53 protein-coding genes (2 of these 53 running past the window's edge) are annotated in these 55,674 nt (G+C 71.8%); 27 read left to right on the top strand and 26 right to left on the bottom strand.

Translation table 11 applies throughout. From position 1 onward, the window contains the following. The 3 genes from dhaM to ACZ7GX_RS10495 form a co-directional block, all read left to right on the top strand. Positions 1 to 347 carry the 3' portion of a dihydroxyacetone kinase phosphoryl donor subunit DhaM gene (dhaM, locus tag ACZ7GX_RS10505; RefSeq protein WP_498775055.1) on the top strand. It extends 310 nt beyond the left edge of the window, so the window shows 347 of its 657 coding nt (coding positions 311–657); its start codon lies off the left edge, out of view; its stop codon occupies positions 345 to 347. A gap of 135 nt (positions 348 to 482) precedes the next feature. Then, complete coding sequence (locus ACZ7GX_RS10500; protein ID WP_498775053.1) at positions 483 to 2,261, top strand: 3-hydroxyacyl-CoA dehydrogenase family protein; 1,779 nt, start codon at positions 483 to 485, stop codon at positions 2,259 to 2,261. Between the two features lie 60 nt (positions 2,262 to 2,321). Continuing rightward, entirely contained in the window at positions 2,322 to 2,903 is a 582-nt protein-coding gene (locus ACZ7GX_RS10495; RefSeq protein WP_498775051.1) for a DUF3558 family protein, read from the top strand. A 382-nt stretch (positions 2,904 to 3,285) separates the two neighbouring features. Here ACZ7GX_RS10495 and ACZ7GX_RS10490 read toward each other — a convergent pair whose 3' ends face one another. Together ACZ7GX_RS10490 and ACZ7GX_RS10485 are read right to left on the bottom strand one after the other, a co-directional pair. Then, entirely contained in the window at positions 3,286 to 3,498 is a 213-nt protein-coding gene (locus tag ACZ7GX_RS10490) for an FmdB family zinc ribbon protein (RefSeq protein ID WP_498775049.1), read from the bottom strand. A gap of 5 nt (positions 3,499 to 3,503) precedes the next feature. Continuing rightward, positions 3,504 to 3,881 carry a hypothetical protein gene (locus ACZ7GX_RS10485; protein WP_498775047.1) on the bottom strand — a complete coding sequence of 126 codons (378 nt, stop codon included), beginning with the start codon at positions 3,879 to 3,881 and terminating at the stop codon, positions 3,504 to 3,506. A gap of 91 nt (positions 3,882 to 3,972) precedes the next feature. Here ACZ7GX_RS10485 and ACZ7GX_RS10480 point away from each other — a divergent pair, with 91 nt between their 5' ends. Both ACZ7GX_RS10480 and ACZ7GX_RS10475 read left to right on the top strand, forming a co-directional pair. Continuing rightward, a complete protein-coding gene (locus ACZ7GX_RS10480; RefSeq protein WP_498775045.1) occupies positions 3,973 to 4,266 on the top strand; it encodes an Rv1322 family protein in 294 nt (97 codons plus the stop codon). A 469-nt stretch (positions 4,267 to 4,735) separates the two neighbouring features. Beyond that, positions 4,736 to 5,494: an alpha/beta hydrolase gene (locus ACZ7GX_RS10475; RefSeq protein WP_498775043.1), complete on the top strand. Its 759-nt coding sequence runs from the start codon at positions 4,736 to 4,738 to the stop codon at positions 5,492 to 5,494. Here ACZ7GX_RS10475 and ACZ7GX_RS10470 read toward each other — a convergent pair. Continuing rightward, complete coding sequence (locus ACZ7GX_RS10470; RefSeq protein ID WP_498775041.1) at positions 5,470 to 6,006, bottom strand: GNAT family N-acetyltransferase; 537 nt, start codon at positions 6,004 to 6,006, stop codon at positions 5,470 to 5,472. The genes ACZ7GX_RS10475 and ACZ7GX_RS10470 overlap by 25 nt on opposite strands. Positions 6,007 to 6,043: 37 nt before the next feature. Between ACZ7GX_RS10470 and ACZ7GX_RS10465 the strand changes: the two genes are divergently transcribed. Further along, on the top strand, positions 6,044 to 6,754 hold the full coding sequence (locus ACZ7GX_RS10465; protein WP_498775039.1) for an alpha/beta fold hydrolase: 711 nt from the start codon (positions 6,044 to 6,046) through the stop codon (positions 6,752 to 6,754). 20 nt (positions 6,755 to 6,774) lie between these two features. Here ACZ7GX_RS10465 and ACZ7GX_RS10460 read toward each other — a convergent pair whose 3' ends face one another. After that, positions 6,775 to 8,016, bottom strand: a complete 1,242-nt coding sequence (locus ACZ7GX_RS10460; protein ID WP_498775037.1) for a chromosome segregation protein — start codon at positions 8,014 to 8,016, stop codon at positions 6,775 to 6,777. A 69-nt stretch (positions 8,017 to 8,085) separates the two neighbouring features. Then, the gene (gene ccrA / locus ACZ7GX_RS10455) at positions 8,086 to 9,399 is read right to left on the bottom strand and encodes a crotonyl-CoA carboxylase/reductase (protein ID WP_498775035.1); all 1,314 of its coding nucleotides are present in this window, start codon (positions 9,397 to 9,399) and stop codon (positions 8,086 to 8,088) included. A 214-nt stretch (positions 9,400 to 9,613) separates the two neighbouring features. On the opposite strand from ccrA, the gene ACZ7GX_RS10450 reads away from it, so the two are divergent. Both ACZ7GX_RS10450 and ACZ7GX_RS10445 read left to right on the top strand, forming a co-directional pair. Continuing rightward, positions 9,614 to 9,976 carry an SPW repeat protein gene (locus ACZ7GX_RS10450; RefSeq protein ID WP_498775033.1) on the top strand — a complete coding sequence of 121 codons (363 nt, stop codon included), beginning with the start codon at positions 9,614 to 9,616 and terminating at the stop codon, positions 9,974 to 9,976. 67 nt (positions 9,977 to 10,043) lie between these two features. Beyond that, positions 10,044 to 10,601: a TetR/AcrR family transcriptional regulator gene (locus tag ACZ7GX_RS10445; RefSeq protein WP_498775031.1), complete on the top strand. Its 558-nt coding sequence runs from the start codon at positions 10,044 to 10,046 to the stop codon at positions 10,599 to 10,601. A gap of 32 nt (positions 10,602 to 10,633) precedes the next feature. On the opposite strand, the gene mce is transcribed toward ACZ7GX_RS10445, so the two are convergent. Further along, the gene (gene mce, locus ACZ7GX_RS10440) at positions 10,634 to 11,077 is read right to left on the bottom strand and encodes a methylmalonyl-CoA epimerase (protein WP_498775029.1); all 444 of its coding nucleotides are present in this window, start codon (positions 11,075 to 11,077) and stop codon (positions 10,634 to 10,636) included. 125 nt (positions 11,078 to 11,202) lie between these two features. On the opposite strand from mce, the gene ACZ7GX_RS10435 reads away from it, so the two are divergent. Genes ACZ7GX_RS10435 through ACZ7GX_RS10420 form a run of 4 tightly spaced genes read left to right on the top strand, consistent with a single transcriptional unit; the run spans position 11,203 to position 14,478 of the window. Then, positions 11,203 to 12,399, top strand: coding sequence for an acetyl-CoA C-acetyltransferase (locus tag ACZ7GX_RS10435; protein WP_498775027.1), 1,197 nt, complete (start codon positions 11,203 to 11,205; stop codon positions 12,397 to 12,399). An 11-nt stretch (positions 12,400 to 12,410) separates the two neighbouring features. Further along, positions 12,411 to 13,376: a methylmalonyl Co-A mutase-associated GTPase MeaB gene (gene meaB, locus ACZ7GX_RS10430; protein WP_498775025.1), complete on the top strand. Its 966-nt coding sequence runs from the start codon at positions 12,411 to 12,413 to the stop codon at positions 13,374 to 13,376. Continuing rightward, a complete protein-coding gene (locus tag ACZ7GX_RS10425; RefSeq protein WP_498775023.1) occupies positions 13,373 to 13,957 on the top strand; it encodes a hypothetical protein in 585 nt (194 codons plus the stop codon). The genes meaB and ACZ7GX_RS10425 overlap by 4 nt, the downstream gene beginning before the upstream one ends. Further along, positions 13,954 to 14,478: a hypothetical protein gene (locus ACZ7GX_RS10420; RefSeq protein ID WP_498775021.1), complete on the top strand. Its 525-nt coding sequence runs from the start codon at positions 13,954 to 13,956 to the stop codon at positions 14,476 to 14,478. The genes ACZ7GX_RS10425 and ACZ7GX_RS10420 overlap by 4 nt, the downstream gene beginning before the upstream one ends. Here the strand turns inward: ACZ7GX_RS10420 and ACZ7GX_RS10415 are convergent. Next, the gene (locus tag ACZ7GX_RS10415; protein WP_498775019.1) at positions 14,450 to 15,322 is read right to left on the bottom strand and encodes an arylamine N-acetyltransferase family protein; all 873 of its coding nucleotides are present in this window, start codon (positions 15,320 to 15,322) and stop codon (positions 14,450 to 14,452) included. The two genes, ACZ7GX_RS10420 and ACZ7GX_RS10415, sit on opposite strands and share 29 nt — an antisense overlap. 115 nt (positions 15,323 to 15,437) lie before the next feature. Between ACZ7GX_RS10415 and ACZ7GX_RS10410 the strand changes: the two genes are divergently transcribed. Genes ACZ7GX_RS10410 through ACZ7GX_RS10400 form a run of 3 tightly spaced genes read left to right on the top strand, consistent with a single transcriptional unit; the run spans position 15,438 to position 18,120 of the window. Continuing rightward, positions 15,438 to 15,836 carry a pyridoxamine 5'-phosphate oxidase family protein gene (locus ACZ7GX_RS10410; RefSeq protein WP_498775017.1) on the top strand — a complete coding sequence of 133 codons (399 nt, stop codon included), beginning with the start codon at positions 15,438 to 15,440 and terminating at the stop codon, positions 15,834 to 15,836. A gap of 46 nt (positions 15,837 to 15,882) precedes the next feature. Further along, on the top strand, positions 15,883 to 17,463 hold the full coding sequence (locus ACZ7GX_RS10405) for a sensor histidine kinase (RefSeq protein ID WP_498775015.1): 1,581 nt from the start codon (positions 15,883 to 15,885) through the stop codon (positions 17,461 to 17,463). Positions 17,464 to 17,472: 9 nt separating this feature from the next. After that, positions 17,473 to 18,120 (top strand): response regulator, encoded by a 648-nt coding sequence (locus ACZ7GX_RS10400; protein ID WP_498775013.1) that lies wholly within the window; start codon positions 17,473 to 17,475, stop codon positions 18,118 to 18,120. 3 nt (positions 18,121 to 18,123) lie between these two features. Here ACZ7GX_RS10400 and ACZ7GX_RS10395 read toward each other — a convergent pair whose 3' ends face one another. Beyond that, complete coding sequence (locus tag ACZ7GX_RS10395) at positions 18,124 to 19,617, bottom strand: alpha/beta hydrolase (RefSeq protein ID WP_498775011.1); 1,494 nt, start codon at positions 19,615 to 19,617, stop codon at positions 18,124 to 18,126. 129 nt (positions 19,618 to 19,746) lie between these two features. Between ACZ7GX_RS10395 and ACZ7GX_RS10390 the strand changes: the two genes are divergently transcribed. Beyond that, positions 19,747 to 20,745 (top strand): hypothetical protein, encoded by a 999-nt coding sequence (locus ACZ7GX_RS10390; protein WP_498775009.1) that lies wholly within the window; start codon positions 19,747 to 19,749, stop codon positions 20,743 to 20,745. A gap of 144 nt (positions 20,746 to 20,889) precedes the next feature. Here ACZ7GX_RS10390 and ACZ7GX_RS10385 read toward each other — a convergent pair whose 3' ends face one another. Further along, complete coding sequence (locus ACZ7GX_RS10385; protein WP_498775007.1) at positions 20,890 to 21,546, bottom strand: response regulator; 657 nt, start codon at positions 21,544 to 21,546, stop codon at positions 20,890 to 20,892. After that, entirely contained in the window at positions 21,534 to 22,745 is a 1,212-nt protein-coding gene (locus ACZ7GX_RS10380; RefSeq protein ID WP_498775005.1) for a sensor histidine kinase, read from the bottom strand. The genes ACZ7GX_RS10385 and ACZ7GX_RS10380 overlap by 13 nt, the downstream gene beginning before the upstream one ends. A gap of 279 nt (positions 22,746 to 23,024) precedes the next feature. On the opposite strand from ACZ7GX_RS10380, the gene ACZ7GX_RS10375 reads away from it, so the two are divergent. Beyond that, positions 23,025 to 24,164 carry a serine hydrolase domain-containing protein gene (locus tag ACZ7GX_RS10375; protein WP_498775003.1) on the top strand — a complete coding sequence of 380 codons (1,140 nt, stop codon included), beginning with the start codon at positions 23,025 to 23,027 and terminating at the stop codon, positions 24,162 to 24,164. A gap of 145 nt (positions 24,165 to 24,309) precedes the next feature. Continuing rightward, positions 24,310 to 25,533: a serine hydrolase domain-containing protein gene (locus tag ACZ7GX_RS10370; RefSeq protein ID WP_498775001.1), complete on the top strand. Its 1,224-nt coding sequence runs from the start codon at positions 24,310 to 24,312 to the stop codon at positions 25,531 to 25,533. A 219-nt stretch (positions 25,534 to 25,752) separates the two neighbouring features. Here the strand turns inward: ACZ7GX_RS10370 and ACZ7GX_RS10365 are convergent, their stop codons facing one another. The 5 genes from ACZ7GX_RS10365 to ACZ7GX_RS10345 form a co-directional block, all read right to left on the bottom strand. Continuing rightward, complete coding sequence (locus ACZ7GX_RS10365) at positions 25,753 to 26,700, bottom strand: ABC transporter substrate-binding protein (protein WP_498774999.1); 948 nt, start codon at positions 26,698 to 26,700, stop codon at positions 25,753 to 25,755. Positions 26,701 to 26,772: 72 nt separating this feature from the next. Beyond that, positions 26,773 to 27,765, bottom strand: coding sequence for an ABC transporter permease (locus ACZ7GX_RS10360; protein ID WP_498774997.1), 993 nt, complete (start codon positions 27,763 to 27,765; stop codon positions 26,773 to 26,775). Further along, complete coding sequence (locus ACZ7GX_RS10355; RefSeq protein WP_498774995.1) at positions 27,762 to 28,523, bottom strand: ATP-binding cassette domain-containing protein; 762 nt, start codon at positions 28,521 to 28,523, stop codon at positions 27,762 to 27,764. The genes ACZ7GX_RS10360 and ACZ7GX_RS10355 overlap by 4 nt, the downstream gene beginning before the upstream one ends. 3 nt (positions 28,524 to 28,526) lie before the next feature. Next, a complete protein-coding gene (locus tag ACZ7GX_RS10350) occupies positions 28,527 to 29,531 on the bottom strand; it encodes a class I mannose-6-phosphate isomerase (RefSeq protein ID WP_498774993.1) in 1,005 nt (334 codons plus the stop codon). After that, positions 29,528 to 30,511, bottom strand: a complete 984-nt coding sequence (locus tag ACZ7GX_RS10345; RefSeq protein ID WP_498775219.1) for a LacI family DNA-binding transcriptional regulator — start codon at positions 30,509 to 30,511, stop codon at positions 29,528 to 29,530. The genes ACZ7GX_RS10350 and ACZ7GX_RS10345 overlap by 4 nt, the downstream gene beginning before the upstream one ends. A gap of 264 nt (positions 30,512 to 30,775) precedes the next feature. Between ACZ7GX_RS10345 and ACZ7GX_RS10340 the strand changes: the two genes are divergently transcribed. The 5 genes from ACZ7GX_RS10340 to ACZ7GX_RS10320 all read left to right on the top strand — a co-directional run bounded on the left by ACZ7GX_RS10340 (position 30,776) and on the right by ACZ7GX_RS10320 (position 38,753). Continuing rightward, positions 30,776 to 33,997, top strand: a complete 3,222-nt coding sequence (locus ACZ7GX_RS10340; protein ID WP_498774991.1) for a GH92 family glycosyl hydrolase — start codon at positions 30,776 to 30,778, stop codon at positions 33,995 to 33,997. 15 nt (positions 33,998 to 34,012) lie between these two features. After that, positions 34,013 to 36,247: a GH92 family glycosyl hydrolase gene (locus ACZ7GX_RS10335; RefSeq protein WP_498774989.1), complete on the top strand. Its 2,235-nt coding sequence runs from the start codon at positions 34,013 to 34,015 to the stop codon at positions 36,245 to 36,247. A gap of 117 nt (positions 36,248 to 36,364) precedes the next feature. After that, positions 36,365 to 37,279, top strand: a complete 915-nt coding sequence (locus tag ACZ7GX_RS10330; protein ID WP_498774987.1) for an ABC transporter ATP-binding protein — start codon at positions 36,365 to 36,367, stop codon at positions 37,277 to 37,279. Then, positions 37,276 to 38,319 (top strand): ABC transporter permease, encoded by a 1,044-nt coding sequence (locus ACZ7GX_RS10325; RefSeq protein ID WP_498774985.1) that lies wholly within the window; start codon positions 37,276 to 37,278, stop codon positions 38,317 to 38,319. Before ACZ7GX_RS10330 ends, ACZ7GX_RS10325 begins: the two co-directional genes overlap by 4 nt. 113 nt (positions 38,320 to 38,432) lie before the next feature. Further along, positions 38,433 to 38,753 carry a DUF3817 domain-containing protein gene (locus ACZ7GX_RS10320; protein WP_498774983.1) on the top strand — a complete coding sequence of 107 codons (321 nt, stop codon included), beginning with the start codon at positions 38,433 to 38,435 and terminating at the stop codon, positions 38,751 to 38,753. On the opposite strand, the gene ACZ7GX_RS10315 is transcribed toward ACZ7GX_RS10320, so the two are convergent. Both ACZ7GX_RS10315 and ACZ7GX_RS10310 read right to left on the bottom strand, forming a co-directional pair. Further along, positions 38,735 to 39,799 carry a phosphotransferase gene (locus ACZ7GX_RS10315; RefSeq protein WP_498774981.1) on the bottom strand — a complete coding sequence of 355 codons (1,065 nt, stop codon included), beginning with the start codon at positions 39,797 to 39,799 and terminating at the stop codon, positions 38,735 to 38,737. The two genes, ACZ7GX_RS10320 and ACZ7GX_RS10315, sit on opposite strands and share 19 nt — an antisense overlap. A 58-nt stretch (positions 39,800 to 39,857) precedes the next feature. Then, positions 39,858 to 40,361: a MarR family winged helix-turn-helix transcriptional regulator gene (locus ACZ7GX_RS10310; RefSeq protein WP_053721863.1), complete on the bottom strand. Its 504-nt coding sequence runs from the start codon at positions 40,359 to 40,361 to the stop codon at positions 39,858 to 39,860. A gap of 41 nt (positions 40,362 to 40,402) precedes the next feature. Here ACZ7GX_RS10310 and ACZ7GX_RS10305 point away from each other — a divergent pair, with 41 nt between their 5' ends. The 3 genes from ACZ7GX_RS10305 to ACZ7GX_RS10295 all read left to right on the top strand — a co-directional run bounded on the left by ACZ7GX_RS10305 (position 40,403) and on the right by ACZ7GX_RS10295 (position 42,623). Further along, a complete protein-coding gene (locus tag ACZ7GX_RS10305; protein WP_498774979.1) occupies positions 40,403 to 40,720 on the top strand; it encodes an MTH1187 family thiamine-binding protein in 318 nt (105 codons plus the stop codon). A gap of 25 nt (positions 40,721 to 40,745) precedes the next feature. After that, a complete protein-coding gene (locus tag ACZ7GX_RS10300) occupies positions 40,746 to 41,591 on the top strand; it encodes an SCO6745 family protein (protein WP_498774977.1) in 846 nt (281 codons plus the stop codon). Between the two features lie 75 nt (positions 41,592 to 41,666). Beyond that, positions 41,667 to 42,623 (top strand): co-chaperone YbbN, encoded by a 957-nt coding sequence (locus ACZ7GX_RS10295; RefSeq protein WP_498774975.1) that lies wholly within the window; start codon positions 41,667 to 41,669, stop codon positions 42,621 to 42,623. Between the two features lie 736 nt (positions 42,624 to 43,359). Here ACZ7GX_RS10295 and ACZ7GX_RS10290 read toward each other — a convergent pair. The 4 genes from ACZ7GX_RS10290 to ACZ7GX_RS10275 form a co-directional block, all read right to left on the bottom strand. After that, positions 43,360 to 44,796: a neutral zinc metallopeptidase gene (locus tag ACZ7GX_RS10290; protein ID WP_498774973.1), complete on the bottom strand. Its 1,437-nt coding sequence runs from the start codon at positions 44,794 to 44,796 to the stop codon at positions 43,360 to 43,362. Positions 44,797 to 44,968: 172 nt separating this feature from the next. Then, positions 44,969 to 45,382: a nuclear transport factor 2 family protein gene (locus ACZ7GX_RS10285; RefSeq protein WP_498774971.1), complete on the bottom strand. Its 414-nt coding sequence runs from the start codon at positions 45,380 to 45,382 to the stop codon at positions 44,969 to 44,971. Between the two features lie 82 nt (positions 45,383 to 45,464). Then, a complete protein-coding gene (locus tag ACZ7GX_RS10280; protein WP_498774969.1) occupies positions 45,465 to 46,841 on the bottom strand; it encodes a neutral zinc metallopeptidase in 1,377 nt (458 codons plus the stop codon). A gap of 26 nt (positions 46,842 to 46,867) precedes the next feature. Next, complete coding sequence (locus ACZ7GX_RS10275) at positions 46,868 to 48,064, bottom strand: MFS transporter (RefSeq protein WP_498774967.1); 1,197 nt, start codon at positions 48,062 to 48,064, stop codon at positions 46,868 to 46,870. Between the two features lie 109 nt (positions 48,065 to 48,173). Between ACZ7GX_RS10275 and ACZ7GX_RS10270 the strand changes: the two genes are divergently transcribed. After that, positions 48,174 to 48,890, top strand: coding sequence for an ArsR/SmtB family transcription factor (locus ACZ7GX_RS10270; RefSeq protein ID WP_498774965.1), 717 nt, complete (start codon positions 48,174 to 48,176; stop codon positions 48,888 to 48,890). On the opposite strand, the gene ACZ7GX_RS10265 is transcribed toward ACZ7GX_RS10270, so the two are convergent. From ACZ7GX_RS10265 to ACZ7GX_RS10245, 5 genes are all read right to left on the bottom strand, one after another. After that, a complete protein-coding gene (locus ACZ7GX_RS10265; protein WP_498774963.1) occupies positions 48,874 to 49,671 on the bottom strand; it encodes a class I SAM-dependent methyltransferase in 798 nt (265 codons plus the stop codon). The two genes, ACZ7GX_RS10270 and ACZ7GX_RS10265, sit on opposite strands and share 17 nt — an antisense overlap. 118 nt (positions 49,672 to 49,789) lie before the next feature. Next, positions 49,790 to 52,024, bottom strand: a complete 2,235-nt coding sequence (gene glgB / locus ACZ7GX_RS10260) for a 1,4-alpha-glucan branching protein GlgB (RefSeq protein WP_498774961.1) — start codon at positions 52,022 to 52,024, stop codon at positions 49,790 to 49,792. Further along, complete coding sequence (locus ACZ7GX_RS10255) at positions 52,021 to 53,361, bottom strand: maltokinase N-terminal cap-like domain-containing protein (protein ID WP_498774959.1); 1,341 nt, start codon at positions 53,359 to 53,361, stop codon at positions 52,021 to 52,023. Before ACZ7GX_RS10255 ends, glgB begins: the two co-directional genes overlap by 4 nt. Before the next feature lie 5 nt (positions 53,362 to 53,366). Continuing rightward, on the bottom strand, positions 53,367 to 55,178 hold the full coding sequence (gene treS, locus ACZ7GX_RS10250) for a maltose alpha-D-glucosyltransferase (RefSeq protein WP_498774957.1): 1,812 nt from the start codon (positions 55,176 to 55,178) through the stop codon (positions 53,367 to 53,369). A 106-nt stretch (positions 55,179 to 55,284) separates the two neighbouring features. Continuing rightward, positions 55,285 to 55,674, bottom strand: partial view of an alpha-1,4-glucan--maltose-1-phosphate maltosyltransferase gene (locus ACZ7GX_RS10245; RefSeq protein WP_498774955.1) — the 3' end only. 1,605 nt of this gene lie beyond the right edge of the window; 390 of the gene's 1,995 nt are visible here — the last part of the coding sequence; its start codon lies off the right edge, out of view; the stop codon is at positions 55,285 to 55,287.

Here is a 55,674-nt window from a genome sequence, read left to right as displayed (position 1 = left end):
AGGGCGGGGCCGGGTTGGCGGAGGTGGCCGCGGCGGCGTCGACCGCCGGGACCGTCACGCCGGCGTCGGTGGCGGAGGGCGATGTCGTGCGGGCGGACGTGGAGCTGACGAACTCGGTGGGGTTGCACGCGCGGCCGGCGGCGCTGGTGGTGCGGGCGTTGGACTCGTTGGACGCGTCGGTGGTGGTGCGGTTCGGCGAGGAGTCGGCGGACGCCAAGAGCGTGCTGGCGTTGATGGGGTTGGGCGCGCCGGGCGGTGCGCGGGTGGAGGTGGTGGCGTCGGGCGTCGACGCGGCGGAGGCCGTGCGGAGGGTGGAGGAACTGGCCGCGCGGGGGTTCGACGAATGAGCGGTTGAGACGCGCCTGGACCGATTACTTGCTCGATACCGATGGTGAAGCTCACGCGCACGAAGCGTGACGGCCGTGGGATAGTCGCGGTCAAGTTACCGTCCGGTAGCCACTCCGGTGAGTGGGAGGTCAACAGTGACGCGCCAGTTCAACACGGTCGGTGTCGTCGGTCTCGGCACGATGGGCGCCGGTATCGCCGAAGTCCTCGCGCGGACCGGCATCACCGTGGTGGCGGTCGACGTGGACGAGGCGGGCCTGGCTCGCGGTCGCGGCCACCTGGACCACTCGACGGACCGCGCGGTGGCGGGCGGCAAGCTGTCGTCGGACGAGCGTGACGCGACGTTGGCCCGCATCTCCTACGCCACGTCGCTGGACGCGTTGGCCGGTGTCGACCTGGTGGTCGAAGCGGTGCCGGAGCGGATGGAGCTCAAGGCCGCCGTGTTCGAGGAGCTGGACCGGATCTGCGGCCCGGACACGGTGTTCGCGTCGAACACCTCGTCGCTGTCGATCACCGAGATCGGTGTCCACACCGGACGGCCGGGCAAGGTCGTCGGCCTGCACTTCTTCAACCCCGCGCCGGTGTTGAAGCTGGTCGAGGTGATCCGCACGGTCGTCACCGAGCCGGACGTGGTGACCGACGTGGTCGCGTTCGCCGAAGGGCTGGGCAAGTCGCCGGTCGTCATCGGGGACCGGGCCGGGTTCATCGCCAACGCGCTGCTGTTCGGCTACCTCAACCACGCGGTGCGGATGTACGAGTCCCGTTACGCGACAAGGGAAGACCTCGACGCCGCCATGCGGTACGGGTGCGGCTACCCCATGGGTCCGCTGGCCGTGCTCGACCTCATCGGGCTGGACACGGCGTACGAGATCCTGGACACGATGTACCACCAGTCGCGCAACCGGCTGCACGCGCCGGCGCCGTTGCTGAAGCAGATGATCACGGCGGGGTTGCTGGGGCGCAAGAGCGGGCGCGGCTTCTACACCTACGACGGGCCGGACTCGCCGGTCGTCGTGCCGGACGTGCTCACGCCGGTCGCGTCGGCGGAGGGCGAGCCCGCGCGCGAGGTGCAGCGGGTCGGTGTGATCGGCACCGGGACGATGGCCACGGGGATCGTCGAGGTGTTCGCCAAGCGCGGGTACGACGTGGTGCTGCGGGCGCGTTCGGAGGAGAAGGCCGACGCGGCGGTGGGGAAGGTGCGCAAGTCGTTGGAGAAGGCGGTCTCGCGGGGCAGGTTGTCGGCGGAGGACCGGGACGCCGCGCTGGCCCGCGTGACGCCGGTCGTCGACTTCGCGGGCCTGGCCGACTGCGACCTGGTGGTCGAGGCGGTGGCCGAGGAGCTGTCGATCAAGAAGGCGGTGTTCGAGGCGCTGGACGAGGTGTGCAAGCCGGGTGCGGTGCTGGCGACCACGACGTCCTCGCTGCCGGTGATCGAGTGCGCCGCGGCGACCGCCCGTCCCGGTGACGTGGTCGGGCTGCACTTCTTCAACCCGGCGCAGGTGATGAAGCTGGTGGAGGTCGTGGAGACGATCTCGACGTCGGCCGATGTCGTGGCCACGGCGCGCCGGGTGTGCCTCGACCTGGGCAAGGTTCCGGTGCACTGCGGCGACCGCGCCGGGTTCATCGTGAACGCGCTGCTGTTCCCGTACCTGAACGACGCGGTGAAGATGCTGGAGGCGCACTACGCGTCGGCCGACGACATCGACAACGCGATGAAGGTCGGCTGCTCGTTGCCGATGGGGCCGTTCGAGCTGCTGGACGTGGTCGGGCTGGACGTGTCGCTGGCCATCGAGCGGAGCCTGTACCTGGAGTTCCGCGAGGCCGGGTTCGCGCCCTCGCCGCTGTTGGAGCACCTGGTGAAGGCCGGGCGGCTGGGGCGCAAGACGGGCAAGGGTTTCCGCGACTACGTGTCCTGAGGGGCACGTTTGTGCGGGCTGATGGCGTGTCGGGTTTCGGCGTTTGGCATCGTGGTCACCATGCGGCGTGTGGTGATCTCGCTCCTGGTGGCGGCGTTCGGTCTGACGAGCGCCTGCGCGTACACGGTCAACGGCACCCCGGTGGCGGAGCAGTTGCTCGACGTCGACCCGCCGTTCACGTCGGCTCCGCGCACGCCGACGGGGTCCCCGGACCCGTCCGGTGAGCCGAGCGGGGACGTCGGCGACATCTGCGCGTTGATCGGGTGGAAGGACCTGCCCTACGACGTGCCGGACAAGGGCGCCGAGCCGACGGAGACCGGTTACGACTCGGAGTTCGACCAGTCGTGCAAGTGGCAGACGTCGGTCGGCTCGCTGGACGTGGGCGTGACCTTGCGGTTCCGCGAGGGGCGGTCGATCACGTTGGAGCAGAACAACGGCGAGTTCGACCTGGGTGACCGGAAGGTGACCTACTTCGACCGGACGACGGACACGTCCGTGCAGCCGTCGTGCGTGCTGGTGATGGACTACGCCGGTGGCGGGCTCGGGATCATCGTGATCGACGGGTCGGCTCGTTTCGGCGCGATCTGCGACCAGGGCAAGAAGGTGGCCGAGGTGCTGCTGGAGAAGGAACCGACCGTCTGAGCTGCGTTCGGCTTGCTGCGGTGGTCCCTGCCTGTCCCCGCGTGCCTGTCCCCGGTGGTCCGGCTTGCTCGGGTGACCACCGGTTCGCTGGCCTGGCTCGCTGGGCGCGGTTCGCTCGCTCGGGTCCACAGGCGCAGGACCGGCCGAGGCGAGGCGAAGGTCGAGCGGGTTCGACGCGCGTTCGACCGGCCGCACCTTGGCGTGCGGCGACGGCGGTGGTGATCGCGGTGCTCGCGCGCCCGAGCGCGCACTCGGGCCTCGGCTCAAGCCTGGACCCGGACCTGGGCTCGAACCCGCCCAGGTCTCCGGCCACTACCCCCTGGCCACCAGCCACCGGCCGGCAATCACCGGCCCTTAGCCACTGGCCACTGGTCTGACCGGGTTAGCTGCAGCAGCCGCCGCCGCAGCACCCGCCCCCACCACCGGCGCCACCGGCGGGCGCGTTGGCCTTGCCGCCCAGACCGGCCATGGAGAGCAGCTTCACGGTGTCGTCGTGGCCGTTCGGGCACGGCGCGGGCGCGGAGGCCTCATCCATCGAGCGCTTCACGTCGAAGGTCGAGCCGCACGCCTTGCAACGGAATTCGTAGGTTGGCACGTCGCTCATTGTCCCTGGCGCGGCGGTGCGAGCACCAGCAAGGGCACCCCAACTGCTGACACCGCCGCGAGCAGGGTCAACAGCGGCAGGCCGTGCACCCAGCCCAGGCCGGCGGCGGCCAGGTGGGTGCCGGCGAACGTCGCCACCCACATCCGCGAGCTGGGCCGCAACCACACCGGAGCCAGCGCCGACAGTGCCGTGACCAGCATCAACATCGTCGTGCTCAGCAGCACGCCCTGGCGGAGCCAGCGCGGCTGGCCGACCGGCACGTCCCCCTCCTGCAGGACCTGCCGCGCCTCGTCACCGGCGACGATGTCCGGCGGGGACGGCTCGAAGAGCAGGCCGCGCACCACCGGCACCAAGGTCACGGCCACTTCGATCATCAGGAGCAGGGTTAATACGACCCGTTGCCACTTGCTCACCCAGTGGACCGTAGGCGATCACCCAGGGCGAGCCCGGATACCCTCGCTTCTCGTGCCACGTCGTAACCGCCCGCAACGCCCCGACGAGCCCTCACCCATCGGTGGGCACGGTTGGGCGCGCGCCGAAAGCGCCTCGGACGGCGAGTGGCTGGTGCGCACCGTCTCCGGCAGTTCCACCACCAAGACCTACCGCTGCCCAGGCTGCGACCACGAGATCCGCCCGGGCACCCCGCACATCGTCGCCTGGCCCGCCGGCGACTACGGCTCGGTAGAAGACCGCCGCCACTGGCACCAGGGCTGCTGGACCTCCCGCCGCCGCCGAGGCCCCACCACCCGCCGCTGGTGACGCTCTGTACTGACGGACGGGCAGGGGCGGGCGCGGGTGGGCGGGTGAGAGGGCGGGACGGATCACCGTCCGCCCGCCGCCGGAACCGCCGGATGGAAGGGCGGGCAGCGCGACCGCCAGCCGGACCCCAAGACCGCCAGCCGGACCCCAAGACCGCCAGCCGGACAGCGGGGCTGCCAGCTGGGGAGTGGGGGCGGCTGGACGGCTGTGGGCGGCTGGACGGCGGGGCAGGGCGGACGGCGGTGCAGGGCGGCTGGATGGATGCCGGGGCGGCCGGTGGACGGTTCAGCCTGGCCCGGCTCGGCCCGGCCCGGCGGAGCCCAGCTCGGCTCGGCTGAGTCCAGCCCAGCCCGGCCAAGTCAGCCCGACCAAGCCCGACCCGGCTCAGCCCGGTTCGGCTCGGACCGGTTCGGGCCGGTTCGAGCCGTGACTCGGCAGTGGTCGGGTTGGGTGGTGGCACGATGTGGCTGTGGGTGGTGATGTGCCGATCAGGGCCAACACCGTGCTGCCGGCACGCCGGGAAGCGGTGAGGTTGTCGACGGCGGATGGGCTTCGGTTGGTTGGTGAGTTGGCGTTGCCGGTCGACCGGGAGCCGTTGGCCACCGTGGTGTTGTTGCACCCGTTGCCGACGCACGGCGGGATGATGGACTCCCACCTCTACCGCAAGGCGGCTTGGCGGTTGCCCGCGCTGGCCGGCCTTGCGGTGTTGCGGTTCAACACGCGGGGCACGGCCAGTGCGGCCGGGTGCAGTGAGGGCGCGTTCGACCACGCCGTGGGCGAACGGCTGGATGTGGCTGCCGCCCTGGCGTTCGTGGCCGAGCGCGGGTTGCCCTCGGTGTGGCTCGTCGGCTGGTCGTTCGGCACCGACCTCGCACTCATGCACGGGTGCGAGCCGGTGGTCGAGGGCGCCGTGTTGATCTCACCTCCCCTGCGGTGGAGCAAGGCCGAGCACTTGCGCACCTGGGCGCGTGCGGGCAAGCCGGTGGTGTGCCTGGTGCCCGAGTTCGACACCTACCTGCCACCAGCCGAGGCCAGGCGGCGGTTCGGCGCGGAGCTCCCGACCGCGGACGTCATCGACTTCCCCGGCGCCAAGCACCTCATGGTCGGGTACACCGAAGAGGTGCTGGACGCGATCGTGTCCGCGGCCGTACCCGAGGTGCCCACGCCACTGCCGCGCACCTGGTCCGGCCCTCACGAGCAGCATCAGACGGCCATCGCGACCTCCTGACGCCGCCAGACCAGCACCGGATCCCCGGCGGCCCGGCTGTCGCCCACGTGCGCGAAGCCCAGCTTCTCCGCGACGCGCTGGGAGGGCGTGTTGCCGGGGTCGGTGATGATCGTGACCGGACGGTCCGGTCGCGCCCGGCGTGCCCAGTCGATGGCCGCGCGCGCCATCTCCGGTGCGTAGCCGCGCCCCCAGTGCCGGGGGCGGAACCGGTAGAACAGGTTCAACGTCCGCTCGCCGTCCAGCTCGTGGTGCCGCAGGCCGCCGAAGCCGATGACCTCGCTGGTCTCCGGCAGCTCCACGGCCCAGTACCCGATGCCGTCGCGCGCCCAGTGGACCTGCCACTCGGCCAGCATCTTCGCCGCCTGCTCCGCCGACGGTGGCCCCGCCGGGTTGAAGCGGTTCGTCCCCGGATCCGACAGCACCGCGATCGCCGCGCGCACGTCAGCGCGGCCGACGCGTCTGAGCAGGAGGCGGTCGGTGCGCATCTCGTCCGGTTCGGGCGTGGAGGTCATGCGACGAAGCTAGCTCCGGGGTCCGACAATTCCGGGTATGGAAACTGCTCCGCTCGTCCTCCTGCACGCCTTCCCGTTCGACTCACGGATGTGGGACGGGGTGCGTGACCTGCTGAAATCGATCACGCCCGACCAGCGGGGCGGCGATCGTTCACCCGATCTGGTGGCTGTTGCGGACGACGTGCTGCGGTTGCTCGACGAGCGCGAGATCGAACGCGCGGTGCTCGGCGGGTGCTCGATGGGCGGGTACGTGGCGATGGCCGTGCTGCGGCGCGACCCGTCCCGGGTGGCCGGGCTCCTGCTGGCCGACACGCGGGCCGGCGCCGACACGGAGGAGGCGCGGGCGAACCGGCTGACGATGGCCGCACGGGTCGAGGCGGAAGGGCTCGGCTGGGTGCCGGACACGGTCGTGAGCGGGCTGCTCGGACCGGAGCCGGACGAGGCCGTGGTCCGGCGGGTGCGTGAGTTGATCCTCGATCAGGACCCGGCGGAGGTGGTGTGGGCGCAGCGGGCGATGGCCGCGCGGCCGGATTCGACCGGGGTGCTGGCGGAGGTGGACGTGCCCGCGTTGGTGCTGGTGGGGGAGCACGACGCGCTCACGCCGCCCGCGTTGGCCCGCGAGCTGGCCGGGGTGCTCCGGCAGGGCGAGTACCTGGAGCTGCCGGGCGTCGGCCACCTGACTCCGCTGGAGGCGCCGGACGCGTTCGCCGCCGCCGTTGTGGACTGGCGACGGCGCGTCGGCGTGTGAGAGCGGTAGGGCCCCGAGGATCAGCGCTTGGTGGGTTGGGCCTTCGGGCGCGCGATCTTCTGGGTCGGGCCGTCCGGGGCCGGAGAAGGGGAAGAGGTGGGAGAGGGGGAAGGGGCGGAGGCAGGGGGCTTGGCGGCGGTGGCGCCGCCGGTGGTGGCGCCACCGGCGGGGGCGGCGGCCGGGGTCGGAGAGGCAGCCGGGGTGGGGGCGGAAGCAGGGGTGGCAGTGGCCGCCGGGGCCGGAGAAGAGTCGGGCGCTGGGCGTTCCTCCTCCAGCGGGTCCAGGAGGGGGGTCACATCGTGCAGGGCGGAGCTCACGGCGTGCAGCTGCTGGGACAGCCGGTTGCGGAGCTGGCGGAGGGCGTCCACCTTCTGGGTCGCCTGGGTGACGCGGCGGTTCGCTTCCTCCGTCGCCTCGCGCACCCGGCGGTTCGCCTCGTCGGTCGCCTCCTGCACGCGGGCCGTGGCCTCGCTGACGGAGTCGTGCCGACGCCGGTTGGCCTCCTCGGTCGCCTCGCGCACCAAGCGCTGCGCCTCGGCGTTCGACGCGGCCTGCTCCTGCGCGATCTGGGCACGCACGCGCGCGGCTTCCTCCGCCGCCTCGCGCAACCGCCGCTCGGCCTCGCCCTTCGACGCCGCCTCCTGCTCGGCCAGCGTCTTCATCGACTCGACCCGCCGGGCCGCCATCGCGATCTCGAAGTCCTCCTCGACCGTGGTCCGGCGCTGGAGCGACTCCTCGTCCAACCGCGCGGCCTCGGCGCGGGCCTCGCCGACCGTCCGCTCGGCCTCGGCCCGCGCCTTCTCCAGCACGCCCCGGTGCTCGGCCTCCATGTCGGCGCGCCGCTGGTCCAGCTCGGCGATCAGCTTCTCGTACCGGGTGCGCAGCACCCCGGCGTCGGCCTCGGCCTTGGCGCGGATGTGCCCGCCCTCGGCCTCGGCCCGCGCCTTGATCTCGTTCGCCTCGTCCTGCGCGAGCCGCAGCATCCGCTGCAACCGCTCGCTCAGGCCCTCCAACGTGGTCGGCGGCAGCGACAGCCGCTCCACCTGGCCGCGCAGCTCCGCGATCTCCGACCGCGCCGCCTCGAGCTGACGGGCCAGGTCGTTGGTCTGCGAGACCGCCGCGTCCCGGTCGGCCGCGAGCAGGCGCAGGTCGGAGTCGAGGCGTTCCAGGTGGTCCTCGACCTGGGCGCGGTCGTACCCGCGCTTGACGATGTCGAAGCCGGATCCCAGGGGGACGAGGTCACGGTCGTCGGCGAGGCCCATGCCGCTCACGCTACCCGCTCCCGATGCGCGGCGGTCACCCGAGCGCCGCACATCAGGGGTGATTTCGCTTTAGACGCCCCGGAAACGGTTGATCGCGTCCAGGTGGGTGGCCCGCAGCTCGTGGTCGCGCACGCCGAGGCCCTCCTCCGGCGCCAACGTCAGCACGCCCACCTTGCCCTGGTGGGCGTTGCGGTGCACGTCGTACGCGGCCTGCCCGGTGTCCTCCATGGAGTACACCTTGGACAGTGTCGGGTGGATCTTCCCCTTGGCGACCAACCGGTTGGCCTCCCAGGCCTCCCGGTAGTTCGCGAAGTGCGAGCCGACGATCCGCTTGAGGTGCATCCACAGGTACCGGTTGTCGTACTGGTGCATGTACCCGCTGGTGGACGCGCACGTCACGATCGTGCCGCCCTTGCGCGTCACGTAGACCGACGCGCCGAACGTCTCCCGGCCGGGGTGCTCGAACACGATGTCCGGGTCGTCGCCGCCGGTCAGCTCGCGGATCTTCGCGCCGAGCCGCTTCCACTCGCGCGGGTCCTGCTCGTGCTCGTCCTTCCAGAACCGGTAGCCCTCGGCGCTGCGGTCGATGATCAGCTCCGCGCCCATCCGGCGGCAGATCTCCGCCTTCTCCGGCGACGACACCACGCACACCGGGGTGGCGCCGCCGTTGAGCGCGAACTGGGTCGCGTAGGAGCCGAGGCCGCCGGACGCGCCCCAGATCAGCACGGTGTCGCCCTGCTTCATGTTCGCGCCGTTGGTGGACACGAGCTGCCGGTAGGCGGTGGAGTTCACCAGGCCGGGTGACGCCGCCTCCTCCCACGTCAGGTGGGCGGGCATCGGCATCAGCTGGTTGGCCTTGACCAGCGCGATCTCGGCGAGGCCGCCGTAGTTGGTCTCGAAGCCCCAGATGCGCTGCTCGGGGTCGAGCATGGTGTCGCTGTGCCCGTCGTGGTGCTCCAGCTGCACGTCGAGGCAGTGCGCGACGACCCGGTCACCGGGCTTCCAGGCGTTCACGCCCGGTCCCGTGCGCAGCACCACGCCCGCGAGGTCGGAGCCGACCACGTGGAACGGCTGGTCGTGCCTGCCGCCGTACTTCTTCAGGAACGCGAACGTCGACAGCGGCTCGAAGATCGAGGTCCACACGGTGTTGTAGTTGATGGCGCTCGCCATCACGGCCACCAGCGCCTCGCCGGGGCCGAGCTCCGGGGTGGCGACCTCGTCGACGTGCAGCGACTTGCGCGGGTCCTTGTCCTTGGTGGCCAAGCCCTCGAACATCTTGACCTCGTCGGCGTGCACCGTCACGCCCCGGTAGCTCTCCGGTACGTCCAGTGATCCGATCGCGTCCAGTTCGTCCGCGAGGATCGCGTCGAGGATCTTCTGCACGGCGTTCCCTCCCAATGGGGGCTTCGGGATGGTCGGGTGTGGCGGGCTCTATGAGGTCCACGCAGGTGGCCGGAGGTTACCCACGGGTAACCGATTCAGAACCGGCGCTGTGAGCCACCGCACTGGCATTTCCCCCGATCGGTCGGTCTTGACCGGGCGGCCAATCAAGCGGAGCATCGAAGCCGTCCGATTGATGAGGACGGAGGTACGAGTCATGGCTAAGGCGTGGACCAGGTGGCAGGACTGGGCCGAGGTCGTCATCGGCGTCCTGGTGCTGCTCTCGCCCCTGGTGGTGGAGACGACCACCGGGGCCATGTGGACGATGATCGTGCTCGGCGCACTGATCGCCATCGACGGCCTCGCGTCGCTCGCGATGCCCGGGATGGTGTACGGCGAGTGGTTCCAGATGGTCCTCGGCGCGCTGCTGTTCATCTCCCCGTGGGTGATGGGCTACAGCGACCTGATGGCGGCGTCCTGGATCTCGTGGGTCGGCGGCGCGCTGACCGTCGCGGCGGGCGCCATGGCGGTCCCGCTGGCGAACGCCGCCCACGGCGGCCGGATCGCCGGCACCGCCTGAGAGTGACGACACCCCGGGCCCGCGGCTGGTCGCCGTGGGCCCGGACCAACGGGAAAGGGCGCAGGCATTGGCAGAGGACTCGTCGGCCCGGGAACGGATCCTGCAAGCGGCCGAGGAGTTGTTCGCCGAGTCGGGTTTCGACGCGACGCCGACCTCGCGCATCGCCGAACGGGCCGCCGTGCCCAAAGGGCTCGTGCACTACTACTTCCGCCGCAAGACCGACCTGCTGGCGGCGCTCGTGCAGCGCCTGCCGGACGGCAACGTCGACGCGCGCCGGGTCGTGGTCGTCGGCGACATCGCGGAGAGCCTGCGCAGGCTGGTCGCCGCGCTGGACGCCCGGCTCGACTCCTCGCCGCTGCTCAGCCACCTGCTGTGGCGCGAGGCGGACACGCACAAGGCGGTCCGCGACGCGCTGCACGAGCGCTACCGGTCGGTGGTGCGGCAGATCCGCAACGTCATCGTGGCGGCCGGCGGCGCGGCGGTGGCCGCGAAGGACGTCGACAGCGCCTCCGCGCTGCTCGGCCTCGCGGTCAGCTACCGGCACTCGGTGGCCCGCCACGCGCCGGACGACGACCGGATGGAACTGGAGCTGACGTTCGTGGCCGCCGCCCTGGAACGCCCGTAGCCGGCGACTCCGGAACGCGCCAGGCGGGCGGCTTAGTGGGTCGGCGCGGGCTCGACGAGCTCCACCAGCACGCCGCCCGCGTCCTTGGGGTGCACGAAGTTGACCCGGCTGTCGGACGTGCCGCGCCGCGCCGCCTCGTACAGCAGCCGCAAGCCCTTGCCGCGCAGCGCCTCCGCCGCCGCGTCCACATCGGACACCCGGTAGGCCAGCTGCTGCAGCCCCGGCCCGGACCGGCCGATGAACTTCGCGATGGTCGACTCCGGCGTCAGCGGCGCGAGCAGCTGCACGGCGGTGCCCGTGCCGTCGTCGCCCGGCGCGCGCAGCATCGCCTCGCGCACGCCCTGCTCCTCGTTGACCTCCTCGTGCGCGACCTCGAGGCCGAAGTGCTCGCGGTGGAACGCGATCGCGGCGTCGAGGTCCGGCACGGCGATGCCGACGTGGTCGATGGCTGTGACGAAACCGCGCAGTTCTTCCATGGCCGGATAGGCTAGTGGCCGAATCGGTGCAGGTCGCCCTGTGCGACGCCTCACAGGGCTACCCTGCGGTAACCGTGGGTATCGTGGCCAGTTAACAACCGCTTACACCCGCTGTGGAGGCCGCTGTGTCCGGTTCCGTCATCGTCGCCGGGGCCCGTACCCCGATGGGGCGACTGCTCGGATCGTTGAAGGACTTCTCCGGCGCCCAGCTCGGTGGCGTCGCGATCAAGGCGGCCCTGGAACGGGCCGGAGTCGCGCCCGAGCAGGTGCAGTACGTGATCATGGGGCAGGTGCTGACCGGTGGCGCGGGGCAGATCCCGGCCCGCCAGGCCGCGGTGAACGCGGGCATCCCCATGACCGTGCCCGCGCTGACGATCAACAAGGTGTGCCTGTCCGGCATCGACGCGATCGCGCTGGCCGACCAACTGATCCGCGCCGGCGAGTTCGACGTCGTGGTGGCGGGCGGTCAGGAGTCGATGACCCAGGCGCCGCACCTGCTGCCCAAGTCGCGCGGCGGGTTCAAGTACGGCGACGTCACGATGATCGACCACATGGCGCACGACGGCCTGTTCTGCGCGTTCGACCAGGTCGCGATGGGCGCCTCCACGGAGAAGTTCAACGCCCGCTACGGCCTGACCCGCGAGGAGCAGGACGCGTTCTCGGCCCGGTCGCACCAGCTGGCCGCCAAGGCCGCGGCGAACGGCGTCTTCGCCGAGGAGATCGCGCCCGTCTCCATCCCGCAGCGCAAGGGCGACCCGGTGCTGGTCGCCACCGACGAGGGCGTGCGCGCCGACACCACCGCGGAGACGCTGGCCAAGCTGCGCCCGGCGTTCGCCTCCGACGGCACGATCACCGCGGGCTCGGCGTCGCAGATCTCCGACGGCGCGGCGGCCGTCGTCGTGATGAGCAAGGCCAAGGCCGAGGAGCTGGGGCTGACCTGGCTGGCCGAGATCGGCGCGCACGGCGTCGTGGCGGGCCCGGACGCCAGCCTGCACGAGCAGCCCGCGAACGCGATCAAGGCCGCGTGCGCGAAGGAGGGCATCGACCCGGCCGACCTGGACCTGGTCGAGATCAACGAGGCGTTCGCCGCGGTCGGCCTGGTCTCCACCCGCGAGCTGGGCGTGCCCGAGGACAAGGTCAACGTCAACGGCGGCGCGATCGCGCTCGGCCACCCGATCGGCATGTCGGGCGCCCGCATCGCGCTGCACCTCGCGCTGGAGCTGAAGCGGCGCGGCGGCGGGGTCGGCGCGGCGGCCCTGTGCGGCGGCGGCGGGCAGGGCGACGCCCTGATCGTCCGCGTGCCCAAGGGCCCCGCTGCCTAGGATCTGCAGGAGTGGCCCGAACCGTTGACGTAGCCGAGCTGGTCGACCGCGCGCGCGAAGGGCAGCCGCGCGCGGTCGCCAGGCTGATCTCGCTCGTCGAGGACGGCGGCCCGCAGCTGCGCGAGGTGGCGGGCGCACTGGCGCCGTTCTGCGGCAACGCGCAGGTCATCGGGTTGACGGGCGCGCCGGGCGTCGGCAAGTCCACGTCGACGTCCGCGCTGGTCGCGGCCTACCGCAGGCGTGGCAAGCGGGTCGGGGTGCTGGCCGTGGACCCGTCGTCGCCGTTCTCCGGCGGCGCGCTGCTCGGCGACCGGGTGCGGATGGGCGAGCACGCCACCGACCCCTGCGTGTTCATCCGGTCCATGGCCACCCGCGGCCACCTGGGCGGGCTGTCCTGGGCCACGCCGCAGGCGTTGCGCGTGCTCGACGCGGCGGGCTGCGACGTGGTGCTGGTCGAGACGGTCGGCGTCGGCCAGTCCGAGGTCGAGGTGGTGTCGCTGGCCGACACCACGGTGGTGCTGCTCGCGCCCGGCATGGGTGACGGCGTGCAGGCCGCGAAGGCGGGCATCCTGGAGATCGCCGACGTGTTCGTGGTCAACAAGGCCGACCGCGACGGCGCCGACCAGACCGCGCGCGACCTCAAGCACATGATCTCGCTGGGCCGCCGGGAGCGGGAAGGCGGGCTGTGGCGGCCTCCCGTGGTGAAGACGGTCGCCTCCCGCGCCGAAGGGCTGGACGAGGTCGTGGACGCGGTCGAGGCGCACCACGCCTGGCTCGTCGAACGCGGTGAGCTGGCACGACGCCGCGCGAACAGGGCCGCGGGCGAGATCGAGGCCATCGCGCTGGAGCGGCTGCGTTCCCGGATCGGCGGATTGCGCGGCGCGTCCGCCCTCGAAACCCTGGCCAAACGGGTCGTGGCGGGTGAGCTGGACCCCTACGCTGCGGCTGACCGACTGGTCGAGGGGGTGGGGGCATGACGACGCCGGTGGTGGTGGACATCGGCACGCGGGACACCCGTCGGGTGATCATCGGCGGGGTGGTCGCCGGTGGGCTCGGGGTGCTTGCACTCGTCGGCGCGGTGAGCGCCTACGCCGACGGCGAGGGCGTCGGCGGGACGATCGCGCTGGTCATCGGGCTCGCGTTCACGGGCATCGCGCTGGGCGCGGTGCTCAACTGGAAGAAGATCTCCCGGCCGCGCAAGCTCGTCTTCGAGGCCCCGGGCGTGCGGTGGGACGACCCGCAAGGCGCGCCGTGGGCCGTGGCGTGGCACGAGCTGGGCGCGGTGCGGATCTCGCGGACGCGGGAACGGGTCGTTAACCCGGCCGACGCCGTGCTGCGCAAGACCATGGTCAGGCTGGACCTGCTGCCCGCCGACCACCAGGCTTTCCGGGACCGGCACGCCGACATGGCGCACCTGGCCCGCGAGGACGGCGCCTACCGGCTGCCGCTGGGCGACGCGGCCGCGTTGGTCCCGGTGGTCGAGCGCGCCGTGCTCGGGTTCGCACCGCACCTGTACCGAGGGGTGCAGGACGAGGGTTTCACTGTGGGGTTGTCGTGAGAGAGATCGAGATTCCCTTCGGCAACCAGGCCGAACGACGTGCCGGGCTGGCGGTCCAGCTCGGCTTCACGCTGTTCGGCGTGCTGCTGATGTTCCTGTCGTACTCCGACGGCCACCTGGCCGCGATGTTCGTCGGGCCGGTGGTCGTGCTCGGCGGCCTGATCGGCGGCGGCGTCTGGCGGGGGAAGGCCCGGCTGCGCCGGCTGGTCGTCGAGCCGCAGGGCCTGCGCTGGGTGGAGAAGGGCAAGACGTGGGCCGTGCCCTGGTACGAGCTGGCCGGGGTGTCGCTGTCCTACGACGCCAAGCCCAAGCCCGCGCTGTGGCTGCACCTCGCGCCGAACGACCCGAGGGCCTTCGCCGCCACGTACCGCAGCGTGCCGACGACCCCGTTCGGCCACTGGGTCCAGCTGCCCGACGACACCGGCAACGACCTGCTCGACCTGGCGCTCAAGCGGCACGCGCCCCAGCTGTACCGGGGGTACGTGACCCACTTCAGCGTCGGTCGGGGCGCTGTGGTGTGACCGAACGGGCGGTCGCCGCCAGGTGCGCCTCGTGCTGGGACACCGCCTTGCGCCACAGCGGTTCGCGGTCGGCCTCGGCGAGGACCAGGCCGTAGACGTCGGCCAGGGCGGTGAACCAGTCGGCCCGGTCCTCCAGCACGGTCTTGGTGGTCGTCTCCTCGATCCGGGACAGGGTCAACGCGCGCAGCACGTCCCAGCCCTCGGCGTCGGTCCGCAGCACGCCGAACGTGCGCACGAACCCCGACTCCGGCGACGTGGACAGGTGCACGTGCCGGTCGGTGAAGTGGTCGAGGCCGACCGCGTCCGGCGCGAAGTGCATGGCGTGGAAGCTCCCGCGCACGTCGTGCCCGAACCGCCACGCGCCCGGCGCCGCCGTCGACGGCCCCAGCTCGAACGCGAACGGGCCCTGGCGGTGGACGCCCGCCCGCAGCGGCAGCGGCGAGTGCAGCCCGTCGCCCAGCCCGGCGTCCACCAGCCAGACGTCGTCCGAGTCCGGCAGGTCGCGGACGGTGAGCGCGAGGTGGCTGCGGCAGATCACCGGCTCGTCGTCCGCCGTCATCTGCACGCCGCCGGGATGCCGGGTCACGTGGTAGCCGAGCGCGCTCAGCAGCTCGGCGAACGCGCCGTTGAGCTGGAAGCAGTACCCGCCGCGGCCCGCCAGCACGCGGGCCGCCGAGTCGAGCGGGTCCAGCGAGGTCACGCGACCGAGCTGGATCTCCACCGTCTCGTACGGCACCCGTTCGGCGAACGCCCGGTGCAGCCGGGTCAACGCCGCCACGCCCGGGGGCTCGGCCTCGCGCAGACCGAGGCGGCGCAGCAGCGCGGTTAGGTCGAGTGATGGCATCTGGAAATCCCCCATCCGGGTGGGATGCGTGGAAGCCGGGACTTCCGACTCTAGGCAACGACGATCACAGCGCCGAACGTTTATCCCAGCGACTGGGGCGTGACGAAGAGGTGCGATGTACGACTCCGCTGGACTTCAGGTCCTGTCCCGCGAGGAATGCCTGGAGCTGCTCGGCACGGCCGCCATCGGCCGCCTCGTCTACACCCACATGGCCTTGCCGGTGGTGCACCCCGTCGTGTTCGTGCTCGACGGGGAGTGCGTCGTGCTGCGCGTGCCGGACGGCAGCGCCACCCTCGTCGCCCGGGACACCATCGTCGCGTTCCAGATCGACGACGTCGCGCCCGACCTGTCGCACGGCTGGTCGGTGATGGCGGTCGGGCACGTCACCGAGGTCGAGGAGCAGGTGCGGCTGGCCCGGCTGCGGCAGCTGCCGCTGGCCTCGCGCGGGGTCGGCGGCGGCGACCACTACCTGGTCGTCGACCTGGAGGTGCTGTCGGGCCGTCGCATCCCGTAGCCGGAGGCGTTAACCTCGAAACCTCCGACCCGGAGGGTGGTCTCGGGTGGCCGGATCCCCGGACGCGAACGCCGCGACGCGGCTGGACGGCCTGCTGCGCGAGCTGACCGACCGCACCACCGAGGTGGTCGTCTCGCAGGAGCGGCTGCACCGGCTGCTGGCCGCGGTCGTCTCGCTGGCCAGCGACCTGTCGCTGCCGGACGTGCTGCGCCGCGTCGTGGAGTCCTCGTGCGACCTGGTCGGCGCCCGGTACGGCGCGCTGGCCGTGATCGGGCCGAACCGGCAGCTGCTGGAGTTCACCTACGACGACGGCCACCACAACACCGACTACGAGAAGACCGGGTCCGAGGCGACGACGTTCGACCCGTCCGGTCCCGGCTTCCTCGGCGTGCCGGTGCACGTGCGCGGCTCGGTGTTCGGCAACCTCTACCTCAGCGACAAGGCCGACGGCGCCGACTTCACCCGCGCCGACCGCGAGCTCGTGGTGGCGGTGGCCGCGGCGGCGGGCATCGCGATCGAGAACGCCCGGCTCTACGCGCAGTCGCAGCAGCGGGAGGTGTGGCTGCGCGCGTCGAACGAGGTGACGAACGCGCTGCTCACCGGCACACCGGACCGGGACGCGCTGCGCCTGGTCGCGGTGCGCGCCCGGCTGGCCGCCGACGGCGTGAACGCGCTGCTGGCGCTGCCCGACGTGCAGGGTGAGCTGGCCGCTCGGGTGGTGGACGGCGAGATGCGGGGGTTCAGCGCGATCGGCGAGGGCGGCCCGGCCCACGAGGTGTTCGAGACCGGCAAGGCCAAGGTGCTCGACGGGCTGCCCGGCCAGCGCCGGATCGGGCCGGTGGTGTTCGTGCCGCTGGCCGCCGGGCAACGGGTGCTCGGCGTGCTGATGGTGGCGCGTGCGCGCGAGCAGCGGGCGTTCGACGCCTCCGACGTGGCGCTGGTCGAGTCGTTCGCCCGGCAGGCCGCGCTGATCCTGGAGTTCACCAGGGCCACCGGCGCGGGACGGCGGCTGGCCGTGCTGGAGGACCGCGACCGGATCGCCCGCGACCTGCACGACCTGGTCGTGCAGCGGCTGTTCGGGCTCGGCCTGGGCTTGCAGAGCATGAACGGGCTGGTGGAGCAGCCGATGGTGGCCCAGCGGCTGGCGGACTTCGTCAGCGAGGTCGACCAGACCATCCGGGAGATCCGGCGCACCATCTTCTCGCTCCAGGAGCCGCCCGCCGGCGCGGCCGACCTGCGCGCCCAGCTGATGAAGGTGGTGCAGGAGTCGGCCCGGCTGCTCGGCTTCGAGCCGTCGCTGGCGATGGACGGCCCGATCGACTCGGTGGTGCCCGACCACGTGCGGCCGGACCTGCTGGCCACGTTGCGCGAGGCGCTGGCCAACGCGGCGCGGCACGCGTCGGCGAAGAACGTCGAGGTCGAGGTGGTGGTCGACCGGGCGGCGACGAACCTGCGGCTGGTCGTGCGCGACGACGGCGAAGGCCTGCCGCGCGGCCGGGGCGGGCACACCGGCGGCCTGGTGAACATGGCGGCGCGCGCCGCGAGGTGGGACGGTTCGTGCGAGGTCGAGTCGGCCGAGGGCCGGGGTGTAACGCTGACGTGGTCCGTCCCGTTGGTATCGGTGTAGGGAGGGTCCATGTCCATCTCGGTGCTTCTGGTGGACGACCACGAGATCGTCCGGCGCGGACTGCAGCAGCTGCTCGCGGTCGAGTCGGACATCGAGGTGGTCGGTGAGGCGGAGAGCGCCGCCGCGGCCGTGTCCGCCGCCGCGTTCCACCGCCCCGACGTGGCCGTGATCGACGTGCGGCTGCCCGACGGCGACGGCGTGACCGTGTGCCGGGAGATCCGCTCGACGGTCCAGCCGCCGCCCGCGTGCCTGATGCTGACCTCGTACTCCGACGACGAGGCGCTGTTCGGCGCGATCATGGCGGGCGCGGCCGGGTACATGCTCAAGCAGGTCTCCGGCAACGACCTGGTGTCCGCGATCCGCACGCTGGCCGGTGGCGGCTCGCTGCTGCACTCGGGCGTGACCGCGACCGTGCTGCAACGGCTGCGCGGCGGACCGGTCGAGGACCCGCGCTACGCGGCGTTGAGCCCGCAGGAGCGGCGGATCCTCGACCTGATCGCCGAGGGCCTGACCAACCGGCAGATCGCGAACCGGCTGTTCCTGGCCGAGAAGACGGTCAAGAACTACGTCTCCTCGCTGTTGCACAAGCTCGGCTTCGACCGCCGGACCGAGGCCGGTGTCTACGCCGCGCGCCGGCGGCAGGCCGGCGGGATCTAGCCCCTACAGCGGCCAGCCGACCAGCGGGCGCGTGCTCGCGGCGGCGGGCGCGGTCGGGTCGGGCAGGGGCGTTCCCGGGCAGGTCAGGTCGGCCGCCGGCACCCTGCCGTCCACGATGAACGCCTCCACGACCTCGTCCACGCACGGGTTGCCGAAGGCGTAGACGCCGTGGTCGCCCTCGTCGGTCACGGTGAGCATCCGTGAGCCCTCGAAGCCGCGATGCGCGCGTTGGGCGCCTTCCACCGGCGTGGCCGGGTCGCGCACCGACTGCACCATGAGCACCGGCGGCACGCCCTTGCCGGTCGGCTTCTTCAGCTCCAGCGGCGGACGGTCCCAGAACGCGCACGGCGCGAGCCGCTGGTAGAAGCCGTTGAGCGGGTACCGCTCGCCCAGCCGTTCGGCTTCCCGCGCCAACGTGGTCCGGTTGTGCCGGAACTTCGTGTCGTTGCACGTGACGGAGTACAGCGTGGCGCTGGGCGCGTCCGGGTACCGGGCCACGAGCGCCGTCGTGCCGGTCCGCGTCGCCTGCCCGAACGTCACCAGGGCCTGCGCCGCGTCCGCGAACAGCAGCTTGCTGTACTGCGCCCGGGTCAGCACCAGGTCGAGCGCGAAGCCGTCGACCACGGTCCCGTCCGGCAGCGCGAGCGGGTCGGCGGCGAGCTTCGCGCGGGTCGCCTCGTAGGTACGGCGCACCTGCTCGGCGGTCGTGCCCAGGTGGTAGGCGCTGTCGTAGCGGGCCACCCAGGGCAGGAAGTCGGTCCGGAACCGGCGTTCGACGGCGTGGCCGAAGTTGTCGAAGATGTCCTGGAACGTCGAGGTGAAGTCCGGGTTGGAGTCGAGCACGACCTTGTCGACCCGGTCGGGGAAGTAGGTGGCGTAGTGCGCGCCCAGCCAGCTGCCGCCCGAGTAGCCGACCCAGTTGACCTTCTCCCGGCCCAGCAGGCGGCGCAGCAGGTCGAGGTCGTGGACGGTCTGCTCGGTGTTGACCACCTTGCCGAACTCGCCGGACCGGGTCTGGCACGCGGTGGCCTGCAGCTGCGCGGCGTCGTAGAGCAGGTCGGTGTTGGCGCGGCTCCGGTCGCGCGGGTCGGCGACCCCGACCCAGCTGTACCCGCCGCAGGTGACGTTCGTGCTCGCGCCCGTGCCGCGCGGGTCGATGCCGATCACGTCGAGGTCGGCCACCAGCTTGGCGCGCTGCACGTAGAGCAGGGGCAGGCCGCGTCCGGGGCCGCCCGGACCACCCGGGTTGGTCAGCACGACGCCCTTCGCCTGGCCGGAGCGCGCCTTGAGCCGGCTCACCGCGATGGTGATCGTGCGGCCGTCGTCCGGCGTGCGCCAGTCGAACGGCGCCCGGAACGTGCCGCACTCCAGCCCGTCGAGCTCGGCGCACGGCGACCAGGTGATGGTCTGGTCCGGTCCCGGCTCCGCCTGCGCGTACGTCGGCAGGGCCGCCCCGATCAGCGCCGCGGTCACGGCGATGGCGGTTCTCGCTCGCATGGATGTCCCCCTCCGTCGAGGGCTCCACCCCATCGCGCACGTAGGCTGGGGGACAACCGCAGAAAGGCCCTGTTCGGCTCTACGAAAGACTTAGGCCACTCGGGCTCGGAGGAAAGTAAGGTCGCTGGAGTGGGGATTTTCCGGAGGAAGCGGCCTGCCGCGATCGCCCGTGAAGTGGTGCGGGACCACACCTACGACGACGCGATCCTGGACATCGCGGCGGAGGAGATGGACGCGGGCCACCTGAGGGCGGCGACCACGGTGCTCGCGGAGTGCCGGGACGACCCCGAGGTGAGGGCGCTGCGGGTCGAGGTGCTCGGCGAGCACGCCATCGGCCACGCCGACGAGCTGCTGGAGCTGGCGAAGAACAACACCGACCCGGACCTGTGGCTGCTGGCCGGCACGGCGTTCATCCGGGAGGCGTGGGCGATCCGCGGCTCGGGGCGGGCCGACAGCGTCGGCAAGGACCGGTTCAAGGTCTTCTTCGGGACCCTCCGCAAGGCCGTCGGCCCGCTGCACGAGGCCGCGAAGCTCCTGCCGCGCGACGCCGTGCCGTGGGCGCAGCTGCAGACCGCGGGCCTCGGGTTGCAGGTCGACCGGGACCAGAAGGACGAGGTGTGGCGGGAGATCGTGGCGCGGTGCGCGTCGCTGTACCCGGCGCACTGGACGCGGTTGCAGATCCTGGCGTCGAAGTGGGGCGGGTCGGCGGAGGAGATGATGGCGTTCGCGCAGGGCAGCGTCGACGCCGCGCCGCCCGGCGACCCGGTGGTGGCCATGCTGCCGCTGGCGCACTTCGAGATCTTCCTGGAGCAGTTCGAGGACGCCGTGCAGGCGCGGTCGGCGTTGAAGATCGCGACGCTGAAGATGCGCTACTTCACCCGGCACCGCGACGAGATCGCCACGGCGGCCGACAAGTGGGACTCGACCCCGACCAAGCCCCACCCGCGCGCGTTGCAGGCCCACAACCTGTTCGCGGCGGCGTTCGCCCTGGCCGACGACGCGCCCCGGGCGAAGCGCCACCTGCTCGGCATGCGCGACCACGTGCACGACGTGCCCTGGGCGTACGTCGCCTACCTGGCCGACGACCTGGAGAAGGAGTACTCGGAGCTGGCCAACAAGTACCTGTGAGCAGCTCACTTGCCCTTCTTCCGGGCCACTTTCGGCGGGGGTCCACCCACCCGAGCCTGCTCAACGCAGTCCGCCGGCGGGCGGTCTCCACGCGCCCGTGTGGAACTCGACCGGAGACCGGTCGTCCGGGCGGCTGCGGTGGCATTACTTCGGTCCGACGCCCTTGAGGTAGCGCAGGACCGCGGTGACGCGCCGGTCGGCCCGGTCATCAGGTGCGAGGTCGAGCTTCGCGAAGATGCTGCGGATGTGCTTGTGCACCCCACCTTCGGTGATGACGAGCCGCTCGGCGATTGCGGCGTTGCCCAATCCCTCGGCCATGAGCGCGAGCACGTCCCGCTCCCGGGGGCTCAACCGTCCCAGCGCGCTGGTGTGCGGGTTGCGTGCCAGCAGTTGCCCCACCACCTCGGGGTCCACCGCAGTGCCACCGCCCGCCACCCGGTGCAGCGCGCTCAGGAACTCCTCGACCCGTCCCACCCGCTCCTTCAGCAGGTAACCGAGCCGGTCGGCACCGGCGGCGAGCAACTCCGTGGCGAACGCCTGCTCCACGTACGCCGAGAGCACGAGCACCGCGAGGCCGGGCCGGAGGCGCCGCGCCTCGACGGCGGCCACGATCCCCTCGTCGGTGTGGGTGGGCGGCATCCGCACGTCGACGATGGCCACGTCCGGCTCGTGCTCGACCACCGCGGCCAGGAACGATCCCGGCGTGTCGGTGGTGGCCACCACGTCGAGCGACTCGGCGCGCAGCAGCAGCGCCAACCCCTCGCGCAGCAGCGGGTCGTCCTCCGCGATCACGATCCGCACGGCAGCTCCACCTCCAGCTTCGTAGGCCCGCCGGGCGGGCTGTCCAGGGTGAGCCGCCCGTCGTACGCCTCGACCCGCCGGCGGATGCCGGACAGGCCCGACCCGACGCGCTCGTCCGCACCGCCCCGGCCGTCGTCGCAGATCCGCAGCAGCAGCCGATCACCCTCGCGGCGCACCGCCAGCACGGCGCTCTCAGCGCCGCTGTGCTTGGCCACGTTGGAAAGGGCTTCGGCCACCACGAAGTAAGCGGTGGCCTCGACCGAGGCCGCGCACCGGCCCGGCACGTCCACCACCACGTCACACGGCACGCCGCAGCTCACCGCGAGACCGGCCAGCGCATCGGCGAGCCCGCGGTCGGCCAACACCGGGGGCAGGATGCCGCGGACCACCGCGCGCAGCTCGGCGAGCGCCTGTTCGGCGGCGTCCTGCGCCCGGCCCAGCACGGCACCGGCCGCGGCCGGGTCCCGGTCCACGGCCCGCCTCGCGGCGCCGAGCAGCACGGTCACCGCGACCAGCCGGTTCTGCGTGCCGTCGTGCAGCGACCGCTCGATGCGGCGCAGCTCGACGGCGTGCGCGTCGAGAGCGGCGGCTCGGGTGGCGGTCAGCTCGGCGACCCGCAGCGACAGGTCCGCGCCTGCCGGCGGCGCCAACAGGTGCCGGCCCGGCCACTCCTGCGCCCGGACGAGCGCCGGCCCGAGCCCGACGATGAAGGCTGCGCAGAACACGCCGGTCAGCGCCACGGCCAGCGCGCCGCCGAGGTCGGTGACGGCCCAGAAGATGAGGCTGGGGGTGTTGTCCTCGGGCGGCAGCAGGTGGTACCAGAACGGGTACGTCGCGTTCTGCAGCGCCGTGGCCGGCATCGCGAGACCGAGGAACCCGGCCGCCAGGCCGATGGTGGCGTGCAGCGGCAGCCAGGCCAGCTCACGGCGCACGGTCACGTCCCGCAGCGCGTCGCGCACCCCACGCGGCACCGGGCCGGGGACGAGGACGTCGAGCCGGGCTCGTTCCCGGTTCGCGGCCGCTCGCAGCACACGCAGGGCAGCGGGCAGCAGGAGAACGCCCACACCGACGCAGCACAACACCGCGACCACGCCGAGCCAGACCAGGGCGGCCAACGCGAGCAGCGCCGTGCCGAAGCCGCCGACCAAGCGCGCGACAGCGTCGAACGACGCCCGCAGGCGCTTCCACACCTGTGCCATGCCACCCCCGGCCGAACCTTAACCGATCAACACAACCCTGTGGAGCACGCGAATCGACCTGCCGTCCTGGCTTGTCCATCCGAACGACGGCCTCGGGGCGCCACCACCACCTCGGTTGTCCAGCAGGCTGGATTGTCCACGTGGGCGCAGGTGAGCAGCCTGGATCCAACCGGTCGTCGCAGGACCGACGTCTTCCGAGCCCAGGAGTTGTCTGCCTTGTTCGTGTTCTCCTTCCACAAAGATCGCCCCTCCTCCTCGCGATATCGCCGTGCGGCCGCCATGACGGCGGCGGTAGCGGTCACCGCGGGTGCTCTCGCGTTCGCCGGCCCGATCCCGGCGGCCCACACCGAACCCCACACCGAACCCCGCGACGCCATCCAGCAGGGCATGGACAAGCTCGTCGGTGTCGACCGGCACCCCGCAGCGCTGGCCTCCGTCCGGGACCGGCACGGTCGGACCCGCCACTACACCGCCGGGGTCGGCGACCTGCGGACCGGTGGAAAGGTGCCGACGAACGGCAGGGTGCGGATCGGCAGCGCGAGCAAGATGTTCGCCTCCGTCGTGGTGCTGCAGCTCGTCGGGGAGGGCAGGGTGGAGCTCGACGCGTCGATCGAGACGTACCTGCCCGGCCTGGTGCGGGGCAAGGGCATCGACGCCGACCAGATCACGGTCCGCCGACTGCTCCAGCACGACAGCGGCCTGCCCGACTACACCGACTCCATGTTCAAGACCAAGGCCGACTTCCTCCCCTACCAGCACGTCTACCTCGAACCTCGCCAACTCCTCGACCTGGCGAACGCCAGGGAGGACGGGCGTCCCGCCGGCGGTGGTTGGTCCTACAGCAACACGAACTACCTCCTGGCCGGCCTGATCGCCCAGCGGGTCACCGGCCGCCCGTTCGACGAGCTGGTCACCACCCGGGTCATCCAGCGGATCGGCCTGCGCGACACGTACGCGCCCGAAGTCGGCGAGGAGGACATCCGCGGCCGGCACCCCAGGGGTTACCAGCGTGATCCGGCGACCGACGAGCTGGTCGACTTCACGCGGATGGACCCGAGCTGGGGCTGGGCGGCCGGCCACCTGGTCTCCACCCCGGGCGACCTCAACACCTTCCTGCGCGCGCTGCTGGACGGGAAGCTGCTCGAACCGGCCCAGCTGGCGCAGCTGCGCACCACCATCCCGACGGATCCGGAGTCAGGCCGGGGATACGGGCTCGGCGTGTTCAGCACGCCGTTGAGCTGCGGAGGGGTCGCATGGGGCCATGGCGGTGACATCCCGGGCTACTCGACCGTCAACGCGGCCACCGACGACGGTCGCGCGGCGACCGTCGTGGTCACCTCGCTCACCGGGTCGGTGAAGGACGAGTCCGTCGCCGCGGACCGGGGCGCACTCGTCGACGCCGCACTGTGCGCGAACTGACGCCCAGCCGTTCCCCCGACCTCCGCCGGGCATCGACGGGGTAGTGCCAGCTGTACCGGAAGTGTGCAGCACAGGGGATCGTGAGGCGCCGAGGCCGTCACGACACTGGGCGAGTCAATGCAGAACATCCAGTGGGGAGTGTCCCTTGTCGAAGGATTTCAGCCGTCCGACCGAGAACCGCCCGGGCCGCGGCCGGCGTCGTGTGGTCGCCGCGGCGGTGGCGGCGGTGGCGGTCGCCGGGCTCGCGGTGACGAACGTGGCGTCGGCGGGCGCGTTGGACGGCAGGTCGAAGCCGGGGCACGACAAGGCGTTGCAGGCGGGCATGGAAGCGCTGGTCGCCGACGGGTCCCTGCCCGGGATGCTCATGTCGGTGCGGGACCGGAACGGGCGGGTGACGAACTACACCGCCGGGGTGGGTGACATCCGAACGAAGTCGAAGGTGCCGACGGACGGTTACGTCCGGATCGCCAGCATCACGAAGATGTTCACCGCTGTGGCGACCCTGCAGTTGGCAGACGAGGGCAAGCTCGCGCTGGACGACACGGTGGAGAAGTTCCTGCCGGGCGTGGTGCGGGGCACCGGCGACGGTGCGGCGATCGACGGTCGGACGATCACGATCAGGCAACTGCTGAACCACACCAGCGGGATGCCCACCGGGATCCCCTTCATGGCCGACGGGATCCTGCCGGTCAAGGACCGCTACTTCGAGACCCGGGAGATGCTGGACGCGGCGCTGACCCAAGCACCGACGTTCGCGCCGGGGCAGGACAGGGTGTGGGCGTACAGCAATGTCGGCTACATGCTGCTGGGCCTGGTGGCTCAGAAAGCGGCGGGACGCCCCTTCGCCGAGGTGGTCACGAACAAGATCATCGATCGGATCGGGCTGAAGGAGACGTACTACCCGGGTCCGGGCGACCGCGACATCCGTGCCCCGCACCCCCGGGGTTACCTGTTCGCCGAGGACGACAAGGGCGAGCCGATCGCCGGCGAGCTGATCGACATCACCCGGTTCGACCCGTCGATCGCCGGTGCCGCGGGGCAGATGATCGCCACCCCGAGTGACCTGAACAAGTTCCTGGTGGCCCTGCAGGACGGTCGACTGCTCACGCCCGGCCGGCTGGCGGAGATGCGTCAGGCGGTGGAAGCGCCCGGCCTCTTCGAGGGCTGGCGCTACGGTCTGGGCGTCATCGAGATGAAGCTCAGCTGCGGGATCACCGCGTACGGCCACGGCGGCGACGCCGACGGCTTCCAGACCCGCGCCGCCATCACGCCCGACGGCCGGGCGGTCGCCGTCGCCGGGACGAACGACGAAGTCAAGCAGTACGAAGTCATCGCCCTCTTCGACAAGGCCCTGTGCGCCACGAAGTAGAGCCCTGCGCACTTGCCCCGATCACTGGCCGGTGCGGTGGATGTACCACCGCACCGGCCAGTGGGGCGGAGGACACGAGAACCCCGCGTTCGACTGGCCGCGCCGTGACGACACCCGAGGCGCCACTCCCACCTCGAACAAGATCCGTCCATCCTCGCGCGACCCCGAGCACCTGTGACGCGGGGTGACCGGGTGCCGCGCCCGGTCACCGGCGAGGCGTCAGCAGCGCTGCTTGTAGAAGTACTGCGAGTTGGCTTCCATGTCCGCCTTGGTCAACGCGACCAGGTCCGTCTCGATGTCGCGCTGCACCGGCCGGCCCTCCAGCGCCGCCACGGCCTGCTCGACGCCGGTCCGGCCGATGGTCGCCGGGTCCTGGGCGATCAGGGCCTGCACCGCGCCTCCCCGCAGGTCCTCCACCTGCTTGGGCGAGGCGTCGAACCCGACCAGGTTCACCGCGCCGGTCCTGCCCGCGTTGCGCAACCCGGTCGCCGCGCCCTCGCCCGTGTTCAGGTTCGTCGCGAACACCCCGATCAGGTCCGGGTTGGCCGACAGGGTGGCGGTCACCTTCGACGCCGCCTGGTCCGGCTCGTTGTCGGTGTACTGCTGACCCACGTACTCCAGGTTCGGGTACTTCTTGATCTCCTCCTCGAACCCGGCGGCCCGCGCGTCCGTGGTCGACGTGCCCGCCTTGGTGTTGAGCACCAGCACCGAGCCGGGCTTGCCGCCGACCAGCCCGGCCAACGTCCGCGCGGCCAGCCGCCCGCCCTGCTCGTTGTCCGACGAGATCGTGGAGTAGGCGATCGACGTGTCCTCCAGCTTGGTGTCGACCTCCACGACCTTGATGCCGGCGTCCTTGAGTTGCCGCATCGGCCCGGCCATGGCCTTGTCGTCGGTCGGCGCGATGAGCACCGCGCCCGGCTTGTTCGCCAGCACGCCGGTCACGATCGGGGTCTGCTGGGTGGCGTCGAACTTCGCCGGCGCCTGCACGTCGACCGCGTAGCCCGCCGCCGAGGCGGCCTCCCGGAAACCGCACTCCATCGAGATGTAGAACGGCTCCGCGGCCACGCCGGGGATCAGCACCATCTTCTTCGCGTCACCCGTGCCGCCGGTGTCGCCGATCTGCCCACCACCACCGCAAGCGGTGAGCAACAAAGCTGCGCATAGCATTGAGACGAGAGCAACCGTCTGTCGTCTGATTCTCGGCTCCGCCGATGGTGATGACATGTTCTCCCTCTCCTTTTAGCGCTTGTCGCGAGCCTTTCTGCGCGACTGGTCGAACCACACGGCGGCCACCAGGACCAGCGCGACCGCGATCGGCTGCCAGTACACGTTCACGCCGACGATCACGAACCCCTTGCGCAGCACGGCCGGGATGAACACCCCGAGCACCGTGCCGACCACCGAGCCCACGCCGCCGAACAGGCTCGTGCCGCCGAGCACCACCGCGGCGATGGCGTTGAGGTTGTCGGTGTCGTGCCCGGTGATCGACGCGACCCGGAAGTAGGCCAGCGCCATGAACCCGGCCAGCCCGGCCAGCACGCCCGCCAGCAGGTAGACCCGGACCAGGTGGCGCGTCACCGGGATGCCCGCGCGCCGGGCCGCCTCCTCGTTCGAGCCGATGGCGTACGTGTGCTGCCCGAACGCCGTCGTGCCCAGCACCAGCGCGCCCACCGCCGTCACCGCGGCGGCCACCAGCACCAGGTTCGGCACGCCGAACCACGTGCCGGTGCCCAGGGTGTCGCTGAGCACGTCCGGCACCCCGGCCACGTTAGAGCCGTCGGAGATCAGCTGCCCGGCCCCGAGCGCCGCGCCGAACGACCCGAGCGTCACGATCAGCGGCGGGATGCCGGTGCGGGCGATGAGCAGGCCGTTCACCAGGCCCCACGCGGCGCCGGACGCCAGGGCCACCAGCAGGCCGACCAGCACCACGCCCCACCCGGCGTCGGTCGCGTCGCCGTCGTGCAGGGCGTTCATCGTCATGGCCGACGTGACGCCGGAGAACACCAGCACCGAGCCGACGGACAGGTCGATCCCGGCGGTGACGACCACGTACGTCATGCCGACCGACAGCACCAGCAGCACCGACGTCTCGACCAGGGTCGTCTGCAACGTGAACACGGTCAGCACCGCGTCCGGCCGCAGCGCGCCGAACACCGCGACCAGCACCAGCAGCACCACCGCGATCCACAACGTGTTCGCGCCGACCAGCCGGCGCAGAGCGGCGCGCTTCACGAGTCCTCCTGGGACAACGCGCCGGTCATCGCCCCGACCAGCTCCTCGACCGTGGTGGCCGCCGCGTCGAACCGGGCCACCCGACGACCGAGCCGCAGCACCTCGACCCGGTCCGCCACGGCCAGCACCTCGGGCATGTTGTGGCTGATCAGCGCCACCGCCATGCCCCGGTCGCGCACCCGCCGGACCACGTCGAGCACGCGTTCGCGCTGCACCACGCCCAGCGCCGCGGTCGGCTCGTCCATGAACACCAACCGGCTCGCCCACACCACCGACCGGGCCACCGCGACGCTCTGGCGCTGACCACCCGACAGCGCCCCGATCGGCACGTCCACGTCCGGCAGCGACACCCCGAGGTCCTGGAAGGAGGCCACGGCCCGCCGCCGCATCTCCCGCTTGTCCAGCACGCCGAGCCTGCCGAGCAGCCCGGCGCGGCGCAGCTCCCGGCCCAGGAACAGGTTCGCCGCCGGGTCCAGGTCCGGCGCGACGGCCAGGTCCTGGTACACGGTCTCGATGCCGAGCGCCCGTGCGGACACCGGCGAGTCCAGCACGACCGGCGCGCCGTCGAACAGGATGGTCCCCGAGTCCGGCCGCTCCACCCCGGACAGGCACTTCACCAGCGTCGACTTGCCCGCGCCGTTGTCACCGACGAGCGCGACCACCTCGCCCGCGTGCGCGGTGAACGAGGCGCCGCGCAGCGCCTCCACGTTCCCGTAGTGCTTCACCAACTCCCGTGCGTCCAGTAACGGCAAGTCCACCTCTCAGCTCCTCGGCACCGATGGCGGCCTGCACCGGACGGCGACCACGTCGCCGGTCACCTCGACCTCGCCCGCCGCGTGCGGCACGACCACCGTGCTGCCCCGGTGCACCGCGACGGGACCCAGCGTGCCGGCGCCCTCCAGCACCACGAACACGCCGAACGAGGGCTCCAGCGCCGCCGTGCCGGACACGTGCAGCCGGTCGGCGCGGAAGAACGGGTCGGCCTGCGCGTCGAACAGGTCCACCGAAGGCCCGGTGAGCGCCTGCGTGCGGCGCACGAGGTCGTCGGGCGACTGGGCGCGGCGCTCCAGGCAGTCCAACGCCTTGTCGTAGCCCAGGCCGAGGTGCCCGGCCTCGGCGTCGGCCAGGAAACCCCGCCACTCCAACGTGACCGAGAAGTCCGTCGGCTGCTGGAGCTCGACGATGAACACGCCCTCGCCGATCGCGTGCGGCACGCCGGCGGGCACGAACACCGTGTCACCGGGCGAGACCCGGACCGGGTTCAACGCGGCCAGCATCGCGGCGGAGTCCTGAGTGGACACCCAGTCTGCGGCCACGGCGGCGGGCACGTCGTCGCGGAACCCGATGTACACCGTCGGGTCGGGCCCGGACGTGCCGATGACGATCCACGCCTCGGTCTTGCCGTGCCGGCAGCCCAGGTGGGTGGACGCGAACGCGTCGGACGGGTGGCAGTGCACCGGCAGCCGCTGCCCGGCGTCGAGCAGCTTGACCAGCAGCGCGGTGTCCGCGCCGAACTCCGCCGCGTGCTCCGGGCCCAACCACGCCGCCGGGTCCGCCGCCACCGCGTCGCGCAGCCACCGCCCGTCCGGCAGGCGGGACAACCCCGCCTCGTCCTTGCCGAACTGGGTGGTGGTCGACGCGACCCAGTCCTCGGGCCCGCGGTCGGCCACGTCCCGGCTCCGGAACGCCGCGATGGCCGGACCGCCCCGGTAGAACTGCCGGGGCTGGTTGGCCTCCAGCACGACGGGCTGGGTGTCGGAACTCATGCGGGTACCTCTCCTGATCCACGGGCCACCAACCGGACCGGCAGGACGACGCGGCGCGGTGGGGAGCCGTCGCCGTCCAGTCGGGCGAAGAGCAGGTCCGCCGCTGCCTTGCCGAGCGCGCTCGCGTCGTGCGCGATCACGGTCACCGGCGGCGAGAGCAGGTCGGCCAGCTCGAAGTCGTCGAAGCCCACGAGGGCGGGCCGCACGGCGCTGCCCGCCAACGCGCGCACCGCGTGCACGGTGATCCGGTTGTTGCCGGTCACCACGGCGGTCGCCGGGTCGGCGGCGTTCTGCAGGCCCTGCAACGCCTTGCGCACCGACTCCTCGTCGTGCGGGCCCATGACGACCAGCGACTCGTGGTAGCCGATGCCGGCCCGCAGGCAGCCCTCGCGGTAGCCGCGCAGCCGTTCGTTGGCGGTGAAGATGTCCGGCGCGTCGCCGAGGAACGCGATCCGCCGGTGCCCGAACGACGCCAGGTGCGCGACGGCCTCGGCGGTGCCGCCGATGTTGTCCACCAGCACGGTGTCGGCGACCACGTCGCCGGCCGGCCGGTCCAGGAACACCACCGGCGTGCCCGCCCGCATCTCCGGCACCAGGTACCCGTGCTGCAACCCGGCGGGCACGATCAGCAGGCCGTCCACCCGCCGCGAGCAGAACTCCAGCGACAGCTCGCGCTCCCGCGCCGGGTCCTCGTCGGACGACCCGGTGATCACCTGGCGGCCGCGCAGCCTGGCGATCTCCTCCACCGCGCGCGTGACGCCCGAGTAGAACGGGTTGCCGACGTCCTCCAGCACCAGGCCGACCGTGCCCGTCGACGAGCCGCGGCGCAGGTTGCGCGCGCTGAGGTTGCGCCGGAAGCCGAGCTGGTCGATCGCCGCGAGCACCCGCTCGGCCGTGGCCGGGTGCACGCCTGCCTCGTCGTTCACCACGCGCGAGACGGTCTTGATGCTGACGCCCGCCAGCCGCGCCACGTCGTTCATCGTGGCACGCCGCACCTTGCGGGCGCCTGCCGCGCCGTTCGGGGACAACGTTGTCATAGTGGGCGAATCACACACCCCGCATTAACGGATGTCAACGTCCGGCCCTGTCTCGAACCGGACAACACCCGGCCACGGGGTTGACGACACCCCCGCACGCTCCGCAACCATAGGATTACGGATCGTTCGTGGACAGCGTTGTCAACCATCGGCGAAGCCGGCGATCGGACTGGCGGAGGCGCGCTCATGGGAACCTCGAAGGTGCGGATGACACTCGCCCTCGCGTCGGTGATGGGCCTCTCGGCGGCACTCGCGGTGGCCCATCCGGCGGCCTCGCGGGCGCAGCCGGACGACCTGGCCGAGTGGGTGAACCCGTTCGTCGGCACCCGGCCGGGTGGGCCGGACCACGGCACCGGCGGCGGCGCCGGCAACAACTTCCCCGGCGCGGACGTGCCGTTCGGCATGGTGCAGTGGAGCCCGGACACGGTGACCCGTCAGCACGGCGGTTACGCCTACGAGGACGACCGGATCAAGGGCTTCAGCCTCACCCACCTGTCCGGCGCGGGCTGCTCGACCTACCAGGACATCCCGATCACGCCGTTCGTCGGCGAGGTGACCACGTCGCCCGCGACGGACCCCGACCGGTACGTGTCGACGTTCTCGCACGGCAACGAGTCCGCGTCGCCCGGCTACTACGGGGTGACCCTCGACAGCGGGGCCAAGGTCGAGCTGACGGTCACCCAGCGGACGGGCGTCGGCCGGTTCGCCTACCCCGGCGGGCAGCCGTCGACGCTGCTGGTCAACACCTCCGGCTCGATCTCGGGCACGGACGACGCCGAGATCACCATCGGCACGGACACCATCAGCGGCTGGGCGACCAGCGGCCGGTTCTGCGGCGCGGACCACCGCTACCGGGTGTACTTCCACGCCCGGTTCGACCAGCCGTTCGCCTCCGTCGGCACGTGGAAGAACGGCGCGGTCACGCCCGGCCGTTCGACCGAACGCGGCGGCTCGGGCGTGCGCGAAGGCCTCGGCGACGCGCCGAAAACCGTTGAGGCGCAGGGCGAACCCGCCGTCCGGAGCGAGGACACGACGGTGTCGGGGCCGGGTTCGGGCGGTTGGGTGACGTTCGACGACCCGGACGTCACCATGCGCGTCGGCCTGTCGTTCGTCTCGATCGAGGGCGCGAAGAAGAACCTGAGGGCGGAGAGCAACGGCAAGTCGTTCGACGTCGTGCGCGCCGCCGCCCGCCAGGCGTGGAACGACCGGCTCAGCCAGGTCGAGGTCACCGGCGGCACGGACGCCCAGCGCACCACGTTCTACACGGCGCTCTACCACTCCCTGTTGCAGCCCAACGTCTTCTCCGACACCGACGGCCGCTACCCGGGCTTCGACGGCCGCATCCACACCGCCGAGCGCGGTCACGCCGTCTACACCAACTTCTCCGGCTGGGACGTCTACCGCTCGCAGATGCAGCTGCTGTCGCTGCTCGCGCCGGCGGAGGCCTCGGACATGGTCCGCTCGATGATGGCGTTCGCCGAGCAGGGCGGCGCCTGGGACCGCTGGACGGTGGCCAACGGCTACACCGGCGTCATGGTCGGCGACCCGTACCACGTGATGGTCGCCAGTGCCCACGCGTTCGGGGCGAGGGACTTCGACGCGCGCAAGGCCCTGCTGCTGATGCTGCGCGGGGCGACCCAGCCGACCCAGGGCTACGAGGAACGGCCGGGCCTCACCGAGTACCTGGACGTGGGTTACGTGCCGGTCGGCGTGCGCAACGTCTGGGGCGCGCCCGCGACCACCCTGGAGTACGCGACGGCGGACTTCGCCATCGCCGACCTCGCCCGCCGCTCGGGCGACGGCGCGACCTGGCAGGCGTTCATGCGGCGCGCCCAGTACTGGCAGAACGTCTTCAACCCGGCCACCGGCCACACCCAGGCCCGCAACCGGGACGGCTCGTACGTGGAGCCGTTCAAGCCGGGCAGCCCCGACAACTGGGTCGAGGGCAACGCCGCCCAGTACACGTGGATGGTGCCGCACAACGTGCGCGGCCTGTTCACCGCGATGGGCGGCGCCGCGGAGGTCCGCGACCGGCTGGACGCGTTCTTCACCGAGCTGAACGCCGGTCCGGACGAGCCGCACGCGTTCCTCGGCAACGAGCCGACCATGCACTCGCCGTGGCTCTACAACTGGGCCGGCGCGCCGGCGAAGACGCAGGCCGTGACGCGGCGCGCGGTGACCGAGCTGTTCGGTCCCGGCCCAGATGGGCTGACGGGCAACGACGACCTCGGCCAGATGTCGTCCTGGTACGTGTGGGCGGCGCTGGGCATGTACCCGGTGATACCCGGCCGGGCCGAGCTGGTGCTCAACAGCCCCATGTTCAGCGAGGTCACGATCACCCGGCCGAACGGCGCGCCGATCGTGATCAAGGCCTCCGGCAGCGGCGCGTACGTGTCCGACCTCAAGCTCAACGGCCGCGCGCAGACCCGCACGTGGCTGCCGGAATCGTTCGTGACCCACGGCGGCACGGTGGAGTTCGGGCTGTCCGAGACGCCCACCACCTGGGGCACGGGCCCCGCCGACGCGCCGCCGTCGTTCCGGGACGGCGAGGTCGGGCAGCAGGCGTACGTGGACCCGGGCCGGCTGGTGCTGCCCGCCGGCGGCAGCGGCGCGGTGACCATCGGCGCGCAGGACTTCTCCGGCAACGGCGGCGAGGTGTCATGGACCGCGCAGCCGCCCGCGGGCATCACGCTCACCCCGGCGTCCGGCCGGGTGACGGTCCCGGCGGGGGAGAAGGCCGGTGTCGAGGTCACCGTCGCGGTCGCCGCCGGCACGCCCGAGCAGACCCTGCGCGTGCCGGTGGCGTTCTCCACCGGGCAGCGGTCGACGATCTCGGTGCTGGTGGCCGAGCCGGGCAGCCTGCGCGCGGCGTTCGACAACGTCGGCACGTCGCCGGACGCCGAGCAGGCGATCGGCAACTTCGACGGCGGCGGGTGGAGCTACTCGCGCGAGGCGCTGGCCGCCGCGGGCGTGACACCGGGCGGCACGGTCACCTCCGACGGCCTCGCCTACACCTGGCCCACGTCGCCGGTCGGCGAGGCGGACAACGTGAACGCCTCCGGCGAGACGGTGACGCTCACCGCGCCGGCGGGCGCGGCGAAGCTCGGGCTGCTGGGCAGCGCGGCGGGCGGCAAGGCGTCCGGCACGCTCACCGTCACCTACACCGACGGCAGCGAGCAGACCGCCGAGGTCGGGTTCTCCGACTGGGCGCTGGGCGGCGCGGCGAACCTGCCGCCGTCGTTCGACAACCGGACCGTGGCCACGACGGGTTACCGCAACAACTCCAGCGGGGAGCCGCAACAGCTCGAGGTGCACGTGTTCGCCACCGCGCCGATCGCGTTGGACGCCGGCAAGCAGGTCCGCTCGGTCACCCTGCCCGCTTCGGTGACCGGCGGGACGTTCCACGTGTTCGCCATCGCGGTGGCGTGACCCTATGGTGGATCGGTGACGGCTGACCCGGTGGAGTCGGTGAACACGTTCATCGGCACGAAGGACGACGGGAACACGTTCCCTGGCGCGTCGATGCCGTTCGGCATGGCCCATTCGAGCCCGATCGGCTCGCACTACGCCGGCTACCGCTACGACGACCCGGTGATCCGCGGGTTCGGGCACTTCTTCCTGTCCGGCGCGGGCTGCTCCGAGCAGGGCGGGCTGGTGTCGATCCTGCCGACCACCGGCCTGCCGCGCACCTTCGACCACCGGACCTACGGCGCCGCGTACACGCACGAGGGCGAGGTCGGCAAGCCCGGCTACTACCGCGTGCGGCTGGCGTCCGGCATCACGGTGGAGTCGACGGCGACGACCAGGGTGGGCGTCGAGCGGTTCTCGTTCCCGCCCGGCGTGACGCCGCACGTGCTGGTGAACGTGGGCCAGGCGAACGACGGCGAGCCGGTGTTCGCCAGCAGCGTGCGGGTGGTGGACGACCGGACGTTGGCCGGAACCGTGGTGGCGCAGGCGTTCTGCGGCGGGAAGCCGTACACGACCTACTTCACCACGACGTTCGACCGGCCGTTCCGCCGGACCGGCAACTGGGGCGGCGCGGAGGGCGGCGCGGGGCTGCGCGGGCAGTGGGTGGCGTTCGACGACGGCCCGGTGACCGCGGCGACCGCGATCTCGCACGTGGACGCGGACGGCGCCGCGAAGAACCTCGGCGAGGCTCGCGGGCGGACGTTCGACGAGGTGCGCGCTGCGGCCCAGGAGGCCTGGCGGCGCGAGCTGTCGAGCGTCGAGACGTCGTCGGCCGGCGCCGATCGCACGGTCTTCTACACCGCGCTCTACCACGTGCTGCTGCAGCCGTTGACGGGCAACGACGTGGACGGCCGGTACCGCGGGTTCGACGGGCAGGTGCACACCGCCGACGGCTGGACCTACCACGAGTTCTTCTCGCTCTGGGACACCTACCGCGCGCACAACCAGCTGCTGGCGCTGCTGCGGCCGGCGCGGGCGAAGGACATCGCGCGGTCGTTGCTGGCGATCCACGAGCAGGGCGGCTGGCTGCCCCGGTGGGCCTACGCCAACCAGGAGACGAACACCATGACCGGCGACCCGGTCACGCCCTTCCTGGTCGACCTGTGGCGGTTCGGCGCGCTGGCGGGCTTGGAGGAGCGGGCCTACGAGGCGTTGTGGCAGAACGCGACCGGCGTGCCGCCCACGTCGTCGCCGTTCGAGGGCAGGGCGGGCAACCCGTCCTACCTCCGCGAGGGCTTCGTGCAGTACGACAAGCACTTCCGCAAGAAGGGGCAGGACGTCGACCCGCACCACGGCGCTTCGGCGACGTTGGAGTACGCGCTGGCGGACTGCTCGCTGTGGATCATGGCGCTCGCCCTGGGCCACGAGGACGACGCCGAGGTCCTGCGCCGCCGCGGGTTGAACTACCGGGTGCTGTGGGACGCCACGGTGTCCGACCGCGGGTTCACCGGCTTCCCCCGGCCGAAGCTGCGCGACGGCGCGTGGCTCGCGCCGTTCACCCCGCAGGGACCGGACGGCTTCCACGAGGGCACGGCGTGGCAGTACCAGTGGCTGGCGCAGCAGGACGTGCCGGGCCTGGTGGAGCTGCTCGGCGGCCGTGACGCGGCGCTCGCCCGCCTGGACGACTTCTTCGCCTACCCGGACCTGGTGGCGGACCCGGCGGGGACCGTGCGCTCGAAGTGGGTCGTCGGGCCGTACAACTACTACAACCAGTTCCGCTACAACCCGAACAACGAGCCGGACCTGCACGTGCCGTGGATGTACGCGCTGGTGGGGCAGCCGTGGAAGACCTCGGCCGTGGTGCGGGCGGCGCAGACGTTGTTCGTCGACGCGCCGAACGGCGTGACCGGCAACGACGACCTCGGGCAGATGTCGGCCTGGTACGTGCTCAGCGCCCTGGGCCTGTACCCGGTCACGCCGGGCACGGGCGACTTCGTGCTCAACGCGCCGCGGTTCGACCGCGCGGTGATCCACCTGGAGAACGGCCGTGACATCACCATCACGGCGGCCGGCGCGGACCCGTCGAGGTTGCAGTACGTGCGATCGCTCCACGTCGACTCCAAGCCCTGGGAGCAGGTGTACCTGAACGTCGACCGGCTCGACGGCGCGCACCTGGACTACGTCCTCACCGCGGACCCGGCGGAGGCGACGTGGGCGACCCGTCCGACGTCCGCACCGCCCTCTCCCTGCACTGGTGAGCACGTCTCGTAATCGGGTTCGCGCGCACAGCTACCAGGGGATGCGTCGAAAGTCTCGATCGTCGGCTACTTCCGTCGCGAACCGATCGAAGCACCGCCGGCGGCTCCCGGCACGGCTTACCGTCCAGCCATGACAGGGGCACGCATACCGGCCGTCGTGGTTGCCGACATCAGGAAGAGCTACGGCGAGCTGAAGGCGGTGGACGGCGTCTCGTTCACCGTCGCCGAGGGGGAGTTCTTCGGCATCCTGGGGCCGAACGGCGCGGGCAAGACCACCACGCTGGAGATCGTCGAAGGGCTGCGCAAGCCCGACGGCGGCCAGGTGACGCTGCTCGGCGAGCAGCCGTGGCCGCGCAACCCGAAGCTGCTGCCGCGCATCGGCGTGCAGCTGCAGGCGTCGAGCTTCTTCGAGAAGCTGACCGCCCGCGAGCAGCTCCAGACGTTCGGCTCGCTGTACGGCGTGAGCCGGCGCAAGGCCGACGAGATGCTGGAGCTCGTCGGCCTGACCGACAAGGCGGACGTGCAGGAGAACAAGCTCTCCGGCGGACAGCGCCAGCGCCTGTCGATCGCGTGCGCCCTCGTGCACGACCCGGACCTCGTGTTCCTGGACGAGCCGACCGCCGCGCTGGACCCGCAGGCCAGGCGCAACCTGTGGGACGTGCTGCGCGCGATCCAGGCCAGGGGCAAGACCATCGTCTACACGACGCACTACCTCGACGAGGCCGAGATCCTGTGCGACCGCGTGGCGATCATGGACCGGGGGCGGATCCTCGCCATGGACGCGCCCGCGACGTTGGTGCGCGGTCTCGACGCGCCCACGCACGTGGTGCTGCAGAAGGGGTCGCTGACGCGTGAGGCGGCGCGTGGCATCACCGGGGTCGACGACGCGCACGAGGACGAGGTGTCGTTGACCATCTCCACCCGCAAGCCCGCGCCGGTGCTGTCGGCGCTCGCCGAGCGCGGCACCCTGGACGGGTTGCAGGTGCGCACGGCCACGTTGGAGGACGTCTTCCTCGACCTGACCGGACGGGAGTACCGCGCATGACCGCGTTCCGGAGCCTGTCGGCCGCGATGATCAAGGGCTTCCTGCGGGACAAGATGACGTTGTTCTTCGTCTTCCTGTTCCCGCTGATGTTCCTCGTCGTGTTCGGCCTGCTGCTCGGCGACTCCGGCAGCGACAAGACCAAGATCGCGGCGGTGGGCGACGGGCCCGTGCTGACGACGTTGGAGCAGACCGGCGCGATCGAGCTGGAGGAGTACGACGACACGGCCGCCGCGCGGCGGAAGGTCGACGACGGCGACCTGCCCGCCGCCGTGGTGGTGTCCGGCGATCGGGTGGAGCTGATCTACGCGGCGAGCGACCAGGTCGCGGCGGGCACCGTGCTGGGGATCGTGTCCGGTGTGGTCGACAAGATCAACCTGGGTGCGGCGGACGTGGCGCCGCGGTTCACGTTGGAGACGAAGTCGGTCGAGGACGCCTCGCTCAAGCCGATCCAGTACCTGACGCCGGGCATCCTGTCGTGGGCGATCTCGTTCTCGGGCGTGTTCGGCTCGGCGCTGACCATGGTGGCGTGGCGGAAGAAGCAGGTGCTGCGGCGGATCCGGCTGGCGCCGGTGAGCACGACGACCGTGCTGACGTCGCGCGTGGTGGTGAGCGTCGGCACGGCGGCCGTGCAGGGCGTGGTGTTCGTGGCGGTGGCGTCGCTGCCGCTGTTCGGGTTGAAGCTGACCGGTCAGTGGTACCTGGCGCTGCCGCTGCTGGTGCTGGGCACGGTCGCGTTCTTCGCGATCGGGATGCTGGTGGGCGCGTTCTGCAAGACGGAGGAGTCGGCGTCCGGGGCGGCGAACATCATCATCATGCCGATGGCGTTCCTGTCGGGCACGTTCTTCCCGCTGGAGAAGGCCCCGGGCTGGCTGCAGACCGTGTCGAACGCCTTCCCGTTGCGCCACATGAACGACGGCATGCTGGACGTCCTGGTGCGCGGCAAGGGCGTGGAGGCCCTCCTCGTCCCCTCGGCCGTCCTGATCGCCTTCACCCTGGTCGTGGGCTTCATCGCCGCCCGCATCTTCCGCTGGGAGGACTGACCGCGAGTCGACCTCCAGGTCCCGCTTGTCGAACACGCGGGACCTGGAGGTCGGGCACGCGTGGGGGTGGGGGTGGGGGTGGGGTGAGGGGGGTCACCGGCCACAATGGGGGCATGCTTAGCAGCGCTGTTGGTCGGTTTCGCCTGCTCGCCCTGGCCGAGGCGGTGTCGTGGGCCGGTCTGCTGATCGGCATGTTCTTCAAGTACGTCGTGGTGGAGAACGAGATCGGCGTCAAGATCTTCGGGCCCGTGCACGGCGCGATCTTCGTCGGCTACGTCCTGGTGACGCTGATGCTGGCGCACCGCTGGGACCGCAAGACGCTCGTCCTCGGCTTGGTCGCGAGCATCCCGCCGTTCGGCACCGTGGTGTTCGAGCGCTGGGCCAACCGCACCGGCCGGCTGGCCGAGACCGAGGCTCAGACCGCCAAGGACTGAGCGCGCGCCAACTCCGCCTCGGGATCACCGAGGTGGTACACGCGCTCACTCGGCTCGATGTTGTCCAGGAACTCCTGGTACACCGCCGCGCCGACGAGGTGTGACGCCGGCCGGGCGTGCCGCAGCGCGCTCGCCGGATCGCTCGACGGGTAGTGGCGCAACCACGCGTCGACCCAGACGCGTTCGACCATCGCCCGCGACTCCGGCGCGACGAACCCGATCAGCCGCGCCGCGTCCAACGCCGGGTGACCCCAGTGCGCGTCACCCCAGTCGAGCACGACACCGCCGGAACGCCAGTTGCCCGGGTGGAAGTCGCCGTGCAGCAAGGTCTCGGGCAACCCGAAGCCCGGCACCCGCACCCCGCGCACCCGCAACCGCGGCTCACCGGCCAACGCCGCCTGCACCGCCACCCACCGCGGCACGATCCGCTCGACCACGTCCTCACCCGGCTGCCAGCAGTCCACCCCGGGCGCCTCCCCCAGCAGCACCCGCCCGGGCTCGGCCGCGATCAGCTCCGGCGCCAACGACGGGTCGACCGACGCCACCAGCCCGATCACCTCGGCCTCGTCCGCCATGAACGGCGGCGTGCCCTTCGCCCACACGTTCCCGCGCGCCGTCGGCAGCCGGTACAGGCACGACAGGTTCCACGTCTTCACCTGCACGACCGGCCCGGTCACCTCGACGTGCCGCCGCGCCCACCCGACCAGCGCCGCCGGCCCACCGGGACGCGCCCACGCCTGCCGCAACGGGTGATCCGCGAACGCGTGCCGCCCACCGTCCGACAGACCGTCGCCCGACACACCGTCGCCCGACAGACCGCGGTCCGGCACGCGGTCGGCCTCCACCTGGTAGGTCACCACACCGCCACGCGCCCTCGGCACCGTGGTCCCGACCAGCCGCAACACGCTCGTCGTCACGCCGAGCACCCGGTCCAGGTGCGCGGTCACGGGTTCGACGTCGTTCCACCACGGGCTGTCGACGGTGAACGGCTCCGCCGTGCCGACGAACCGGCCGCCCACCGTCACCAGAGCCCTGATCTCCCGCACGACGTGCAGCGTGGCCGTGCAGGCGGCGCCGTGTCGACCGAATTCGGCCCTCGGAACTTCAGTCCTCGAAGTCGCCGACCGCGCGGCGGACCTTCGCCAGCAGGTCGGTCAGCTGCTCGGTCTGCCGGTCGGTCAGCCCGCGCAACCCGAACTCGACCCCCGTCACGGCTTCCGTGGCCGCCTCGCGCCGGGCGTGCCCGGCCTCGGTGATCTCCACGAGCGTGGTGCGCCGGTCGGTGGGGTGGGGGTTGCGGCGCACGAGTCCGTCGGCTTCCAGCCGGTCCACGATGTTCGTGACGCTCGTCGGGTGCAGCTGGAGCCGTTCGCCCATGACCCGCATCGGCAGGCTGCCCGTGCGGGCGAACGTCAACAGCACCAGCGCCTCGAACCGCGCGAACGTCAACCCGTGCGGCTTGAGGGCGGCGTCCACGGCGGACTGGATGATCTGCTGTACTCGCATGACGCTGGTGACCGCCGCCATCGCCGTCGACGGTCCGATCCGCTTCTCCCACAGCTCGGCGGCGCGCGCGATGGGGTCGAACGGCAGCGGCTGGGACGTCATGCGCCGAAGCTACCAGTGGGTACCCCGACCAGGAGGCAGTAGTGCTCGTCGCGTTCAGTGTCAGCCCGCTCGGCGGGGAGTCGGACGGGGTGGCCGAGGCCGTGGCCCAGGCCGTGCGGGTGGTCCGCGAGTCCGGGCTGCCCAACGAGACCAACGCCATGTTCACGCTGGTCGAGGGCGAGTGGGACGAGGTGATGGCGGTGGTGAAGAAGGCGACGGAGGTCGTGCAGGCCACCGCGCCGCGGGTCAGCCTGGTGCTCAAGGCGGACATCAGGCCCGGCTGGACGGGCCAGCTCACGGCCAAGGTGGAGCGGGTCGAGCAGCACCTGGCGGCCGAGCACGCGGCAGCTGACGAGTAGTCGGACGTCCGACTAACTTGGGGTCATGGAGCCGAGAGACCTGTGGGTCCGCTTCGAGACCTACCACGACGTCACGTACTTCTCGCCCGAATCACGAGCGGTCACCGACGCGCTGGGCTGCAAGGGCGGCTGGATGGGCTACTTCGGCCAGCGCGCGGCGCCGTTGGGCGCGGCGTCGCCGGAGGTCGTGACCGCCGCGTTCTACAGCTTCCACCCGCGCATGGTGGCCCGCGCGCTGCCCGACGCGTGGGACGTGGCCAGTCCCGCCCGCTTCCTGGAGGCACGGCTGGAGGGCGTCGACCGGGCGCTGCGGCGGATGCTGGAGACGCTGGACGTCGCCGAGGCGGCCGACCTGGCCGGGCAGGCGGCGGAGGCCGCGCCGACGGCCGGGCGGGTGCTGGCCGCGGCGAACGGCGTGCTGCCGACCCCGGACGAGCCGCACCTGGCGCTGTGGCAGGCGTGCACGACGTTGCGCGAGTCGCGTGGTGACGGTCACATCGCCGCGCTGGTGGCCGCCGACCTCGCACCGTGCGAGACGTTGGTGCTGTTCAGCGCCGACAAGGGCCTCGACCCGGCGTACATGCGCACCGCGCGTGGCTGGTCGGAGGAGGAGTGGCGGGAAGCCGAAGCGACGCTCACCGAGCGCGGTCTGTTCGACGGCGGCCTCACGCCGGCCGGTCGGGCGTTGCGGGAGGACGTCGAACGGCGCACCGACGAGGCCGCCACCCGTCCGTGGGAAGTTCTCGGCCCGGCGGGCACCGCTCGTTTCGCCGAGTTGACGACCCCGATCGCGCTCCGCCTGGGGCGGTTGAACGACGCGATGCGGACGAACCCGATGGCGATCGACCCGGTCGCGCAACTCCCCGGCTAGCCGCGCGTGGCCGGCCGCCCGACTCGTGCCAGGATGGAAGGCGTGACAAGGCCAGACCCCCGAAAGACCGCCGCAATGTCCGCCGCGTTGTCCGGGGCGGTCGACCTCGGCGCGCTGAAGGCCCGGGCCGACGCCGCGAGGCAGCGCGCCACCACCCCACCCCCGTCGTCCGGCTCCGGCGGAGCCGTCGGCGGTTCGGACGCCGGTCCGAGCCCGTGGGTGCTGGACGTCACCGAGGCGACGTTCCAGTCGGTCGTCGAACGCTCCCTGGAGATCCCGGTCGTCGTCGAGCTGACCGCGTCGTGGAGCCCCGAGGCGGGCCAGCTCTCACCGGTGCTGGAACGCGCCGCCAGGGCCGGCGGCGGCACCTGGCTGCTGGCCAGGGTCGACCTCGACGCCAACCCGCGCATCGGCCAGGTGTTCGGCGTGCAGTCCGTGCCGACCGTGGTCGCGATCGCCGGCGGCCAGCCCCTGGACGCCTTCGCCGGACCGCTGCCGGAAGCCGAGTTCGGCCAGTGGATCACCCGCCTGCTGGACGCCCTGCGCGACCGGCTGCCGGGCATCAAGGCGGCGGAGGCCAACCGCGCGGCGGCGCCGGGCGCGGAGCCCGTCGCCGAGCCGGAGGACCCCCGCTTCACCGCCGCCGAGGACGCCTTCGAGCAGGGCGACTTCACCGCCGCCGAGGCCGCGTACGAGGCGATCCTGGCCGCCGAACCGGCCAACGCCGAGGCCAAGGCGGCGCTGGCGCAGGTCCGGTTCACGGCCCGGGCCGAGGCGGTGCCCGCGGACGCCACCGCGAAGGCCGACGCCAACCCGGACGACGTGGACGCCCAACTGGCCGCCGCTGACCTGGAGCTGGCGACGAACGACGTCGACCAGGCCTTCAAGCGACTGGTCGACACGGTCCGCCGCGTCTTCGGCGACGACCGCGACCGCGTCCGCGAACACCTGGTGGGCCTGTTCGAACTCTTCCCGCCGGACGACGACCGGGTCGCCAAGGCCCGCCGCAACCTGGCCAGCGCCCTGTTCTGACCGACTCCCGCGCCCGCTCCCGACACGCTCGTCACGCCTGACAGGGGTCCATTCTCCGGACCCCTGTCAAGCGTGATCACAAGCTTGAAAAGCATGTCCTCGCCGGACGGGCAGATCAGCAGGATGACCCCGACTACCGCTGGATGCTGCGGGTCCGTCGTCGGTCCGGGTTTCGTGTCATCCCACCAACCTCCACAAGGGCTACCACACGTATCAAGGGGGGCGCCCACAGTCGAAGCCGCGGGCAAAGGCGAACTACGCCCCCCTTGACACGCGCGGTAGGGCTGCGCCAGGTCGGCGGGATGACACGAAGCCCTCATTTTGGAGAAAGACGCCCAGTGGACGGTCCGGGGGTCGCCGGCGGGCGCGGGGTCGGACGGGCCCGGCGGTGCGGCCGCCGATGCCCTTACCTCCCCAAAGGGAGGGCTTCGTGTCATCCCGCCGACCTGGCTTTGCCCTACCGCACGTGTCAAGGGGGCGTAGTTCACCTTTGCCCACGGCGTCTTCTGATGTCGCCCCCTTGACGCGTGTGGTAGCCCGGAGGGAGGTCGGTGGGATGACACGAAACCCGGACCGACAACGGACCCGGAACAGAACCGCCCAACCCCGTCATCCTGCTGATCTGCCCGTCCGGCGAGGACATGCTTTTCAAGCTTTTGATCTTTTAATCTTTCAAGCTTTTGATCTCTTCGTGCAGCTCGAACCTCGAACCCGAAACCCGAAACCCGGAACCGGCTCAGCCCGCGTACTTGCGGGTGCAGAGCCCGGCACCCTGGTAGAACCCGTCGCGGAACGCCTCGACGCGGGCGAAGCCGGACGGCACCACGGTCCCGTTCACGTCCGCCGCGATCAGGCTCTTGTCGGCCAGCAGCTCCGCCACCGCCTCGTCCAGGTCACCGGACGACAGGCGCAGCCGCGCGCTGCTCTGGGTCGTCGTCCCGGCCCACGCACCGGTCAGGCACGCCGTTCGCAACCCCGCCGCCGGACCCTCCAGCCCGTACCCGGTCGCCTTCTGGATCGACAGCGCGAACCGCGACGCGATCTCGGCGAACGCGGCGAAGTCGCCGATCCCGCCCTTCTGCCCGCGCTTGGGCGGCGTGCCGATCTTCACCAGGTCGGGCAGGTCGATGGAGATCGAGTTCGTCGCCGGGCAGTACGCCGCGGGCGAGGTGTCGCCGCCGTCGGGGCACTCCGCGGACGACGAGGTGGACAAAGCGGGCGGCGTGGCGGCGGCGTCCTTGAAAGCCGCGTGCAGCGACTCCTCCAGCAGTTCGAGCGACCGCTTGTCGTCGACCTTCAGGTTGCCCTTGCCCTGCCCGGTGTCCTGGTCCTGCGAGTCGAACTTCTGCTGCGTGATCCGCGCCTTGATCTCGGCCTCGTCGATCTCCGCGCACCGCGACGGATCACCGGCGAACCCGAACTGGAACGCCGAGACCCGGTCGAACGCGCTGCCGTGCGCGCCCTGCTTCTCGGCCGACGTGCCCGCCGCGTCCCGGATGAAGAACATCGTCGCCAGCACCTGGTTCAACCCGGGCCCGGTCGAGATGCGGAAGTGCTTGGACTTGCCCTCGGCCACCCAGCGGAAGAAGTTGCCCGCGTAGCAGTCGGCCTGCTGCTCCTTGATGATCGACGGCGTGGCCTGGTTGATCCCGCCGATGTCGCCGAGCTTGTACTGGATCGCGTGGCCCATCTCGTGCGCCAGCACGGTCACCACCGACATCGGCCCGAACGCGTCGTCCAGCATCGGCAGCAGCTCGCCGCGGTCCCACGCGATCGAGTCGTCCAGCGAGCAGTAGAACGCGTTCGCCACGCCGGCGGTGTTGGTGCGGCAGATCTCGACGCCCTTGCCGTTGGAGTCGTAGGACACCAACCGCTTCACCGGCTCGAACTCCTTGCCGAACCGCGCGGGCAGCTGCTCGGTCCAGTACTCCTCGACGTCGGCCAGCGCGTTGATCGCGAGCCGGTCCATCTCGCCGCCGTCGGCGTTCTCCACCTGCAGGTCGGCGTCCGGCACGCCCGGCTTCGCGCCGCTCTCGCCGGTCGTGATGTCCAGCCCGGCCACCTTGGTGACGTCGGGCCGTTCCGACCGCCCTTGGCCGCTCACCGTCTGGGTGCACCCGGTCAACGCCATCGCGGCGGCGAGCGTCGCAGCAACCCAAGCCCGTCGAGCCATGCCAAGCCCCATCCCCGGTCCGTGCCGATCCAAGCCCGAACCCTACTTGGCCGGCTCGCGAAACCAGGCGATGTCCGGCAATTCGCCATCGCGGCCGGAGGACGCCGGCGGCGATGGCGAGTTCGGGTCGGCGGTGAGCGGCCCGTTCGGCGGACAGGTGAACGCGAAGCGATCAGCTCTCGCGCGTCCAGGCGGGAGTGATCCGCACCTCGCGGAGGCGCCAGCCCACCGGCGTCCGCACCGCGCGGTAGCGCTGCCGCAGACCTCCGGTGAAGTGGGGCGCCTGGCCGTCGCGGTAGAAGTACACGGTCGAGTTCGCCGAGGCGGTCGCGTGGTCTCCCTCGACGTCCACCAGCAGATCCGTGGTCGTGTGCTGGGTCTGCTGATCCTCGACGTCGTCCCGGCGCAGGAAGGCGACGACCTCGGCGAGGCCGCGGAGTACGCCACCCCGCGGCGAGTGCACCGCCACGTCGTCGGTGAAGACGGTGCCCGCGTCCTCCCACCGCTTCTCGTCGAGCAGACGTGCGAGGCGGGTGGACAGGTCGGCGATCTCGAGGCGGTCGGCGATCAGGGCATCCGTGGACATGGCGTCCCTTTCATTGGCGTCTCCAACGTTGGTAACGCCAACAGTACCTCGGAATCATTGGCCGCGCCAACGGCCAATTCGCCTAGGTCAAACCGCAGGCCTTGGTGCCCTCGAACACCCCGCCGCGGAACACCTCGACCCGCTTGAACCCCGGACCGAGCGACGCCGAACCGGTCGCGTCGCGGGCCGCGTAGTCGTAGGCGAGCAGCACCTGCACCGCCTCGTCCAGGTCGCCGGGCGACAGCCCGAAGCCCTTCTGCCGGGTGAACACCTCCCGCGTGTACGCGCCGGCCAGGCACAACGCGCTGGTCGCCGCACGCTCGCCGTCGAGGTCCACCTCCACCGCCGCCATCGCGGCCAGCGCGTAACGGCTCGCCAGCAGCACGCCCGTGGCGTAGTCGCCGATCTCGGCGTGCAGCTCGGGCAGGTCGGCCTCGACCTCGAACTCCACCGACTTGTCCGCCGGGCAGTACGCCACCGGGCCCTGGTCGCCGGAGCAGTCCGGCTCCTGCTCGGTCGGCGTGGACTTCGGGTCGGTCCACTTCTTGCCCGCCTGCTCGACCAGTGCCTTGTAGTACAGGTTCAGGTCGGGCGTGACGTTCTCCAGCATCTCGTCGAACGGCAGGTTGCCGCCGCGGTCGCGGTCGTCGGCGGAGGTGAACGCCTGCTGCGTGAACACCCGGTTCTCCGTCGACATGGCCGCGCAGAACTCCGTGCCCTGCTGGTAGCCGTCCTGGAAGGCGGACACGCGGTCGAACGCGTTGCCGTGCGCGGACCGGTCACTGGCCGAGGTGCCGACCGGGTCGCGGAACGTGATCAGCGCGCCCAGCGCCGAGTCCAGCGTGTCGGAGCCGATGTCGAGGTGCTCGGACTTGCCGTCGTTGACCCACTTGATGAACGCGCCCGCGAAGCAGTCGGCCATCGCCTCGGTGAGGATCGTGGGGAACCGCTGCGGCTCGCGCCGCTCGGCCTCCGGCGTGATGCCCATCCGGTTCTGCACGGCGTGGCCCATCTCGTGCGCCAGCACGATCACCACGGCCGCGTCGCCGAACCGGTCCTTGAGCACGGGCAGCAGCGCGGCGCGGTCCCAGGCGATGGCGTCGGCGCTCGGGCAGTAGAACGCGTTGCCCTCGACGTCGCTCGCCTTCTCGGTGCACGGCGGCGGCTTGGCCGAGGCGTCGGCGGTGTCGACCGAGTAGATGCCGCCCTCGATCGGCTCCCACGGCTCGTCGAACGTGTCCGGGAACGCCTCCTGCCAGAACGTGTCGATGTCGGTGACGGCGGTGGCCGCCAACTGGTCGATCGGGCCGCCGTCGGTGCCCCGGATGAAGCCCGGGTCGACGGTGCCCTTGGTGACGGCCTCACCCGCCACCGGTTTGCCCGGGATCGCCTGGGCACAGGCGCTTGCCGTGAGCAGGACCGTCGCCAGCAGGACCAGCCGAGCCGATACGAGCCGCATTGGCCCATTGTGCCCGCGCCGAACCCCTACGGGGTCGCGTTCGACGTCGTGGCCGGATCACGGGTGCGTGTCGCCCACCTGGTCAACGCCGGCACGGGCGCGACCGCGACCAGGAAGATCACGCCCACGGCGAGCCAACCGCCCGCACCGAAGCCGCCGAGCGCGAACGTCAGGACGGAGGGCCCGAAGAGCTGCACGGTGGCGGTCGCGGCCTCGTTCACCCCTTGGTAGGCGCCACGCGCGTCGTCACGCATGAGGCTCACCGACAAACCCCAGTTCGCGGCCACGTAACCCAGTTCCCCGACCACGTGCAGCGCCGCCGCGGCCACCACGACCGCCACGACCGCCGCACCCGAGCCGCCCGCGGTCGTGGCGAGCAGGGCGCAGCTCGCGGCGAGGGCGACGCCGGACCGGACCGCCGTGCGCGCGGCCTGGTCCGGGGTGCGGGCGAAGCGCGCGAACGGCACCTGGAACACGGCGATGCCCACCGAGCTGACGACCACCACCACGCCGCTCAGCGCGAGCGGCAGGTCGGTCAAGCGCGACAGCCACAGCGGCAGGCCGGTCGACAGCATCGCCCAGCACAGCGACAGGACCGAGGTGGTCGCGACGACGGCGAGGTAGGGGCGGTCGCCCAGCACGACCCGCGCCCGCGGCGTCGCGCCGACCGGCGACGGCTTGCGCACCGCGAGCGTCGTGACCGCCAGGACCCCGAACGTGAGCGCGTTGCCGGTGATCGCCAGGGCGTAGGCGGAGTGGCTGTCGGCGGTCAGCACCAGGGCGCCGAGCCCGGCCCCGATCGCGTAGCCGACGTGCTGCGCCACGCGCTGCCGCGCCAACGCGCGCACCCTGGCCGCGTTGTCCGTCACCAGACCCGCGATCAACGCCGTCCGCACGGCGTTGCCGCCGTTGGCCGGGGCGGTGAACGCCACCGTCGCCACGAGGAACGACCACGTGCCGTCCACGACCAGGTAGGACGCCATGGCGCACGCCCGCACGAGGGTGATCACCACCAGCACCGACCTCGGGTCGAACCGGTCCGCCAACGCGCCGACCGGCACCGCCGCGAGCAGCCCCGCCGCACCCGCCACCGCCATCCCGACACCCACCGCCACCAGCGGCAACCCGAGCACGCGGGTGAAGAACAACGCCCACGTGGTGAACCACAGGCCGTCGCCGAGCGCCGAGACCCCGCGACCCCACAGCAGCACGCCCAGCCCCATCGGCACACACCCTTCACGATCCTATGAATGGTGTCTGCGACCGTAACCCGCCCCCGCTCACGGCCGCAACCAGAGTTCAGGCAAGCGTGAAGGGTGCTAGGGTGCGCTCATGGCTGGATGGATCGACTCCGGCAACGCCGTGCAGGCGTCCGCCGTCGCGCTGGCCCGCGAGCTGTCCGACCCGATCCGGCTCACCGCGCTGCAACTGCTCGCCGCCGAGGGCCCGCACGCGATGGTGCAGCTGGCCGACGCCATGGGCATCTCGCCGCCGCGGTTGGGCAACCACCTGGCCCGCCTGCGCGCCGCCGGCCTGGTCGAGGTCGAGCACACCGGCCGGCACGCCGTCTACCGGGTCGCCCGCGCCGACATCGCCGACGTCCTCACCGCGCTGGCCCGCTACGCCCACCACGACGACCTCACCGCGCCGCGGCGCGCGTCATCGCCGGTGGACGTCGCCCACACGTGCTACGACCACGCGGCCGGCCGCCTGGGGATCGCGGTGTTCACCACCCTGGTCGACGCAGGCGGGCTCGAACCGCCCGACGGCCGCGCCGGCGAACTCGCGCTCGGCGAGGACCTGACCGCGTGGCGCCGCCTCGGCGTCGACCCGCACGCCGTCGCGCCGCGCCGCCGCCTGGCGCTGGCCTGCCTGGACCGCACGCACCGCGTCCCGCACCTGGGCGGCGACCTCGGCCGGCTCGTGCTCGACGCGTTCGTGGCCGACGACCTGGTCCGCCGTCAGGAGGGCACCAGGGAGCTCCTCGTCACCGAACGGGGTGCCGAACGGCTGCCCGAGCTCCTGCCCACCTTCAGGCCCGCGCCATGACGCCGCGCACCGCCCACGCCCGCGCGGTGAGCCGGATCGAGCCGTCCGGGTGGGTGGGCAGGCGGGTGCGGAGCAGGTCGCGCAGGGCACGACGCCGGTCCTCGGGCAGGGACGCGGTGTAGCCGGGCGCCGGTCCCTGCCCACCGAGGAACGGCCGCCAGTAGTCGTCGAAGTCGTTGAACACCGTCGGCACCTCCAACGCCTCCACGCGCACCCCGTGCAGCCCGGCGGCGGTCCACAGCCCGCGCAGCGGTTCGGGTCGGCACAGGGGGAAGCGCCTGCCCTCGTGCAGGGCGGCGGCGGCCGGGTCGAGGTCGGTGGCGGCGTCCCAGAAGAAGCGGGTGATCGCCATGCCCTCGGCGTAGTCCCAGACGTAGGCGGCCACCACGCCGCCGGGCGCGGCCACCCTGGTGCACTCGGCGGCGGCCCGCACCGGGTCCGGCACGAAGTTGAGGGCGAGGCCGCTGACCACGGCGTCGAAGGCGTGGTCGGGCAGCGGGAGGGAGCGGGCGTCGCCGACGTGGAAGGCCGCGCGCGGGTCGGTGACCCGGTGCCGCGCGGTGGCCAGGAAGCCCTCGGACGGGTCGACGCCGACGACCTCGGCCGGGTCGGCGATCTTGAGGATCGCGGTGGTCAACGCGCCCGTGCCGCAGCCGATGTCCACCCAGCGACGGGCCGACGGCACGTCCAGCAGTCGGAGGAACCCCCTCGCAACGGGCGCGCTCCAACGCCCGACGTAAGCCTCATACGCCTCGCCGACCGCCCACACCTCGTCCGCCATGGGGCTCAGCATGGCAGGCACCGACCCCCGCGGACGACGTTCCGCACGACCCGGTTCGGTCAGGGCCGGCGCGCCTCCCGGCCGGGTGTCGAGGACCCGGCCGGGCACGGCGCTGCGGTCAGGCGTGGTCGAGGTCGTCCGGGTCGACCGGGCCCTCGACGCCTGCCCGGTCTTCCTCCGTGACGGTCGCGGTGACCGCGGGTGCTTCCGGCGCCAGCCAGAGCACACCCGCCGGCGGCAGCTGGAGCACCGCGGACGCGGGCCGGCCGTGCCACGGGTGCTCCTCCGCCTCCACCACGCCGAAGTTGCCGACGCCGGACCCGCCGTAGACCTCCGAGTCCGTGTTCACCACCTCGCGCCACCGACCCGCGACCGGCAGCCCGACCCGGTAGTCGTGGTGCGGCATGCCGGCGAAGTTCGCCACGCACGCGAGCACCGAGCCGTCCTCGCCGATCCGCAGGAAGCTCAGCACGTTGCCCGCCGAGTCGTTCGCGTCGATCCACGAGAACCCCTCGGGCCGGTTGTCCGCGCTGTACAACGCGGGCGAGCCCCGGTAGACCCGGTTCAGGTCCGCGACCAGCCGGTGCAGGCCGCCGTGCAGCGGCGACTCCAGCAGGTGCCAGTCCAGCGACCGGCCCTCCGACCACTCGTCGCGCTGCCCGAACTCGCCGCCCATGAACAGCAGCTGCTTGCCGGGGTGCGCCCACATGAACGCCAGCAGCGACCGCAGCCCCGCCGCCTTGTTCCAGTCGTCGCCGGGCATCCGCTGCCACAACGACCCCTTGCCGTGCACGACCTCGTCGTGCGACAGCGGCAGCACGAAGTTCTCGCTCCACGCGTAGACCAGCGAGAACGTGATCTCGTTGTGGTGGAACGACCGGTGGATGGGCTCGCGCGACAGGTAGTGCAGCGTGTCGTGCATCCAGCCCATGTTCCACTTGAACCCGAACCCGAGGCCGCCCAGGTGCGTCGGCCGCGACACGCCCGGCCACGCCGTCGACTCCTCGGCCACCATCACCACACCGGGGTGGCGCTTGTAGACGGTCGCGTTCAGCTCCTGCAGGAACCGCACCGCGTCCAGGTTCTCCCGCCCGCCGTACTGGTTGGGCAGCCACTGCCCTTCCTGCCGCGAGTAGTCCAGGTACAGCATCGAGGCCACCGCGTCGACCCGCAGGCCGTCGATGTGGAACTCCTCGATCCAGAACAGCGCGTTGGCGACCAGGAAGTTGCGCACCTCGTTGCGCCCGAAGTCGAACACCAGCGTGCCCCAGTCCGGGTGCTCGCCCCGGCGCGGGTCCTCGTGCTCGTACAACGCGGTGCCGTCGAACTTCGCCAACGCCCACGAGTCGCGCGGGAAGTGCGCCGGCACCCAGTCCATGATCACGCCGACGCCGCGCTGGTGCAGCACGTCCACGAAGTGCCGGAAGTCGTCCGGCGAGCCGAACCTCGACGTCGGCGCGTAGTACGACGTCACCTGGTAGCCCCACGACCCGCCGAACGGGTGCTCGGCCACCGGCATCAGCTCCACGTGCGTGAACCCGGCGCCCACCACGTAGTCCGCCAGCTCCTCGGCCAGCTCCCGGTAGCCCAGACCCGGCTTCCACGAGCCGAGGTGCACCTCGTACACGCTCATCGGCGCGTTGATCCACTGCGTGGCGTCGCGCCTGGCCCGCCACTCCGCGTCGCCCCACTCGTGCGCGGTCCGGGTGACGACCGACGCGGTCTGCGGCGGCGTCTCGGTGGCGAACGCCATCGGGTCGGCCTTCTCGTGCCACCCGCCGTCGCGGCCGAGGATCCGGAACTTGTACCGGGTGCCCTCCGGGATGCCGGGGATGAAGACCTCCCACACGCCGGACGAGCCGAGCGACCTCATCGGGTTCGCGCGGCCGTCCCAGCCGTCGAAGTCGCCGCACACCCGCACACCGCGCGCGGTCGGCGCCCACACGGCGAACGAGACGCCCGAGACGGTGCCGTTGGGCGTGTCGTAGGTGCGCACCCGCGCGCCCAGCACGTCCCACAGCCGCTCGTGCCGCCCCTCGCCGATCAGGTGCAGGTCGAGCTCGCCGACGGTCGGCAGCCAGCGGTACGGGTCGTCCACCTCGACGACCTGGTCGCCGTACTCGACCACCAGCCGGTAGTCGCCGGGGTGCTCGGGCAGCTCGCCCGCGAACAACCCGTCGGCGACCCGGTCCAGGTCGAAGCGCTTGTCGGCGGCCATCACCGCCACCGCCGTCGCGCCCGGGCGCAGCGCCCGCGCGACCACGCCCTCCGGGACGTGGTGCACGCCGAGCACCGAGTGCGGGTCGTGGTGCGCCCCGGCCAGCAGCCGGTCGACGTCCTCGGGCGAGATCATGACTGCACCGCTCCCTCTCCAGTGATCCGCGCGATCGACGACAGCGGGACCGTCAACCACTCCGGCCTGTTCGCGTGCTCGTACGCGACCTCGTAGACGGCCTTGTCCAGCTCGAACGCCCGCAGCAGGTAGCCCCGCTTGCGCGGGTCGCCGACCGACTCCGACGCCGCCTCCGCGTAGCCCTCGGTGAACGCCGCGCGGTTGCGCCGCGCCCACTCCAGCGCCCGCACGGTCAGCTGGTGGTCCTCCGGCTGGCCGACGAGCAGCTGGTGCGCCGCGTAGTCGAAGGATCGCAGCATCCCCGCCACGTCGCGCAACGGCGAGCGCAGCTCGATGCGCTCGGCCATCGGCGTGCCCGGCTCGCCCTCGAAGTCGATCAGCAGCCACCCCTGCACGGTCCGCAGCACCTGACCGAGGTGCAGGTCGCCGTGGATGTGCTGCACGGCGACCGCGTCCGGTGTCTCCCTGGCCTGCTCGAACGCCTCCCGCAGCGCGGGCACGTACGGCCGCAGCTCCGGCACCGAGTCGACCACCGAGTCCAGCCGCGAGACCATCGCCCGCACGGTCCGGTCGATGTTCTCGGCGTCCGCGGACTGCGTGCCCAGGGCGCGTTCCAGGTCCGCGTGCACGGTCGCCACGGCCTGTCCCAGCCGCTGCGCCTCGCCGGCGAAGTCGCCGCCCACCTCGTCGGCGTGCAGGTCGGCCTCGGCCATCAGGTCGCGCACGCTGGTGGTGGCCATCGCCCAGCCGTCCACCGCGTCCGGCATGAACTGCTGGAGCATGCCGACGGTCGTGGTCCGGCCGTCGAGCCGACCCGTGATCGACCCCAGCGGCTGGGCGATGTGCTCGCACCCGACCTGGCGCAAGGCCCGGTGCAGCACGAGGTCCGGGTTCTCGCCCTGGCTGAGCTTGCGGAACAGCTTGAGGATGTACTGGCTGCCGAACACGATCGAGGTGTTGGACTGCTCGGAGGTGATCGGCCGGCCGCGCAGCCCGGTCTGCAGCTCGACGTCCGGCTCGTGCGCGAACCTCAGGCCCTCCACCTCGACACCCTCGGCGATCAGGTCGAGCAGCACGCCGGTCAGCTCCGGCACGGAGGTGGCGTCGTAGTTGTCCACGTGGTCGGTGACCAGCAGCTGGTAGGGCTCGCGCCGGTCCGGCTGCGCCACCTCCACCACGAGGTGCACCAGCACCGGGTCGGCGGACCGCAGCACCGCCGTCCGCAGCGGGCGGACCGAGGTGACCGGGCGGTCCTTCCCGCCGAACCACCGCTGCGCGGGCAGCCACTCGGGCAGCTCGGCGAGCACCTTGTCGACCAGGTCGTGCGGCTCCGTCACGTCCATCACCTCGGCTCGCTGTCGTCGCCGGCTTCCACGAGCTGGAACCAGTAGAAGCCGTGACCGGGCAAAGTCAGCAGGTAGGGCAGGTCGCCGACGGTCGGGAAGACGACGCCGCCGGTCAGCTCGACCGGCCTGCTGCCGTGGTGCTCCGACAGGTCGAGCTCGACCGGCTGCGGGAACCGCGACAGGTTGTTCACGCACAGCACGACGTCCTCGTGGCCGTCGGGCCGCAGCCACCGCCGCCGGTAGGCCAGCACGCTGGGGTTCGACCCGCCGAGGTCGGTGAAGTCGCCCTCCGCGAACGCGTGGTGCTGCTTGCGCACCTCGATCATCCGCCGCGTCCAGTGCAGCAGCGAGGACTGGTTGTTCAGCTGCGCCTCGACGTTGAGCGCCTGGTAGCCGTACACCGGGTCCATGATCACCGGCAGGTAGATCCGGCCCGGGTCGCAGCTGGAGAACCCCGCGTTGCGGTCCGGGGTCCACTGCATCGGCGTGCGGACCGCGTCGCGGTCGCCCAGCCAGATGTTGTCGCCCATGCCGATCTCGTCACCGTAGTAGAGGACGGGCGAGCCGGGTAGGGACAGCAGCATCGCGGTGAACAGCTCCTGCTGGTTGCGGTCGTTCTCCAGCAGCGGGGCCAGCCGTCGTCTGATGCCGATGTTCGCCTTCATCCGCGGGTCCTTGGCGTACTCCGCGTACATGTAGTCGCGCTCTTCGTCGGTGACCATCTCCAGCGTCAGCTCGTCGTGGTTGCGCAGGAAGATGCCCCACTGGCAGCCGTCGGGGATCTGCGGCGTCTGCGCCAGGATCTCCGAGATCGGGAACCGCGACTCGCGCCGCACGGACATGAAGATGCGCGGCATCAACGGGAAGTGGAACGCCATGTGGCACTCGTCGCCGCCGACCTCGGGGTTGCCGAAGTACTCGACCACGTCCGACGGCCACTGGTTGGCCTCGGCCAGCAGCACCCGGCCGGGGTACTCGTCGTCGACGACCTTGCGGCAGCGCTTGAGGAAGTCGTGGGTGCGCGGCAGGTTCTCGCAGTTCGTGCCCTCCGCCTCGAACAGGTACGGCACGGCGTCGAGCCGGAACCCGTCGATGCCCAGGTCGAGCCAGAACCGCAGGGTGTCCAGCATCGCCTCCTGGACGTGCGGGTTCTCGAAGTTCAGGTCGGGCTGGTGGGAGAAGAACCGGTGCCAGTAGAACTGGCCGCGCACCGGGTCGTAGGTCCAGTTGGACGACTCGGTGTCGACGAAGATGATCCGCGCGTCCGCGTAGCGCTGGTCGTCGTCGCTCCACACGTAGTAGTCGCCGTAGGGGCCGTCGGGGTCGGTCCGCGACTGCTGGAACCACGGGTGCGCGTCGCTGGTGTGGTTGAGCACCAGGTCGGTGATCACCCGGATGCCGCGCCGGTGCGCCTCGTCCAGCAGGTACACGAAGTCCTCGACCGAGCCGAACTCCGGCAGCACCGCGCGGAAGTCGGAGATGTCGTAGCCGCCGTCGCGCAGCGGCGAGGCGTAGAACGGCGGCAGCCACAGGCAGTCGACGCCGAGCCATTCCAGGTAGTCCAGCCGGGACGCGAGGCCCCGCAGATCTCCGGTGCCGTCGCCGTTGGAGTCGCTGAACGCGCGCACCAGCACCTCGTAGAACACCGCGCCCTTGAACCAGTCGCGCTCGCGCGGCACGAGTTTGGCCGACCGGAAGTCCTCGGCCTGCGGTTCGACCAGCAGGCCGTCCGCGCCGATGGCCTCGCCGGTGTGCGGCACGTTCTCCAGGCCTACCAGCGCGGCGTCGGGTCGGGCCTCTTCCTGCATGTGTGCTCCACCTCGTCCCACCTCATTGGGGGTGCGTTCGATCGTCCCTCGTGCTCTTCGGCGGGCACGGGGACTGGGTAAAGGGGACCGGGCTGTGTTGTTCGCGCTAGCTGCTGAGCGGTGACTGCCCTGATCGGCGGAGCACGCCGACGATGTGCGCCGGGGCGCGCCAGGGTTCGAGGCGGACGTAGTTGGCCTGACCCCAGTCCCAGGTCTCCCCGGACACCTCGTCGTGCGCGATCAGCCGCTCGGGCCAGTCGACGCCGAGCGCGGGCAGGTCCAGCCAGACGGTGCCGTCCTGCGCGTTGTGCGGATCCAGGTTGACCACGACGACGACCGTGTCGCCGGTGCCGGGATCCTGCTTGGAGTAGGCGATCAACGCCGGGTTGTCGACGTGGTGGAACCGGAGTGTTCGCATCTGCCGCAGCGCCGGGTGCGCCCGGCGGATCGCGTTCAGCTTGCGCAACCACGGTTCCAGCGACCGTCCCTCGGCCAC

The organism is Actinosynnema sp. NPDC037264 (assembly GCF_055603705.1).
The sequence above is the reverse complement of the archived record's forward strand: the minus strand, read 5'-3'. Positions and strand labels throughout refer to the sequence as shown.

What these genes read in the sequence shown, in the direction of transcription:
- ACZ7GX_RS10325 (WP_498774985.1), top strand. Translation starts at nt 37,276, where the DNA reads ATGACCGCGTTCCGGAGCCTGTCGGCCGCGATGATCAAGGGCTTCCTG.
- ACZ7GX_RS10380 (WP_498775005.1), bottom strand. Translation starts at nt 22,745, where the DNA reads ATGGCACAGGTGTGGAAGCGCCTGCGGGCGTCGTTCGACGCTGTCGCG.
- ACZ7GX_RS10330 (WP_498774987.1), top strand. Translation starts at nt 36,365, where the DNA reads ATGACAGGGGCACGCATACCGGCCGTCGTGGTTGCCGACATCAGGAAG.
- ACZ7GX_RS10285 (WP_498774971.1), bottom strand. Translation starts at nt 45,382, where the DNA reads ATGTCCACGGATGCCCTGATCGCCGACCGCCTCGAGATCGCCGACCTG.
- ACZ7GX_RS10280 (WP_498774969.1), bottom strand. Translation starts at nt 46,841, where the DNA reads ATGCGGCTCGTATCGGCTCGGCTGGTCCTGCTGGCGACGGTCCTGCTC.
- ACZ7GX_RS10465 (WP_498775039.1), top strand. Translation starts at nt 6,044, where the DNA reads ATGGAAACTGCTCCGCTCGTCCTCCTGCACGCCTTCCCGTTCGACTCA.
- ACZ7GX_RS10485 (WP_498775047.1), bottom strand. Translation starts at nt 3,881, where the DNA reads ATGATCGAAGTGGCCGTGACCTTGGTGCCGGTGGTGCGCGGCCTGCTC.
- ACZ7GX_RS10310 (WP_053721863.1), bottom strand. Translation starts at nt 40,361, where the DNA reads ATGACGTCCCAGCCGCTGCCGTTCGACCCCATCGCGCGCGCCGCCGAG.
- ACZ7GX_RS10295 (WP_498774975.1), top strand. Translation starts at nt 41,667, where the DNA reads ATGTCCGCCGCGTTGTCCGGGGCGGTCGACCTCGGCGCGCTGAAGGCC.
- ACZ7GX_RS10365 (WP_498774999.1), bottom strand. Translation starts at nt 26,700, where the DNA reads ATGCTATGCGCAGCTTTGTTGCTCACCGCTTGCGGTGGTGGTGGGCAG.
- ACZ7GX_RS10350 (WP_498774993.1), bottom strand. Translation starts at nt 29,531, where the DNA reads ATGAGTTCCGACACCCAGCCCGTCGTGCTGGAGGCCAACCAGCCCCGG.
- ACZ7GX_RS10400 (WP_498775013.1), top strand. Translation starts at nt 17,473, where the DNA reads ATGTCCATCTCGGTGCTTCTGGTGGACGACCACGAGATCGTCCGGCGC.
- ACZ7GX_RS10300 (WP_498774977.1), top strand. Translation starts at nt 40,746, where the DNA reads ATGGAGCCGAGAGACCTGTGGGTCCGCTTCGAGACCTACCACGACGTC.
- ACZ7GX_RS10375 (WP_498775003.1), top strand. Translation starts at nt 23,025, where the DNA reads ATGACGGCGGCGGTAGCGGTCACCGCGGGTGCTCTCGCGTTCGCCGGC.
- ACZ7GX_RS10265 (WP_498774963.1), bottom strand. Translation starts at nt 49,671, where the DNA reads ATGGCGGACGAGGTGTGGGCGGTCGGCGAGGCGTATGAGGCTTACGTC.
- ACZ7GX_RS10270 (WP_498774965.1), top strand. Translation starts at nt 48,174, where the DNA reads ATGGCTGGATGGATCGACTCCGGCAACGCCGTGCAGGCGTCCGCCGTC.
- ACZ7GX_RS10425 (WP_498775023.1), top strand. Translation starts at nt 13,373, where the DNA reads ATGACGACGCCGGTGGTGGTGGACATCGGCACGCGGGACACCCGTCGG.
- ACZ7GX_RS10340 (WP_498774991.1), top strand. Translation starts at nt 30,776, where the DNA reads ATGACACTCGCCCTCGCGTCGGTGATGGGCCTCTCGGCGGCACTCGCG.
- ACZ7GX_RS10450 (WP_498775033.1), top strand. Translation starts at nt 9,614, where the DNA reads ATGGCTAAGGCGTGGACCAGGTGGCAGGACTGGGCCGAGGTCGTCATC.
- ACZ7GX_RS10290 (WP_498774973.1), bottom strand. Translation starts at nt 44,796, where the DNA reads ATGGCTCGACGGGCTTGGGTTGCTGCGACGCTCGCCGCCGCGATGGCG.
- ACZ7GX_RS10470 (WP_498775041.1), bottom strand. Translation starts at nt 6,006, where the DNA reads ATGACCTCCACGCCCGAACCGGACGAGATGCGCACCGACCGCCTCCTG.
- ACZ7GX_RS10415 (WP_498775019.1), bottom strand. Translation starts at nt 15,322, where the DNA reads ATGCCATCACTCGACCTAACCGCGCTGCTGCGCCGCCTCGGTCTGCGC.
- treS (WP_498774957.1), bottom strand. Translation starts at nt 55,178, where the DNA reads ATGCAGGAAGAGGCCCGACCCGACGCCGCGCTGGTAGGCCTGGAGAAC.
- glgB (WP_498774961.1), bottom strand. Translation starts at nt 52,024, where the DNA reads ATGATCTCGCCCGAGGACGTCGACCGGCTGCTGGCCGGGGCGCACCAC.
- ACZ7GX_RS10395 (WP_498775011.1), bottom strand. Translation starts at nt 19,617, where the DNA reads ATGCGAGCGAGAACCGCCATCGCCGTGACCGCGGCGCTGATCGGGGCG.
- mce (WP_498775029.1), bottom strand. Translation starts at nt 11,077, where the DNA reads ATGGAAGAACTGCGCGGTTTCGTCACAGCCATCGACCACGTCGGCATC.
- ACZ7GX_RS10410 (WP_498775017.1), top strand. Translation starts at nt 15,438, where the DNA reads ATGTACGACTCCGCTGGACTTCAGGTCCTGTCCCGCGAGGAATGCCTG.
- ACZ7GX_RS10460 (WP_498775037.1), bottom strand. Translation starts at nt 8,016, where the DNA reads ATGGGCCTCGCCGACGACCGTGACCTCGTCCCCCTGGGATCCGGCTTC.
- ACZ7GX_RS10320 (WP_498774983.1), top strand. Translation starts at nt 38,433, where the DNA reads ATGCTTAGCAGCGCTGTTGGTCGGTTTCGCCTGCTCGCCCTGGCCGAG.
- ACZ7GX_RS10345 (WP_498775219.1), bottom strand. Translation starts at nt 30,511, where the DNA reads ATGAACGACGTGGCGCGGCTGGCGGGCGTCAGCATCAAGACCGTCTCG.
- ACZ7GX_RS10275 (WP_498774967.1), bottom strand. Translation starts at nt 48,064, where the DNA reads ATGGGGCTGGGCGTGCTGCTGTGGGGTCGCGGGGTCTCGGCGCTCGGC.
- ACZ7GX_RS10495 (WP_498775051.1), top strand. Translation starts at nt 2,322, where the DNA reads ATGCGGCGTGTGGTGATCTCGCTCCTGGTGGCGGCGTTCGGTCTGACG.